A 57671-nucleotide genomic window follows, 5' to 3' on the forward strand; every position below is an offset into this window, starting at 1 on the left:
AAACTGATGGAAAATTTCATGGAAAACGCTCTCTTTTCCACCAAAATAATAGGAAACCAGAGCCACATTGGCCCCGGCTTCCTCACAAATTTGTCGAACGCTTGTAGCATCATAACCATGCTCGGCGAATAATTTTTTTGCTGCGAGTACAATTTTTATCTTCATGTCTGAATCTTGGTGTGCCATTCTTTAGCGCCCTCCTTATATAGAAGTTAAGCGATTTGTGAAAGCTGTCTCGCAGCAGGTGCTGCTTTTACTTTTTTCATAAATACAACAACACAATCAATAGCTAATGCGATAACGGCAATCAGGAGCAAAGAACTTACTTCTTTTGTTACACCAGGACCGCCGAACAAAATATTCATCAGACCGTTAACCGCATACGTGGCCGGGAAAAAATTGCTCAAAGAATGATAAAAGTTCGACAAAAGCTCCCTTGGCACGATGGCCCCGGAAGACACCAATTGCAAGGATAACATCGCGATGTTAAATAGCATACCTGCGTTCCCAAACAATGTCAAAAACATTTGTGCAACACACGCAAACGTAAGCAAGAATAAGGATTCAAACAGCCATAATGCCATAAATCCTTTCTCTACATGTCCTCCCAAAGCAACAACCATCGTCGCGCTGATAAGCCCAACAACTACTGCAGCAATGACGGTCAGCGTGAAACGTGCGGCTAATTTGCCCTTTTTACTTACCGATGCACCGAGAATCTTCGTGGAAACGCTGAAGTTCATCCCCATAATCATTGTTCCTACAATAGAAGCAAGCACAAGCATCATAGGCAGCATTTGATTCGGCATGTCTTTAACTTTATTTGTACTCTGAATATCCGAGGTTACCTTATTCGCCAACCCTTGTGCAATTTGCCCCGCCTGCTCAGCCGGTAGTTTCGGAGCCATTTGAGTAAGCACGGCAGATGCTCCTGCAGCTACTGCTTCCCCGTTCACAGTTGCCGTTACATTGCCTGCTACCGCCTGCATCACGGGTTTCATCATAGAGGGATTGGACTCATTGATTGTATACGAAATCGGAGCCGTTTGCCCCGGCGTTTGCAGCTTTTTTGTAAAATCGGATGAGATGTGTATAACCATTTGCACTTGACGGTTATTAAGCATTTCTTGCGCTTTGTCATTTGAGTCTATTTGCTCAGTTTGAAAAGGCAGATTCGCCTTCAAATTGCTTGCCACTGTGCTTCCCATGCCCTGATCTTCATTGACGATGGCGATCTTCAAATTTTTCGTATTATCAGATACGCCCGCATAACCCGTCATCCAGATCAAGCTGAATAACAGTTGAAACATAATGGCTGTTATGATTCCTACTTTCGTCGTACCTTGCTTAAAAAATGCGCCTAATGCTTGTTTCAAAATTACCACTCCTATTTAAATTTAAACGATCATTTTAATTAAACGTTTGTTTAAATTATAGGGAGGAGTGCTTTGTCTGTCAATGAGGTTCTTTTTTATATTTATTATCTTCCTCGAATCCCACATTAACTCCATAATCAAAGTCTCCAGTGATCCCAGAAAACGACTAACTCCCCTTTAGTTGTGTTTCACGTGCTGAAGCATCTGCACAAAAATTTGCTCAATATGTTCATCATCCAAGGAGTAATATACGGTCTTTCCAACTTTACGGCGTTTAACAATTCTAAGATTTCGTAGATATCTTAGCTGATGTGATACCGCGGACTGGCCCATTCCTAAAATTTGTACAATATCCTGAACACATAACTCTTTATTCAATAAGGTATGAATGATTTTCAATCTGGTGGGATCCCCGAGTGCCTTGAATACTTCAGCTAACCCATTAACAGTGTGATCGTTTATTAATTGATCTTTTAAGACATCAATATTTGAAGTTCCGTTACAAGTGTCATCACATTGATCTTGTACGGTTTTAGGCAATATATCTTCCATAAACATTCTCACTTTCTGATGATAAAACTTACGATTTACACTCATTATAACAGAAATCTCTGCTTATTACCGCTGTATAGCCGTGAAACATGCAGTCTTATGTATATTGAGAAATTGGAAATACTATTGACCATTATCTCTTCATATTATTGCCATTTAAAACTTTTTCAAATATAATATCGCATGAATAATTGATCATGTGTTGTAGGAGGGGTTTAGATGTATAATCACAGTCACTCACATGATGAACAGGGACATAACCATCCTGATCATGAACACAGCCATCATGACCACAATCATGGGCATGGATTTGGGCATAGTCATGCACCAAATAACAAAAAGGGATTAGCTATTGCCCTCATTCTTACAAGTGGTATCATGTTCGTGGAGTTTTTCGGAGGGCTACTTACCAATAGTTTGGCTCTTCTTTCTGATTCAGGACATATGTTAAGTGATGCCGTGTCCTTGGCATTAAGCTTAGTTGCTATGTGGTTCGCAAACCGACCAGCTTCTCCGCGAAAATCGTTCGGTTATTACAGGTTTGAAATTTTGGCCGCGCTGTTCAATGGATTGGCCTTATTCATCATAGCTGTTTTTATTATTAAGGAAGCCATAGCACGGTTCTTTGATCCACCTACCGTTTCCAGTGGGTCTATGATATTAATTGCCTTAGTTGGACTCTTAGCGAATTTGTTGAGCGTTTGGGCTTTGATGAGACAAAGTGATGTGAAGGACAACATCAATGTTCGAAGTGCTTATTTACATGTAATTGGAGATGCTTTAGGATCAGTTGGCGCTATTCTTGCAGGATTACTAATGCTTTTCTTCGATTGGTACATCGCCGATCCTTTTATCAGTGTAATCGTCTCTATACTTATCCTTAAAAGCGCATGGGGGGTTATTCGCACTGCCATACACATACTAATGGAGGGTACACCTGTAACCATTGATACCGATCTAGTTAAAAAGACTCTAGAAAGCATTGACGGAGTTATTAACGTTCACGATATGCATGTATGGACAATTACTTCAGGTCTTGACTCTCTGAGTTGTCATATTTTAATTGTTGATTCAAAAGACAGTCAGATTATTTTACAGTCAGCCATTCATGAAATAGAAAAGAAATTTAAAATACAGCATACAACTTTTCAAATTGAAACTGCAAATATCCAACATGCTGAATGCAAAATATAAAATTATAGAAAATGAGTCGTTGTTTATTTATAAACAGCGACTCTTTTTCTTACGTATATTCTCAGGACTGTTTTGTTCTTATAAAGTTCATTTTCTCGTTATTAAAGTTGTAAAACTTTGTTCAAATCGTATTCACACATTATGTGAAAATAATCACATACTATAGAGTACACTAAGTCCATAACGAAATAAAATTTACCAGAGGGTGATACAACTTGGGCCAATTTCGAAAACATGAAAAGCAATTAATGTACCTCATGTTCAGTGTTGCTATTGTCATGTTGGTTTCATTTATTCGCAAGCTTTTTTAACCTTGATAAACGAAAAGGAGATGATTTTACATGCCTACCTACGATTCCGTGTTTTATAGCCGCTTACTAACAGAGACCACATTGGCGTTTCACATCATTTTCGCTACAATTGGCGTTGGTGTTCCAGTCATGATCATGTTGGCTGAGCTCGCTGGCATTAAACGCAAAGACCCCTACTACACATTATTAGCACGAAGATGGGCCAGGGGTTTCGTTATCACCGTTGCTATTGGCGTGGTTACCGGTACAGCAATCGGTCTTCAACTCAGTTTATTGTGGCCTACATTTATGCAAATTGCCGGACAGGCCATTGCGCTTCCACTATTCCTAGAAACCTTTGCTTTTTTCATTGAAGCTATATTCCTAGGTATTTACTTATATACATGGGAACGATTAAAACCCATGCATCATCTCCTTCTACTCGTGCCTGTTGTCATTGGCTCCTCCGCTTCAGCTTTTTTTATAACTACTGTAAATGCATTTATGAATACGCCTCAAGGATTCTCACTGAAAGACGGCTTAATTACTAATGTACAACCGATATTAGCTATGTTTAACCCTTCTATGCCAACCAAAGTAGCGCATGTGCTCTCCTCTGCTTACATGACAAGCGCATTTATCTTGGCAGCTATTGCAGCATACTCTCTTCTTAAGAAAAAAGGAGACATCTTATATGCTAAAAAGGCATTAAAATTGACTGTCACTGCCGGCCTTGTATTTGCTGTTTCTACAGCACTTATTGGTGATTTATCCGCGAAATTCCTAGCTCAAAATCAGCCTGAAAAACTTGCTGCAGCAGAGTGGCATTTCGAAACCACTGCCAATGCGCCGCTCATACTGGGTGGTATTTTAACTGATGGTAATGAAATTAAATATGCTTTAAAAATTCCATACGCACTTAGCATTTTAGCAGGAGGTACTCCAAAATCTGAAGTAAAAGGGCTTAATGAGATTCCCCCTGATCTTCGTCCTCCTCTATATGTTCATTACTTTTTCGATGCTATGGTTGGTATAGGTATGCTCGTGATTGTTGTTGCTATTGTTCATTTGTGGTACTCAAGAAAAAGATCCGTTAAACCTTATCCTAAATGGCTATTAGCGATTATAGTTGTTTGCGGGCCCCTTTCCATGCTTGGTATTCAATGTGGATGGTTTTACGCTGAAGTTGGTCGTCAACCATGGATTTTACGTGGGTATTTAAAGGTTGCAGATGCTGCAACTACATCTCAAGACGTGGATATGATGCTAGTACTTTTTTGTTTACTTTATATCGTACTAGCACTAACCGCTGTCAAAGTGTTATCCAAACTCTTTGGAAAAAGTGATGTCTCAGACGAATTAATGGCTCTTGGCATTTTCGGGGGGAGGACAAAGAAATGAGTCTTGAAGTTATAGGAATAACGGTTTTATGGATTTTTTTATACGGATATTTAATCGTGGCATCCATTGACTTCGGTGCAGGTTTCTTCAGTTACTATTCTGTAATTACAATGAAACAGCATATCATTCATAAAATTATTGAGCGCTATCTTTCTCCTGTTTGGGAAGTAACGAATGTGTTTTTGGTTTTTTTCTACATCGGAATGGTTGGATTCTTCCCGGAAACAGCACGTTATTATGGTACCGCGCTTCTCGTTCCAGGCAGTATAGCAATCATATTACTTGCTATTCGAGGAGCATACTATGCCTTTAGCAATTACGGTTCGAAGGATAACAAATGGTATATGCTCATCTATGGAGCAACTGGCTTGCTCATTCCTGCAACTCTCTCTACGGTACTTACCATTTCAGAAGGTGGAATCATTATTGAGCAAAATGGGTTGATTCTGCTTAACTGGCAAAGCCTGCTTGGCAGCCCCTATACTTGGTCAGTCATTTTACTGTCGTTGGTCAGTGTGCTTTACATTTCTTCCATGTTTCTTTCGTATTATGCATACAGAGCAGAAGACAAGCCCGCATTTAAAATCTTACGTGGGTACGCCCTTTTTTGGAGTGGGCCAACGATCCTTGCAAGTTTTCTTGTTTTTTTCACGATCAATCAACAAAACCCGGAACATTTTAGCAACATGCTTTCCCATGGCTGGATGTTTGGAACATCATTCCTATGCTTCTTGATTGCAGTCTTTCTCCTTTGGAGCCAAAGGAATTTGGGTACATCATTCGTGTTTGTGTTACTTCAATTTGCTTTTGCCTTTTTTGGTTATGGCAAAGCCCATTTACCGTATATTTTATTTCCCTACATCTCCATCCATGAAAACTTCACAAATCAAACGATGGGGACTGCACTGGTTATCGCCTTTATCGCAGGAATCGTAATTCTAGTCCCATCACTCTTTTTACTAATGCGTTTATTCCTATTCGATGCTGATTATGTACAGGGCAAATTAATAAAGAAAGGAAGTTAAACTCATGGAAAACTTTCTAATTCAATACGCTGCGCCGGTTATTGTGCTGTTTTCGCTCGTATTTTTGCTTTTTTGGGTTACGAGAAGTAGTGATGTAATCGAATGAAATTGTCATTAAAAACTGTAGGTTAACTATAAAAATGGAACAGCGGTGGACCAAAACTGAAAAATAAAGTTCTAGACCACCGCTGTTTTTATTGAACTAACGTTCTAATGTTAGCTTAATTCAGCATTTGATGTTTCTGGCAAACTCTCCATCGTTATCTTGAACGCAGTGCTCCTAAAATAATGTGTTTATGTTGGTCAAAATTTGCTAGCTGAAAATCACCGAAATTATGTATCTAACGCTCATATGAACTAACATCCATCAGATGGTTTATGTCATTACGGGTGCCAGCCCCGCCGCCACAACTACCAATACGTCTTGAACCATCGCTTCCGCTGTGCGATTCTGGGGATCTCGACTCCACTGAACGGCAGACCCAAATATGCCCCAACTAGTGACGAGGGATGTTGCTTGTACAATCTCTAGCGAGACCTTGGATTCTGCCTCTTCACTCAACCATTCGAATAGGAGTTGATAAAGTTCTTTTTGCATCGCGATTTCAAACAGCGGTTCAAATTGACGGTCCTCTGAAGCCATGTACTGCCGAGTACGGGCAAGAAAATCAAAAACGGCTAGAAGGAGGGTTCGCAAACTACTCATATTCGATATTGAAGAATCCGGCAAAGCTTCTTTCAATTTCTTCTGAAATTTTTCCCTCATCCAACACTCAAGAAACGCAAATTTATCTTCGAAGTGCGCATAAAATGTGGCTCGATTCACAGTCGCCCGACCAGCAATGTCTTGAACTGAGATGGAGTAGATATTCTTCTTTTCTATTAGCAGTTCCATAAAGGACTGCATCAATAACTGACGCGTGCGCTTCACGCGAGGATCGTTTGCGTTTATCGGCATGTTTCCCTTCACTCCTCAATTTACTAAGACAACAAAAACGCGCAGCTGTTGTTTATACCACGGTAACTACCATTTGCTGATTGTACAGATCGCTCAAACCGTTTATCATTCATTTCACAGTGTAATATACACGAAATTGATGTGTAAACAACAGTGTTGCATTTCAATGTTGGCCACTCAGATCAACCATGTTAGGTGGGCAAAACGCGAGAAAGGATGATTTCTATGATAGCAATAGTAATAAAAAGATTTGGAGAACCCAATGTCAATGGCTCTCTCTCTTGGGGGTGGATTTCATGATCGTCGTTACCACTCCCACAGGCCAGATCGGCCAACTTATCCTCGACAACATCTTTGACAGTTCAGAAGCAATCCGTGTGATCGTCCGCGATCCATCCCGTCTGTCCCCGCGTGTGCGTGAACGCGTCGAGGTCGTGCAGGGGTCGCATGACGATATCGCTGTCGTCACCAAGGCGTTCGAAGGCGCTGACTGCGTGCTATGGTTGGTTCCCCCTAACTCACGTGCCGAGAACCCCATGAGTTACTACCTGAATTTCACACGGCCGGCGTGCGAGGCGATCAAGAGCCAAGGCGTTAAGCGCATGATTGGCATCTCGAGCCTGGGGCACGATTTCGGCATCCCTGCCGGACTGCTGTCTCCTGCGTTCGCTATGGACGATCTTATCGAAACCACGAGAGTAAACTACCGAGCACTTCGCATGCCGTTCTTCATGGAGAACTTGCTCCACCAGGTCAATGCGATTAAGAATCAGGGCATGTTCTTTATGGCTAACTCCGGAGATCACAAGCTCGCAACCTGTGCCACCCGCGATATCGCCGATGTAGCTGCCAAATTGCTGCTAGATACCTCCTGGACCGGTCAGGATAGCGTCTCGGTAGTCGGTCCCGATGATCTTTCCCCCAACGACATGGCGAGGATCATTTCACAGGTGTTAGAGCTGCCGGTCCGTTATCAGCAAATCCCTAGCGCGGATTATAAGGCGACAATGATGCAGTACGGGATGACTGAGGCATGGGCGCAGGGCCTGATCGACATGGCCGCAGCCCAGGATCAGGGCATTTACAATAAAGAGTCGCGTGCTGCGCAGCGCACTCCCACCAGCTTTATCAAATGGTGCGAGGAAGTGTTAAAGCCAGCCTTTCTAGCCTGAGTCCTCCTCATTATTATGACACAATCCTCCGATAGTTTAATTCCCAGTCAGTCTACAACTTTATTTTCACCGAACTGTTGAGACGGCAAAACATTGCTTGCCCCATTACTTCTATTAAACTTATTCATGGACTTATTAGTACTTCTTGGATATGGCCAAAATTGGAAGGCTCATCTTATTAATGATATGGGAATATTACTTTTTGTGAATACATGTTCTTTATTTATGTGTCACAATAAACTAAGGAGTGTGATGCCGCATGGCAAACCCAAATCATCGCCACAAGACGGGTGAAAAGGTAACTGAAGCTGGGCATTATATTGATGGTGATGGGGGACACGTTGTTCTCCAAGCAGGTGATACTTTCCCTAATTGTCCTAAGACAGGAAAAGCAACTACCTGGAAGCATGAAGCATAAATAGCTAAACTTTATGTGGAAACGCTGGCTTACGAGCTAGGCGTTTCTTTTTCTAAATAAAAAATTGTTCAAAGCAATGAACTGCCTCGAACAATTTTCTTATTGGTATGCTTTTCAGTACTTCAAGGTTAATCAGATTTTTTTCGAAGTAGTCTCATTCCATTAGCGATTACAATGAGTGAGCTCCCCGTATCCGCTAATACAGCCATCCAAAGAGTTGAAGTTCCCATAAAGATCATGACAAGAAAAACAACTTTTACTAACAAGGAGAAAACGATGTTCTGCTTTATAATTTTCAATGCTCTCCGACTTAAACTTATTGCATAAGGTAGCTTGGATAGATCATCTGCCATTAGAGCTACGTCTGCCGTTTCTAAGGCCGTATCTGTACCTGCTGCCCCCATTGCGATACCGACAGTAGCTGTAGCTAAGGCAGGAGCGTCGTTCACTCCGTCACCAATCATAGCAACATGACCATAGTCCGCCATTAACTTTTTCATAGAAGAAACCTTATCTTGTGGAAGCAGCTCAGCATAATACTCGATTTCCCCAAGCTTAGTGGCTACAGCTTGAGCTGTTCCTCGATTGTCTCCAGTCAACATGATTGTCTTCTTAATCCCAATACTTTTCAACTGTTCGAGTGTAGACTTACTATTTGGCCGAACTTCATCCGCTACAGCAAAAATTGCAATTGCTTGCTCACTTGTACCCATGACCATAACTGTTTGCCCTTGTTGCTCTAAGTGTTGAACTCTTGCCTTGATCTCTTCAAGTGACACATTCAAATCGTGAACAAACCATTTTGGACTGCCGATAAAATATTCCTCGCCTAGAATTGTAGCCTTGACACCTTGACCAGTAACAGAACTAAACGATGAAGTTTCCTTCATCCGAATACCCTTTTGTTCTGCGAGCCGAACAATTGCCTCTGCAACAGGGTGCTCCGATGAAGACTCAATTCCTGCTGCAATGGATAAAACCTCTTCCTCTTTTCGTCCATTCAAAGGGATTACTACAGTTACTTGCGGCATCCCTGCGGTTAATGTCCCTGTTTTATCAAAGGCAACAACCGAAACTGCCCCTAATCTTTCTAGATGTGCCCCACCCTTAATAAGAATGCCATTTCTTGCCGCGTTTCCTATTGCAGACACTATTGAAACCGGCGTTGAAATCACCAATGCACACGGGCAAGATACAACCAACATCATGAGTGAGCGATAAATCCACGTTTGAAAGGGCTGACCAAAGAATACAGGAGGAATAATGGCTATCCCCACAGCAATAATTAACACGGCAGGCGTATAATATTTAGAAAAAACATCAACAAAACGTTGAGAAGGAGCTTTTTGAGCTTGGGCATCTTCAACCATACTAATAATACGAGATAAGGTATTATCTTTAGACAGTTTCGTTACCTCAACTTCTAGTGAACCCTGTTGGTTAATTGTCCCTGCAAATACTTCATCGCCTCTTGCTTTCTCCACAGGAATTGATTCCCCAGTGATTGGGGCTTGGTTTATCGTTGAATTACCTTTGATAATGACGCCGTCCATCGCTATTTTCTCACCAGGTTTGATGATAACGGTATCACCAATTTGAATATCTTCAATGGCAATCATGGACTCGCGGCCATCTCTACGAACTAAGGCTTCTTTTGGAGAGAGATCCATCAGCCCACGGATTGATTTCCTAGTCCGATCCATTGTGTAAGCTTCTAATGTTTCACCCAATGAGAATAAAAATACAACCGCTGCACCCTCCTCCCATTGCCCGATAAGTGCAGCTCCAACAGCTGCGACAGTCATGAGTAGATCCATCCCAATTGTACGGGACTTCAAACCATAAAATCCTGTCCTGGCAATCCGAAATCCACCAACAACAATAGCCGCGGCATATAAGACCGTTGAGAAGACCTGATTCACGAGATCACCAAATGTTAGAACCCATGCTAATGCAAATAATAACCCAGATAAAAATGTAGGAAGAACTTTATTATTCCGCCTCCAGAAGCTTGCTTCGGCAGTTGTTCGAGTTATACTCCCCGTATCTATTGTGGCCGTATACCCAGCCTGCTTTACCGTTTGTAGTATGCTTTGATCGGCCGTTCCATTATGCTCAACAGTCATCTTAGCAGCCCCATAGTTAACTGTTACCTGATTCACAGCTGAAAGCGAGCCGACTCTCTTCTCAAGTTTTTGCGCGCAGTCTGCACAATCCATCCCATCTATTCGAAAGACGGAAACTTGATTCTCAGATGATTGTTGTTGAATACCATATCCTAAATTATTAATTTGTTTCTTAATAATCTCAAAATTAACCATTGGTTCTGTATAAGCAAGACTCATCTTAGCTATAGCAAAGTTAACAGAAACCTGATTTACTCCATCTAAGCGAGATACGGACTTCTCCAGCTTCACTGCACAATCCGCACAATGCATACCTTCAAGTGTAATTGTTCGATTCACCGTATCACCTAATGAGCTACCACAGCATGAATCACCATGGTGGTGATCGTGATCATGGTGATGCTCATGAGCGTGATCATGTGTATGATCATGTGTGTGGTCATGCGTGTGATCGTGTGTGTGGTCATGAACATGCTTTTTATCCTGATTTTGCGTACCTTCGCATCCCTGACTATGATGTAAGTCCTTTTTATTACCTCCGTTGTTGCAACAAGATGAATTAGAAGACATTAGAGATCATACTCCTTAATACCTGTTAATATATGATTATATGTTCATGTATTAATTTCATCATATGTCGATCTCCTTATTCTGTCAATCGTCAATAACCCAACAAAATGACTTTAATAAGATAAATAAAAAAAGGGGTTCCGTGATGGAATTCCCTTTTTGTCTGAGGAGGAACGCCCTCCTCGGCTGGAAGTGATGCGGTATTATCGTTCTGATGTATTGAGACAGCAATTGAACATTCTAACCTATCATCAGGTTAGAATGTTACTTCGATCATTTCCGCGTCTATTGCTGTAATCATCACGGTCAAGATCCGAAACCTGATGATGGACGACTTCATGGGCTTGATATTGCTAAATCTCTTGCAGCACTCCGTACATAATCTCATGATTATTTAGAAAAAATCCTCTACGCAATAGGAAATACGCAGAGGATTTTTTTGCACCTTACGCAACATTCAAAATGCCTCGAAAGAGCTATCAAGCATTTTAATTTCGCCAAGATGCTTTTTGCAGTCTGCTCGCATTTGTAACAACAGATACGGAGCTTAGCGCCATAGCCGTTCCAGCGATCCATGGTGTCAACAGCCCCATGAACGCAAGCGGTATAGCCAAGACATTGTACATTAAAGCAAAAATTAAGTTTTGACGAATATTGCGCATGATCTTACGGCTCATCACCACGGCATCCGCAACGCCTCCCAAATCGCTATGAAGCAAATTGACATCCGCTGCGTCCTTGGCGATCTCTGAACCGGTACCAACAGCAATACCAATATCTGCAGCTGCTAAAGCAGGGGCATCATTCACACCATCACCCACCATAGCCACACGTCTCCCTTTTTGCTGCAGTGATCTTACCAAATGAACCTTATCCTGAGGCAGCATTTCCGAATATATCGTTGTTATGCCAGCTCTTTCAGCTATCGCTTTAGCTGTTTTACGGTGATCGCCGGTTACCATAGCCACAACAATCCCCATTTTTTTCAACCTTCGCAGAGCTTGAGGTGTAGAGGCTTTTAATGTATCCATGAGTGCGATTACACCCGCAGGCACACCGTCCACAGCTGCAAATAGCATCGTCTTGCCTTCCCTCTCTAACTGTTCTGTTACGTGCGTAAACCTCTGAATGGATATCTCAGCCTGATTCATAAAAGCTTTAGAACCGATAAGAATCTCATGTTCATCTACTCGCGCCTTCACACCCAGACCTGTTATTGCTTGTGAGGAGGATGTCTCTTTAACCTGAAGTCCGCGCCGAGCGGCTTCCTTCATAATCGCTTTCGCATAAGGGTGTTCGATGCCATTCTCAGCAGCAGCAAGCATGCGAAGAAGACGATGCTCCTGGCCCGGGTCCGTGATGACGTCTGTCACACGGGGAGTTCCATGGGTAAGCGTTCCTGTTTTATCCATTAAAATGATGTCGATTTGCTGCAATTGTTCCACATACTTGCCTTCTTTAAATAAAATGCCCGACTCCAGAGCACGGCTTGTGCCCACCAGTATTGAAGTTGGCGTCGCCAATCCTAAAGCGCAAGGGCACGCAATTACAAGCACTGCTATCGCTTTGAATAACGCCTCTTTGATATCCCCCGGAGTAAGCCATAGAGACCATATACACAATGTCAGCAAGGCAAGCACCAAAACAGCAGGAACGAACACAGCGGCAATTCGATCTACATAACGTCCGATCTCAGCCTTCGAGCCTTGAGCTTCCTCCATCAAATGGATCATCTTGCCGAGCGCAGTTTGAGATCCCAGAGCAGTCACTTGCATCGTAATGGCTTCATCTCTAATAACAGAACCGCCTATCAGGCGATCGTATTGACGTTTCTCGACAGGTACCGATTCCCCCGTAATGAATGCTTCATCAACAGCTGACCGGCCACGAATAACTCGTCCATCCGCAGGAACAATCTCACCTGGCAGGATCAGAAGCATATCCCCAATGTTGACGTCTTTTATCGATATGACTTCTGACTGCCTCTCATTTCTGATGATTGTGACCGTTTGCGGACTTAAGCGGCGCAGTCGATGAATAGTCTTCATACTTCTTTCTTTCGCAGAAGCTTCCAACCACTTACCAAGCAGCACTGCAGTAATAATCATGGCGCTTGTCTCAAAATAGACCGCATGCGGATCAGCTCCTCCCGAACGAAGCATATGTATTGTCATGTAATGACTATACATGTAAGCGCAAGTCGTACTAAGAACGATAAGAACATCCATATTCGCACTTTTATTTTTTATTGCCTTCCACGCGTTAAAATAAAATGGAGCACCTATTGCAAATTGAACCGGCGTAGCAAGCAGCCACTGGAACCATGGTTCCAGAAATAGATCAGGAATCCATATGCTCGATGTCATGGTATAATGACGAACCATTGCCCACAAAAGAGGAAGTGTTAATAACGCCGAAATCACTAGTTTTGCTCCCAGGCCAAATATCGCTTGCTGAGAATCACTCGCTTCTTCAAAGCTTCTAGCCGAATATCCCAGTTTCTCAATACGCTCAATAATTTCCCCTTTCAACTCTGTACCTGCGTCCAGCACTAATGCCGCACTTCCCATTGGTAAATTGACAGCAATTTCATGAACGCCTGCCATTTTGCCAATCACTTTCTCAATACGCGCAGAGCAGGCTGCACATGTCATACCCTCTATTTGCAGGTTTATTTTTTGAAACGTTACTTGTTCGTTCAAGCTCTACACCTCCGATATGAATCTGATCACTTACTTGCAACTATATGGGGTGTGATTCAAAATCATGCTAGACTCGTTAAAACTTTTCATATTGAGGTATGGTATAAATATCATAAAATGGGCAAGAAAAAAATCGTTTCATCCCTAAAAAGGTTGAAACGATCTTTTTTATTCGCCATTTATAATAGATGGAGATTTCAACTGTTCCATCATTTCACCGTTATTGTCCCATAGTACATATACATACCGCAGTGAAATTTATAGGTTCCGGGTTTTAAATCTTTTAATGTAAAGAAATTGTCCCCTTTTTCCAAATAGACATCCATTCCTAATTCAGGAGATGCTACACTTTTAATACAAGTCAAGCGGCTTTGTTTTTTGAAATTTAGCTTTATCGGCACACCTGCCTGAACCTCGATATTGGCAGGATAAAAGCCATCATCTTTCACATTTATCGTAACAACTTGAAATCCGTCTTGTTGCGTAACCGTGGGCTCTTCGGCTGATGACTCCGACTGCTGAAAATAAAATAAAGCAAAGATAAAAAGAGAAATCATAAGAACTCCCGAAATAAGACCTAATCTTGAGAATTTCGTCAAACGACTTTTCAAGCTAGTCCCCCCTTTCGAATCATAAAAAAAAATCAACCTAGCCAGTGAATCCGGCAAGGTTGATTATACACCTGAACATGTAGTTAGATTGTGTCCTTTGTGCTAATAATATGAATGATTGATGAAAATTTAGTTTCAATCCGATGAACTACCTGCTTGATATTGCTACCTCTACAGCTACACCTCTAACTGAGAAACGGAAGTACCCACATGAAGATTTTCTTCGGCATCTAACAGCTTATATAGAAGCAACATCGAAACCGCTAAGACAACATCCATGAAAACGATTGAAAGTGTCGGATAATCCGAAATTACCATAACTCCCAGCATCGCCCCCATCATGCCTCCCATCAAACCTGCTAACATGCCGTCCAAAGAGGCAAGCAGATGCAAGCACCTTCCGGATAAATAACCAACACTCATGCCAAAGGTGACTCCAATAACAGTTGATAGGAATAATTTCTCCAAAACAATTCCAGTTATTGTGCCGACTACCAGACTGGATACCATAGCAATCGCCATAGCCGCCATCATGCCTGTCATTTTAGTTAAAACAGTTTTCTTAGTGCGTAAGTGAAGAATGAGAACGACCACTACAAGCAGGACGAAAATAAGAGAAGCAATACTTGTATTCACCGTTAAAGTAGAAGGCCCCATTTGAATCTCTGTCACTGAGTCCCCGTGTTCATGCGCGGCTGCTGGCAAACTGCGTGAACATACACTTATGATCAGGAATAAACCGCATATTTTCACATAAATCCCTTGAGTTAATCTTCTCAACCGTCTTCACCTCTTTACTTTTTGCAGTTTAGCTTTCGCTCCATTTACCATTTCAACACATGGATCACGCCCCTCCATTTCAGTCCAGCTCAGATTAACTGTCTAAAGTATACTTGAAAGCTGAAAGTTTGAAATGACTCATAAGGGCTATAGATGCAACTAAAAATGTTTTCCATAAGTTTGGATTTGTCGCTTTGATCCGATAACCGGGCAGCCTGTCAATCAATAAAAGGCATGAAAAAAGGGTATCCGATAGCCAGGAAATTGGCTTTTGGACACCCTCTTTTCATTTTCACGTCAAAACTAGATTATTTACTTGCAGGAGGCTGATAATCGCCAGGTACCATGCCCGTTGAAATCGCCATGCGATTCCAACTGTTAATGGCGTTAATTGCCATAATTAAATCAACGTATTGTTCCTCATCAAAATGTCTGCGAACTTGGTCATACAAATCATCCGGCACACCGGCATTTGAAATTCTGGTCACAGCTTCCGTTAGCGCCAATGCGGCACGCTCGGATGGTGTGTAAAACGGAGCTTCTCTCCATGCGTTGAGCAAATAAATACGCTGCTCTGTCTCTCCCATCGCACGTGCGTCTTTCGTATGCATATCCAGGCAGTAGGCGCAGCCATTAATTTGCGAGGCGCGAATTTTAATCAACTCCACCAGTTTGCTGTCAAGTCCACTCTTTTTCACGTAACCTTCCAATTTTAAAAGTGTTTGTAGAGACTCCGGCTGTACTTTCGTATAGTCCAATCTGATTTCCATGTGTTTGACACTCCTTCGTTTCATTATTTTTATAAAAATTATGGTGGGTTTCATTGATCTTACTCTTAGTCATATCATCGATAACTTTAATCGACGATTAACCTTGTCTATAATATATCTCTTTCGTTCATGGCTGTCAACCCACAATTCATCCCCGACAGTATCCGAAAAATGCCAAACCTCCCTATTTGACAAGGTTCCTAAATCCACCTAAGATGATGTATAATAACTTTTTTATATCTGAAAGCAGGTGTTTGCATGCAGTATAGTATTGGCGTTGAATATGGACTGCATTGCTTAGTATATTTAATCGATATTCCTCCTGATTCTACGATTGGGATTAAGGAACTTTCCGCTTTTCAAGGTATTTCCGAGACCTATCTTTCGAAGATTTTCAGCAAATTGACCAAGGCTGGTATCGTGAGCTCTGTCCCTGGGGTGAAAGGTGGCTATAAATTGGCCAAGTCTCCTTCGGATATTTCGTTTTGGGATGTAGTCGAAGCTGTTGAAGGGAAGGCGCCTATTTTCCAATGCAAAAACATTAAAGATAATAGTTATTTATGTACGAAGGACGAAGAGGTTGCAGCATGTACCAAAGCTACTCCCTGTACGATTAACATGGCGATGCTTGAGGCTGAGGATAGTATGCGCAATGTTCTGCGTAACAAATCGCTTACTTGGCTAAATGAGGAGCTTGATCGTGTGTTAACCCCTCAATCTCGCAAACAAACTCGTGAATATTTTGCTAATAGCAATCAGGACACCTGACATCTTTTGATGTTAGGTGTTTTTTTATACTGGAACAAAGAATTGACCAACCCCTCCTCCCCTTAACAATTTTTTAACAAAATAATGATGTAGAAATAATAATCGCCTGCTAAAATCAATAGAAAATACAAATCAAACAATTTAAAAACAACATTTTATTATTGTTTTTAATTTTGTTGACCATTTGTTAAGGAGGCAGCGGGCTCAATGAGTTTTCTATCGCACCATGGTTCTCGGTATTTTACTAGAGTAATTTCCGTTTATTCTGCTAAGCGTCGTGATTTCCGCTTTGCTGCAAACATTCATTAGTGATCAAACGCTGCAGCGATGGATACCGAAAAAAACAATTCCCGGCATCCTCTTTGGATGTCTGCTCGGCATCGTCTTTCCGCTTTGCGAATGCGGAATTATCCCTGTCGTGCACCGACTGATCCGCAAAGGCATGCCGCCTTATATCGGTCTTGTCTTTATGATGGCCGGACCGATTATTAATCCCGTCGTGTTTACATACACGTTCGTGGCCTTTCGCGCTCATCCGGAGATGGCGATAGCCCGCATGGTGTTGGCGTTTGCCGCAGCGGCTATTATTGGGCTGTGGGCTGCCCGAGGTGTAAGCAATTCTGCGCTTCGCTCGCCAGTGAACAACACGATTGACCAAGTCACTCCAATGAAAAAAATCCCCAAACGCCCTCTCCCGGTCCAACCACCAAAAGCAGCCGCATGGACGAATAAATGGCATGAAACATTGGAACATGCCGCCATTGAAATGTTTGATGTTGGCAAATTTTTAGTTTTAGGCGCAACGATTACTGCTTTGCTCCAAACAGTTGTAAGCAAAAAATGGCTTCTGACATTAAGCGAGGGTGACTTCACTCCTCATTTGTTTATGATGGGGCTCTCCTACATTCTTTCCATCTGCTCCACCGCAGACGCCTTCGTCGGCGCAACGTTCATTCCAGGTTTCAGCCTCGGCTCTGTACTTGCCTTTCTCGTGTTTGGCGCTATGCTCGATATCAAAAGCACGATGATGCTGCTTAAAGTGTTCCGAATTAAAACCGTCGTAACGGTTATGCTCATTTCTGCTGCAGTCGTTCTGCTAGGGTCCGGTCCACGTTCGTGCATCGAACGATTCGAGCTGCAGTTTTACTCGCCTTCGTTATTTTTATTGTGCAGATCAGCCGTTCCGATGCTTTGATTTATTATGTCGCACCAACCATGAATTTATGGGTGAAAAGTCTTGCCGTGGGCATGTATGTACTGGCTATGCATCAGCTTTATTTGGCAGTTCGAGCGATCCGCGCCAAGACCCCAACAGCGGCAGCCGCCTGTTCATGCTCCGTACATAGCCACGATCATTGGTAGCCCGGCGTTATTACCATGTATGGAGTTCTGATCATCCCTCTGGTCCTTGCCTTTTCTTTTCCCAATGCGGTACTAGGCAGTCAGATGGCGGCCAAAAAAGGATTAAATTTCACCCCTTCGGGTATTCTAGTGAATAACAATTACGGCGATGCAAGCCCGAACTTAATTCCGAATGATAAGCTGCAATCAGATACAGGTCAGGTTTTTCCGTTTAATGAATACACCAAGCCATACGCCAAACGGGCTGCGGAGATGTACAAAGAACCTCTCATCGTGATTAACGATGATTTTTATATCGAATCATTGACGTCGCTGGACTTGTATCAAGATCAATTTGTGGGTAAAAAGGTGCAGATTAGCGGGTACGTATACCGTCTGGATACTATGAGCAAAAATCAGTTTGCCCTCGGCCGATTTTCCATGCGGTGCTGTGTCGCAGACTCCGTCCCGCTGGCGATCCTAGTGGAAGCCGATACCCCGGAACAATGGAAAAACGATATGTACGCAGTCGCGCTCGGCACCTTAGAGAAACGACAATTTGACGGCAAAGACGTATTAACGATCGTGGCCAAAACAGTTGATACGCAAGATGCACCCACAAGTCCTTATGTGTATCAAAATCCATACTTTGGAACCTAAAGAAACGAGGCTATCCCAAAGGTCATCTAATGACCGAGGGATAGCCTCGTTTTTTGGACTTATGGAACCAGCCACAACATGTTAGTTCATGAATTTCTCAAATTGCAGCAATCGTTTCAGGATAACCGCCGCTTGTGCGCGTGTCGCCTTCTCTCCCGGCATGAAACTGGCATTGGTGATGCCGTTCATAATGCCAGCATGCAAAGCTCGGGCAACCGCGTCTTTGGCCCATCCATTCATCGACTTCTCATCATCGAATGCTTGTAGTCCTTTGACATCCGCTATCCCACTGTTACCTGCCAGTGCCATGGCTCGAGCAATCATTACCGCCATTTGTTCACGTGTAAGGTTGGCATTAGGGCTGAACGTCCCATCTTCAAATCCTTCTACCAAGCCGGCTTTCACAGCTGCCCCTACCGCTCCGGAATACCAATCGGATTCCTTCACTTCAGTAAACTTTCCAAGGCTTGTCTCGGTCAATCCAAGTCCACGTACCAATAGTGCTGCAAATTCCGCACGCGTAATTTGATTTTCAGGGAATAGTCAGCAACAGAGCGACAATGACACTTACACAAAAAAAGCCGACCTCCGTAGAGGTCAGCTTACTCCTGTACGCTGCATGATAGCAGCTATTACTTTTCCGATGTAATTCTCATCGCATCGCGTTGCGCAATCAAGCACAGCTCCGCCGCTTTGAAAGCGTGCTCCTGTGTCATCGCATTTTCTGTACGGTGCAAGCAGTCCAGGATCAGCTGGCCGAAGTAAGGGTAGCCAACCTGGCCATTCACTGCAAAATGCTGCTCGCCATCCCCGTTCACAAGATACACATGATTGCTTGTCTGCTCTCTGGCAATATCCACATATTTGCGAAGCTCAATATAACCTTCTGTGCCGAGAATCGTCATGCGGCCATCGCCCCACGTGCTTAAGCCATCCGGCGTAAACCAGTCTACCCGGAAATAACCTGTCGCCCCATTATCTCCAACCAATGTCGCGTCGCCGAAATCTTCAAACGTCGGATACTGCGGGTAGTTATAGTTTGCGATTTTACTATGTACGACCTTGGCATCCTTCGCGCCTGTGAACTGAAGGAATTGTTCAATTTGATGGCTTCCGATGTCGCACAAAATTCCGCCAAACTTCTCTTTCTCGAAGAACCAGTCCGGTCTGCTCGACAAGTTGATGCGGTGCGGTCCAAGACCGATTACCTGCAGCACACGTCCGATTGCGCCCTGCTTGATTAGCTGCTCCGCAAAGATGGAGCTTTCTGAATGAAGACGTTCGCTGTAGTAAACGGCATACTTTTGCTTCGTCTCAACAACTTTCGCGCGTGCCGCTTCCAACTGCTCCAATGTCGTGAATGGCGCTTTGTCTGTAAAATAATCTTTGCCGCTGTCCATGACCTTCAGGCCAAGCGGTCCGCGATCGCTAGGAATCGCCGCTGCGGCAACCAGCTTGACTTCGCTGTCTTGAAGGATCTCCTCCAAGGAGCTCGCAACACGAACACCCGGGAATTTGCTTACAAATGTATCTACTTTCTTAGGATCCGGGTCATACACCCATTTCAACTCGCCGCCCGCTTCGCGAAGCCCGTTGCACATCCCGTAGATATGACCGTGATCCAGCGCTGCTGCTGCAAATATAAACTCGCCAGGTTGACAAACGGAGTTAAATGTACCGACTGGTGCGTAATTCATGCCATCGCTTTTTTGCATCGTATATAGTCCCCTATCATTTATGAATTATCGCTGCATTGGTTCTTATTGACCCTCTAAGCTTAACAAGATGGGGAGATGAAATGTGACTCTATGTTGTGAAAAAATGATACTACTTTGCGGTTCATCGCAGAATAACCTTCCGAGAACACAGCTAGTACCATTCATGCATAAAAAATAACCCACGCAGGCGTCTCCTGCCGTGGGCCGAGTGAACTAGTGAACTACTCGTAATTAAAATTTACAAATACAACGAGTGATAATGACAAGCAAAATGAACAGAACAAGAATGCTGCCTACGTTGTTGTTAGGGTATGCACAAACTTTGGCTACTGGCGCTGCGGCAACCGGTTTTGGGAATACAAACGAAGTTTGTTGGTACGAAGCGTGCAGGTGGATGTCATTGTGAACTGGTTTGTGGTGCATAATAGGCGCTGGCGCCGGTGCGACTGGCATTGGCATTGGCATCGGCATCGGGGCTGGCATTGGCATTGGAGCTGGCATCGGTGCAATTGGATACGTTGGTTTTACAAACTCCATGGATGGAGCACCTCCTTAGAATATTGAAGCTTTAACATTAGGTTGTTATCGTTAGGGTTGGGTGAATAGCTTACAACATCAGTCTATGGGGGAGCACCTACCACGAACACGGTAAACACCCAGATCACCCAAAAATGGTTACGTATCATGGGCGAACGAGCCTCCTGCATCAGCCCGCTTGTACCTGGGTAATACGCAGAGGTAGAACAAAAAAAACAGCGGTCAGGAACACACTCCCGACTCGCTGTTTCTTCTACACATATGGATTATTATCTTTTTCGAAGCCAATCGTTGTTTTACCGCCATGCCCCGGATAGACGATCGTATCGTCTTCAAGGAGGAAGAGCTTATCCTGGATAGAATCCAGCAGCTCATTGTTATCTCCACCAGGCAGATCCGTCCGGCCTACCGACAGTTTAAACAGAACATCCCCGCTAAACAAATGTTTATCGTATAAGAAGCTCACGCTTCCCGGGGAATGACCGGGTGTATGGAACACTTTGAACTGGATGCCCAGAAACTCCAAAGTTTGCCCTTCGTCCAGCGCATACTCGGCCGGCTCGGTCTCAATAAGGACGCCCAGCTCAGGCCAGCGAGTGGAACCGTTTTTCTTCGGATTCGTCAGCCAGTCGGCTTCCAGATCGTGTATGTAAACGGGACACTTTTTCAGCTTGCGAATTTCATCAACGCCGCCAATATGATCGAAATGCGCATGCGTCAGAAGAATCGCTTCAATCTCTAAATCAGCAATCTTTTTGATCAGCGACTTCGGGTTCATACCTGGATCAATAATAATCCCCTTTTTCGTCTCCGGATCTGACAATAAATATGCATTAGTACTAACTGGTCCTAAAACAAATGTTTCTATGTTAATCATATGCCCTCACTTTAGCATTCGCTTAGAACGACTCGATTAAGTCACGAAGTTCCTTCACAATAACAGCGTGGTACCCGTTACCTTCGCCATATTGACGACCCATTTCGGCTCTGGCTACTTGAATTTTCTCGTTATAATCCGGCGCTTCGCGATCTGGATTTTCTTTTTTGAACTGCGTCATGACCGCTTGAACCTTTTTCGGGCGTGGACCCCAATGTCCAAGGACAAAACCGCCAGTATCTGTAAACGCAACGATTGGAATCGAACGGCCGCCACCTGTCAGGAACTGATCGATTACGTCGTAGTTTTGTTCCATAATCAACACTTCTACAGGCACACCGCTGTTTTCCAGCGCTTTAAACACGACAGGTACGTTGCGAACAACATCGCCGCACCAATCCGCAGCAATAATAACACAGCGCAGATCGTCACGGTTATTTAGAGATTCGAAATATTCCTTATCCTCTTCATTGTCCCATGCAAATCCGTTGTAATACTCCAAAAATTTCTCTTGATTTTTCTCCATGCTGTCAATGAATTGCTGTGGTTTCAAGCCTGTGCGCAATTTGCTTGCAAGATTCGTACTCATCGCTACCCATCCTCCTAAAATAGGGATCATTGAAAGTCGATCAAAGTCCCGCCATTTTCGTAATTCTTCCTTATTATTGTAACAAATTGAATCGAATGCGCAAATCCAGATCGCTAAACTTTCGCTTTTCTTTTCAAATAAAGTTGGTATCCCACATACAAGAGTGTTAAAACAATCGCTGCAATAATTAACGGTTTAATGTACGGTCCTGCGATTTCATCAATCGTTTCCCAATTGTCTTTGAGCTTCATCCCTAAGTAAACATAGAGAAAGGAATACGGAATTAGTGCTAAACCTGTGTACAGTGTAAATTTGCCAAGCGGCATTTTGGCCATGCCACCCGGAAGAGATATCGCGTGACGGACGATGGGGATGAATCTGGCTGTGAAAATCATGCCCGTACCGTAGCGGTTGAACCACGCTTCAGCAACATCGATATGATGCTTGCTGATCAGCAAGTATTTGCCGTACTTCTCCAGGAAAGGTCTGCCACCGTAGCGTCCGATCCAATAAAGCACGATTTGGGCTAGTGTCCCGCCGATTACCGCGCAAACAATGGCACCATAGAAATTAATCTCACCTTTGGATACCAGGTAGCCCGCATAGGCAAGAAGCAGCTCGTTCGGAATCACTTCCAGCATCAATCCGAGGAAAATTCCCCAATACCCAAGCCCTTCCAAGTAAAGCAAAACATTGTGAATCAACTCACCCATTCATGAACCCTCTCTCCCTCTATAATCCATCCGATTTCTACCCTCCATTCTAACACAGACGGGCTCTCATCAACCAGTTTCACCCACTTATTGCCCGTTAAAATAGGAAAGAATATTCATGTGCTGACAAGCCTCTGCATAAAATGTACAAGTATGTTTGTACAGGAGGCGGGCCCTATGTCCCAAGTATGGATTGTTAAGCGCAAGCATCTCTATCTGGCAGCCGTCATCTTGCTGCTGCTTCTCTCAGGCGTTCTCTACATGAATCGAGGCAAAATCGTCCCCACATTGGCCGAGCCTACGCCTGAAAGAACCATTCACATGGTTGTAGGGGAATTCAAATCAACCACCAAAGATGGCAAAACGATTGAAGCGTACCGCTGGGATCCCGGCACCGTAGTCATTCATAAAGGTGAACGAATCAAACTCAGCATTTACGGCGTCAACGGCGATAGCCACCCTTTTCTCATTGAAGGGCTTAACATTAGCGGTGAAGTCAAAAAAGGAAAAGAGACCATCGTTCATTTCACTGCCGATCAGGAAGGTACGTACCGCATTATTTGTATGACACATGCCGATATCGCTCATAACGGACCTATGATTGGCTACCTGGTAGTTGATTAACGAACTTTAACGGCTGTGCCACTCAACTTGGGCTCCTTAGCTCTTTGTCGCGAGTGGCTCCAAGCCCACTCCATGCATACACATAGCATAGAGGAGTGTGGATGCAGTCATGATCAATAACAAACAAGGCGAAAAACATAAACAGCAATTCCCCAATGCCCGAAGCATTCGGAGGGCTTGCAGCAAGGAATTATACCGGACTGTGAAACGGTTAAAAATATGGCTCTCCCCCGAGCAAATAAAAGAGGCTGAGGAGCTGTATGTGAAAAAGGTGATGCTCAATCTCCCCTTCATCGTGGAGAACGGCTCAAACCGCAAAGCGCTCTCCGATTGGTTTGACATCAACGTAGGACCTGAAATTGCTCCCATATGGAAGGTTGAGTTGGCGGTTCTAAACCAAGCTTTTCGCGATGCATTCGGCGGTTGAAACAAGAAAAAGAAGGTCATGGGTATGTCAGACATACGCCATGGCCTTCTTTTTTTATAGATATGCTTAGGAGAACTCAGGCAGCCAGCTGCCATGCGCTTCTATCAACTCATCGCACATTGCGACGATGTCGTCCATCGACAACTCAGCTGACGTATGCGGATCAAGCATCGCTGCGTGATAAATATGATCACGCTTGCGTGTAATGGCTGCTTCAATCGTCAATAGCTGCGTATTGATGTTCGTGCGATTGAGCGCTGCGAGCTGTGGCGGCAGATCCCCAACGTAAGTTGGTGTAACCCCGTTGCGGTCAACCAAACAAGGTACTTCCACGCACGCTTCGCGCGGCAAATTCGTAATTAAGCCGGTATTCATGACGTTGCCGCCGATTTTGAACGGAACATCCGTTTCAATGGCTTCGAAAATGTAGGAAGCATACTCATGGGAACGCTCATGCGTCAAATTCGCATCGTTCACGAGATCCTCGCGCATTTGCTTCCAGCGGCTGATCTGGTTGACGCAGCGGCGCGGGTACTCGTCAAGCGGAATATTGAAGCGGTCGATCAGCTCCGGATAATTCCGTTTAATGAAGTACGGATGATATTCCGCATTGTGCTCGGAGGATTCCGTAATGTAATGGCCGAATTTCAGCATCATTTCGAAACGGACCATATCCTTGTGCTTTTCTTTTTGCTTCTCGATCGCCCGTTTCTTGATTTCCGGGTACAGATCGACGCCATCCTTCGTTACCTCAAGCAGCCAAGCCATATGGTTGATGCCTGCAATTTTGGCTTTGACGCCTTCCTTTTCCAGGCCAAGGCTCTTGAACAGCTCAGGAATACAGGCCTGTACACTGTGACAAAGGCCGACAGTACGTACGCCTCCGTATGTGTTCATCACATTTGTTAAAACAGCCATTGGATTCGTATAGTTTAGGAACAAGGCATCCGGGCACACTTCACGAATATCCGCTGCAAAATCAAGCATAACGGGAATCGTCCGCAAATTTCTGAAAATGCCGCCAATTCCGACTGTATCTGCAATCGTTTGTCGCAAGCCATACTTTTTCGGGATTTCAAAATCCGTAATCGTACATGGATCATAGCCACCTACTTGAATGGCATTTACGACATATTTTGCACCTCTTAAAGCTTCTTTGCGGTCTGTATACGATTTAATAACGGACGTACTGCCGCTTGTTTTTTTGATATTATTCAGCATGTTGGCTGAGTCTTGCAGACGTTCGTGATCAATATCAAAGAGAGCGATTTCAAAGCCTTGCAGCGCGGGAGTCATCAAGCAATCTCCAAGCACGTTTTTCGCAAAAACAGTACTTCCGGCACCTAGAAAAGTAATTTTGGACATGTGTGAATACCCTCCAAATTGGTTGTCGTTTTCATATCTTCACTATAGCGCAGGAAGCATTGGAAGCATATGGATTGAACGAACTCCAATATGGACATTTGTAGTTTATTGAGGTACGCTTAAAATAAAAAATACCGAGGTTTATATGAGTAGTGAGCATACCTATTTTACCGTCAGCATTAATCCGCATGAGAGCAATAGCGAACTTTCCGTGCTTTTTAGCGGAGAAGGCAAACCTATTGCCTTACACAATACAGGGCCAGGTGTCCACGATTACTACCTGGTCCACACCGTGCATTCCGGTAACGGTACTTTCGAGATGCACAACCGTACCTATCACTGCACAGCAGGCGACACATTTATCATCTACCCTGGCGAGCTGTTTCGGTATACGGCGGACGCCGAGAATCCATGGCATTATTCATGGGTCGCGTTCACGGGTCACGCTGCGGGCATGATGCTCTCTCAGATCGGCGCTTCCCCGCAAAACGCCGTTATCTCAGGTAGCGTCCCCCGCTCCATGCGACACTACTATCGCCGAATCCGCTCCAGCTTTCAGCAGTCGATGTACCCGGCGCTGGAGGATATTGAAGCGGCCGGCTGGCTGCGGCTGTTGCTTCGCGAGCTTGGCCGGGCGGGCGCCCATCAGGCAAAGACCAAGCCGGCCACCGAGACGGAGATACAGCGGCAAGTCAGCCAGGCGGTCCGCTATCTGGAGCTCCAGTACACCCAAGTCGTCTCCATTGAGCAGCTCGCCCGCACGCTGGGTTATCACCGAACCTACTTGTGCAAAATGTTCAAACAAGCCACGGGCCTCGCCCCCATGCAGTACCTCTTCAAAATCCGTATGGAGCGCGCCAAGCAGCTTTTGGAAACGTCCATGACTATCGACCAGGTGGCCTCGTCTGTCGGCTTTAACGATGCGCTTTATTTCTCCAAGCAGTTTCACAAATGGAGCGGTAGTGCTCCTTCGGTGTACCGGAAGGAGCTGACGGGTAAGGGAGGCTAGACGGGGTACGTGGGGCGCGTGAGCCGTGCGGGAGCAAGCGTGAGAGCAGGGCCCGCGGGGGCACGAGCAACGTAGGGGCGTGAGCGGCGCGGGACGCGAACAACTCGGTGGTGACAGCGGCGACGGAGCGGCTAAAAACAACTCTGCCCCCTTTTCTGCGCGAAAAAGGGAACTACAGCGCGTTATTCGTTCCAAATTGCCGATATCGGCATAATTACGGAACTACAGGACCTTATTCGCCCAAAAAACCATCGATTTGGGCTAAAATGGATAAAATAACGGATCACAGTTCCCTCTGATTAGCCTTTGCCCCAGCAATTTCAAAAATAGAGGACCATAGTTCCTCTCGCTGGATTCCATTACACTAAAAAGGGCTATCCCCACGGTCATATCCTGACCTTTTGAGATAACCCTTATCGGTTTTAATTTTAGATGGAATTAATGCCGTTAATTAGCCACTGCAAACACGATAATAGGTATACCGGCTGTTTTAATGGTACTATTTCCAGTTATTCGTCGAATGCCAGCTGCAAAGAATCAATTAACGGGATTTTTTCCTGTTAACAACAGATCAGCAAACTGCCCATTGCCCATCGGAGGACAACGCCCTCTTAAATCTCAATGTCAACAATCAGGCTATCCTCACGGCCTACCTCGCGAATATATGCCGCAACCGCTTGGTGCTCCGGATTTGGGCCGTAAGCTTCAAGCGCAGCGCGATCCTCAAAACGAACCGACAAAACCACTTGGTATCCTTTATTTTTCTCTGAGAAGTTAATGCCTGCTTGAATATCGACAATCCCCGTCAGATGAGAACGAAGCGCTTTGAAGCGGTCGACGACTTCTTGAAGCTGCTCCTGCGTAGTTGTTTCTCCGAATTTTACAAGTACAATATGATCGATCATCGTACAAAACCTACTTTCCCCAAAACAATTTTGGCACATTAATATGTAACGTCTTTCATCATATCAGGAAGCGAGTGACTCGTCGATATCCACAGAGAATCTCACGGGTTTGAACACCGTCATAAGCCGGCGCACGCCCAGGATTAGCGCGCCGTCGCGAAAACAGTCCTCTACGTGCCTGCCAACTCGGCGATCCGATCGGATAATACCACGTGAGCACCTGCCTCGCCTTTTTGGGCGCAAGCGATTAACCCAGCAGCAATCTTGCTCGCTTGAATAGGGCGATAAGTCCGAAGCCCGCCAATCATAAGCGGAGAAATCACCCGTGAGACTAGGCCCCCAAACTGCTCACCCACTCTGACTTCATCCCGATCCCCTAGAATCAGAGAAGGACGAAGCATATAAAGGGAACGAAGGTTCAGAGCCCGCAGCCCCTGCTCGACATCACCTTTTACCCAATTATAAAAGATTGATGAAGCATGGTTCGCTCCCATTGCAGTTACGATAGCAAAGACTTCCGCCTTCCCTGCACCAGCAATTTCACCCAGTTTCATAGGGAATTCGAAATCTACTCTGCGAAATTGCTCTTGGGAGCCTGCTTTCTTAATTGTTGTCCCCAATGTGCAAAACACGTGAGCACCTTCCATAGCAGCCATAACAGATGGCCCTAGATCAGCATCTAATTGGCTGTAATCTGTTTTCACTTGGACGAGCTTTTCACTTCCCCGAAGATGACGGATCTGAATGTCCCTGCGAACAAGCGCAATAATTTTATCGTACCTAGGATCCTCCAGCAGCAGCCGAATCAATTCCCTGCCTACTAATCCTGTACCTCCCGCTACTATGGCCGTAACTCCCATACTGCTCCTCCTTCAACTTGCATCGATGACTGATCAACGATCCCCATTCCATGCCTACGCCAATGTCAATGCTGCCTAACTCATACTTCCCAATCCTCGCGCAGAATCTCATACAGCTTAATCAAGAACGCAGAAGCATCATCAGCAATGGCCGAATCCTGATCTAATTTTTCCGCAAAATAGTGCGCAATAGGCGCAGCCAGCTCGGCCAACCTCGCGTCAGGCATGGTAGGCACTCTTTCAACCCAAGCCTGCAGCAGCTGCCAATCCTTAGCCGTAACTCCCTGCCTCGGAGCCTCCTCGATATGCAAAGCAATCTCCGGAAAATTCTTGCGAGCGATCGCTTTTTCAAGTTGTTTTCGCCGTTTTATCCGTTCAAATCGCACTTCAATCACAACCAGGGTGCCAGCAACCATATCGCCGATCCGCTTATCCTTCGAGCTTAAGAAAATGCTGAGCATTCCCACAAAATAGAAAACAGGCATCACATCGAGCAAACGAAATAAATTGCGAATGATAATGGATAAAAGCGTTGCCGATTGGCCGTTGTTTTGGATGACACGCAGGCCTAACCAGCGTTTTCCCAACGTTTGTCCACCCATAAACGCTTCCGAACATACGAAATAACCCAGGTTCAATACAATCCATAAAACGATGGTAATTGCCAAAAGATAATCCGCAAGATCAGGCAGCCAACTGCCCGAATATAACCTGCTCACCAAAATAACGAACACGAACAACAGGACATTTACAAATATTAAAATAAGGCTATCTAGCAGATGTGCTGCCGCCCTGCTGCCAATTCCAGCAGTTTGAAATTGCAATTGCACCTGCTCAGGGGTGACGACCGTTACTTCTCTATCCAGAGGCTCGTTCATAACATCTCCTTAATGTTGCATAATTATGGTAATTTAAGACTTCCCTATGCTAAAATGAACAGATTACAGCAAACCTCAGCCTAGAACAGGTAGGTTTCGCAAGAGCTAGTAGAATACTTAGGGGGCTTTTATGGACATCTCGCGATTTATCCGAGAACACAAATCCCAATGGACGGAGCTAGAGCAATTACAGCTTCAGCTAGGGAAGAGAAAGCGCAGCCTGCAGGCCAGTCAGGTGAACAGGTTTACGGAGCTTTACAAAATGGCTTCAGCACACTTAGCCACGCTCCAAACCCACTTGCCTGCAGATGAAACAACCGTTTATCTAAATCATCTTGTCTCACAAGCGCACAATACAATGTATAAAGACAGCCTTACAAGCAGCACCCAAATGAAGGAGTTTTTCCTTCATTATTTCCCTTCGCTGATCCAAGCAAGAAGCCTATTCGTTGGCGTTGCTTTCGTTCTTTTTCTGCTGGGAGGCTTGCTCGGCTTCCTCTCAGTTTGGCATGATCCGCTGAATTTGGCCTTCATTATGCCAGGTGGCATGGCCGAAAACATCGATCCGTCCAAAACAGCGGATCCCCGGGGCGACCTGCATTCGCCGCTAATCTCGACGGCGATCATGACGAATAATATCCGAGTCGCGGTCCTCGCCTTCATCAGCGGCATCACGCTTGGCGTCGGAACTGTCTACCTGATGATCAGCAACGGCCTTCTTGTTGGTGCCTTGGCCGCCGTTTACATGCAATCCGGTAAAAGTTATGTATTCTGGGCGTACATTTTGCCGCACGGTATTATTGAACTTACCGCCATTTTCATAGCAGGTGGTGCCGGTTTGTACATGGGCTATCGCTTTTTCGTGCCGGGACCTTATCCGCGCAAGCTGCGTTTTCTGGAGTCGGCCAAGGAATCCGCCCAGCTCCTGATCGGCACGATTCCGCTGTTCATTATCGCGGGGCTCATCGAAGGTTACATTACCCCTTCCACGCTGCCACTTGAAATGAAATACATCATCGCCGGCGTTACTTTGCTGCTCCTCGCGTTATACTTCGTTTATGGCATCCGCAAACGTGCGAATAGCAGACAAATATTAACGCTATAAACGATCACTAGCTTTCAAATCCAAATAAGCATTAACGGCGCTAAGCGTCAGCTGGTCGGCGGGGACATCCATCACGGGAATGCCTCTGCCGGCCATTTCGTTTACATAGGCGTAACGATCCGTCGTAAACTTGTGGGCCATACTCATCTTATAAGCTTGCCGGCTATCTTCAGCCCGAACACGCGCCCATTGATGAATCAGCGGATCCTGGAGTGATAAAAGCAGTGCCTGATGGCTTCTGCGGAGCCGCTGCACATACGGCAGCATTTCTTGATTATATAGATAGCTCTCCATATCGGAAAATAAGACGACAAGCGAGCGCTTTTTCAGAAAACGCAGGATATGTGTAAATGCGATCTGTGTGCTGGATTCAACAAAATCCGTGCTTAAATCATACACCGCCTTCGTTAAGACTTGCAGATGAGGCAGCCCTTTTCCTGCGGGCACATACACTTTAACCTTGTTGGAGTAAGCAATTAACGCTACTTGATCTCCTTGTTTGAGTGCTACTGCAGCTAAAGTCAACGCAGCTTCCAGGGTCCGATCCAGCTTCACTTGCCCTTCCAGCTCAATCGCCATTTGCCTGCCGCAGTCCAGCACAATGGTGACAATCTTTCCTTTTTCCGGTTGAAAAAGATTCGTCATCAGCTTCGTCGAACGCGCCGACGCTTTCCAATTGATAAGCCGGACGTCGTCCCCCTGCACATAGTCCCGAATATAGTGGAATTCGGAGCCGCTGCGCTGCTTTTTGAATACACGATGGCCCTCCAAAATTAAAACGTCCTGAACGGCGTTAAGCACACCCCGCACCTGTGACAAATCCGGATAAATCTCAATGGTGTTTTGGGAGTTCAGAAGCACCTGCTTTTTCCAGAGCCCCATGCCTCCAAAATAACGCAGAACCACGTTTTCAAAAATATACCGACCTCTTTCAGTAGCCGTCACCGTATAACCAAAAGTAATTGATTTCCCCGCAATAGAACCGCTTAATTGGCTGCTTTCCAGTTGAAAGGTGTAGGGCATATGATCCACTAATTCAACGTGCATAATAGATCGCTCCAAACCCAAACTCTCAAGCTCTAGACTCACCTCAAAAGTGCTCCGCACATCCGCCTGTTCAGGGAGTGTTCGACGTATTTTCCAACTGCTGCGTTTGGGAAGCAGAAGAAGGTCGATTGCACTTAGTACCAGTAATAGCGCATTGAAGCTCCAAAAAACAGGCATAATCGCATCAAAAGGAGCTGCGATCAGCATCCCGGCTGCGCCAACTAGCACCAGAACAATGAGTTTTCGCGTGGGTAAAATGAAGTCGTGGAAGAAGGTTTTATCTAGGAACCGGAATAGAGCCGAGCGTTTCTTGAATGATTTGGTCACTCGTTCCGCCCTCCAGTTCCGCTTGCGGTGTCAGCAGCAGTCTGTGCCGCAGCGCAGGCCGCGCGACAAGCTTGATATCATCCGGCGTGACATAGGTCCGGCTATCCATGAGAGCCCAAGCTTTACTCGCCATCAGCACAGCGATTCCCGCTCGGGGACTAGCGCCCAGTTGAATCTTCTTGGACTCGCGGGTTTTGCGAATAAGCGTTGCGATGTAAGCGTATAAGGAGTCCTCTACCACGACATCGGCCAACTTCCGCTGCAGGTCAACGATCCGCTCCGGGGTCATGATTGCTTGAAGCGGTTCCTCTTGCTGTTGGTGAAAAGGCACATGTCCCCGAAGAATGGCGATCTCCGCTTCTTCGCCCGGGTAATCGAGCACCAGCTTAAACATGAACCGGTCGAGCTGTGCTTCCGGCAGCGGGTACGTTCCTTCGTATTCGACGGGATTTTGGGTCGCTACGACAAGAAAAGGATTAGGCAGCTTGTACGTATTTCCCTGAATCGTCACCTGCCGCTCCTCCATCGCTTCCAGCAGCGCTGCCTGCGTCTTCGGTCCGGAACGGTTGATTTCATCAGCTAATAACACGTTCGCAAAAATCGGACCTTGAATCGTTGTAAACGAATGGTCCTGCATTTGGTAGATCACACTGCCTGTAATATCTGCAGGCATCAAATCCGGCGTAAATTGAATACGGCGGTATTCCCCGCCAGTTAATTCCGCGAGGGTACGCGCCATTCTCGTTTTCCCGAGACCCGGCACTCCCTCAAGGAGGACATGTCCTCCTGCTAATAAGGCGGTTGCAAGCAGTCTGGTGTTCAGCTTTTGGCCGAACACGCGCTGCTCCAAAGCTTGTATCAGTTCATTCATTGCGCTCACTCCTTCTTCAAGTAGGCGATCATTTCGCCCATCTCCCGCGTTCGCTGCACGAACGCTGTGGTGCTCACGCCGCCGCTCTCTGCCGGCGGCTCCGCCAGCAGGCGCACAAGCTGCGCCGCCTGCGCCTCCGACATGCGGCCGCGCGCAGCTTCCGCGGCCTGCAAAGCACTAGCGCTGGGGCTAAGCCCCCAGCGCTGATACAGCAGCTGCCGCAGGAACAGCTGCTGCTGCGCCAGCGCCTCGCGCCTGTAGCCGAGGCGCTCGTACCAAGCGGCGACGGCGTGCACGCCTTCGTCGCCGCGACGGACCGTCCACGCCCGGGGCGTGTGGACGGGGCCGAAGCGCTTGCCGCGCAGCCAGAGCCACAGCAGTAGCGCAAGACCAAGCTGCGCGCTTGCCAGCACGAGCCACGCGGGATACACGGCCAGCAGTCCGGGCTTCGTCCCGTAGCCGTGATGGGTCTCGTCGACCCACACGGCGTCCCAGGACTTCGCGAACAGCGGCCAGATTAATTCGAAATGGGACGCCTCATCAATTGTCCCATTCTGCATCCACGTCGGGGTCAGCACCATCGTAATGCTGCCCGCCCCTTCCTGCACGCGGCTGGCGAGCACGCCGCGCTCATCTTCGAACAGCGCAAGCCCGCTGCCCCCAGGCTGTAGCCGATAAGAGGTTTCGACTTTACCCGTCAGCGTCCCTTCCGCTGACATATAATCCGGCGAAACGCGAATCGTTGAGGCAACCTTCGCTTTTTGCTCTTGCTTCTCTTGCTTCTCTTGCTTCTCTTGCTCACCCAACTTCCCCCGTGTCTCCTGCGCCCCACCGTCCACTCGAACCGTCTCCCAAGACGCCCAGCCTTGAGGTTCGCGATCAAAAATAATCGCATCATTCCCCGCCTGCACCCATTTCAAGAGATGCTCCCGATCCGATTTCGTCACGGCGGACGGCTGTACAGCGACTAGCAGCATCGATGTACCGCTAGGCAAATGCTTCCAGTCCAGTCTCCACTCCTTAACAGCAGTCTGCTTAGTGGCAAGCAGTTCTTTCCAAGCCTTAGTACCATCTACATCTGCTGAAAAGGATAGATAAGGAGGTAAATCCGGCAGCTTCGGCTTCGCGAGCCAGTACCCCAGAGCAAAAAACAGCACAATGCTGACAGCTAGTCCCACATGGAGCTTATTCAGCCCTTTCGTCATCCCCGGTTACCTCCTTCCTGGCGATAACCCTGGCTACCTGCTCATACAACCAAGAAAACTGCTGCTCTGTTACGGCTTCTTTGCCGTACCAGACTCGTTCAAAAAGCAGCGAGCTCTCCTGGAACAAAGGAATTAACGATGAGGCTGTGCCTCTTAGCTCATCTGCATATTCCCAGTTTGTTTTCCATTTTTCAACACGAATTAGACGCGCATCTTCCATATAAAACAGAAACGACAGAAAGACGGAGCGCACTCCCTCTCTCCAATCGCCTACTCCCTTAAGCTCCGATGCTTGCTGCCAGTAATAGCGGTACGACCGGCTTACTTCACCTTGCGGTAAAAACGTTTCCGAACGGACCCGCTTTTGCCACACAATTTGTTTCAGGAACCAGTAGATCGCAAAAGCCGCAATACCCAACAACAGAATAGCTACCACTATAGTCAACCAGTCTGTCACCGATTCAGATACCTCAAAATGAGGCAGCCAGCTCCGTATTTTCTGAAGAATGGGTTCCAGCCATGTCAACAGCGAACCATTCTTTTTGACTTCATAGGCTGTGTATTCATCCTGTTTCAGGATTTGCAGCAATTGTTCTTTGTCATCCTGCAAAGAAATTACGAACCTATAACTCATTCTTTTTATCCAAATCAATAGGCATATAATGGGCTGAAGCGTCTGAGATTGTACTATCGATCATAGACTCTAAGCCCAATCCCTCATTTCGTACCCGCTGGTCAAAGAAACTGACCACATACGGCAGGAACCACAGCGACATAACCAGAATGGAAATCAAGCTTTGCAGCAGCTGCGCCCCTAGCCCCAACCCGAAAATAGCGGCAATCACGATCTGAACAACGGCTAGAAACAAGTACAAAATAATGCTGAGTACGATGTACATGCCAAATAAACGCCAAAAACTTTTACGCGACAACCTCCAGCTTCGGCCAATGCCAATTGATTCTTCTCCCAAAGCTACATAAGGTAGATAGTAACTCCAGCGAATCATAAAATAAGCAAACGTGAATAGCGCCCCCAGTCCAAGAATGGCAAAAAACACAATGGTAAACGCTAGCGCACCGCCACCAAACCCGCCTACCGAGCTTGAGAAGCTGCCGCCAACGGCAAAAATGATAGCAAAAACAATCATAATAACAGCTATTCCCATATAAAACCCAAACATAATGAGTCCGAATAAGAACGTACTGCCTGCCATCGGCCAAAAACGAGTGAATGATTTTTTTAATAATTGCCCTAACCCCGGCGTCTCTTCCCCATCGAAATTAGCTTTTACAAGATGAACAACCGATGCGATTGAAGCTGGCATAAGACCTAAAAACATAATCAGGATTAACACGAGCACGAATACGAGCATTTTCCACAGGTAACCCTCATCACGCAAAGCAGGATCGTTTTGCAGGAACGCAGAGTTCGGTCCGAACATATCCTGCAGCGAACCGCCATTACGAATTTGTTCAATAAAAGACCCCGAAGTTACCGCCGTTTCTTGAAAAGTCAGCAAGTGCTGCAGCAGATAAAAAGGGCCGTATAAAATTAGCATGATGAATGTTAATACGATGAAGTGTTTTCGATATAACTGGAAACTGCGGTCTAACAATCTTCCAATTCCCATTGGTCGTACGCTTGCATTTTGCATGGTTACCTATAACCCCCCAAATGTTGGTAATTCTTTAACTCCCTGACTATTATACACTAATCCTGCAAAATTCTGACCACTAAATTGTATGAAAAAGCAGTTCGCCTCGGATTGCGCGGGGACCACGGGCACAAAAGAATAAAGCCGCGCTATCCCCTGATCCTGTAGTTGCGATACTACAATCGTGGAACTCCGTTCGCTGGCGTTGCACGCAACTACTCGGATAATTACATGGTCAAATATGGATCAATAGCGGGAAGTAGAGGGAGTAATCGGCGTTAATCATAAGTAATTCAGCTACTTCAGCTAGGAAGCTTCTACGGTGAGTCTCCATTGGCAAATTTCAGCTGAAATAGATGGAAAACCTGCAGCTAATCTGCGCTACTCTGGGGCAAAAACGAACATAACTGGAGAACCTCCATCTAACTCGCCGGTTGTTGTGCGAAATTGGGCAGTTTTTCTGATATTAGAGGTAGAAAATGCAGATAATCGGGTAAAAGTGGTTCAATTTCTATAATTAGCGGGCGTAATCGGCTTTACTTACATGCAAGTCTCTCTTTCAGTTCTTCAGCTAGTTCCTTAGAGACAAACCGCATAGTTGCTTCATTTGAGAGAACTACAGGGCCTTATTTCACCCGAATTGCCCTGATTTGCGGTCATCGCGACGAAATAACGGACCACAGTTCCCTTCCTCAACTAAATTGGCTGTTTCAGGTCCAATAGCGCCCTGTAGTTCCCCTCCCCCCAAAACAAAAAAAGCCAGATCCATGATTTCTCATCGATCTAGCTCCACCCGGTTTCGTCCCGCCGATTTTGCGCGATATAGCGCATGATCTGCTCTAGAGATCATATCTTCAAGCACCATCGTGCCAAACTCCAGCTTGGGCGAAAATTCAGCTACGCCGATACTCGCCGTTAACTGTACCGTTACCTGCTCATCAGAATACGGCTTCGCTGCAATGCATTGCCGAATGCGCTCGGCTAATAATTCACTGTCCTGCGCATTTTGGCGGAGGCACACTAAAATAAATTCCTCACCGCCATAACGGGCCACGATGATCTGGCTGCTTGCCAGCTGTTTCAACAAAGAAGCTACCTGTTGAAGAACGCGGTCGCCTACCAAATGCCCGTAGGTATCGTTCACTTTTTTGAAATGATCGATATCCATCATCATCACCGAGCACGTATAGCCCGCTGCGATACATGCCTTCAATTCTTCATTCCCTTCGGACATGACATATCGGCGATTAGGAATATCGGTCAATTGATCGACCAGCGCGGATTTCTCAAGCAGCGTAATAGTCGTATTCAACTTGTCCGACATCAGATTAAACGTGTTAACCAGCGTTTTGAGCTCAATCGGAGCGTTTCTGATTTCGTCTGCGTCAATCTGATAATGGTAAGTTCCATTACGAATGTGTTGGGTGGCTCGGAGCAAATAGCGAATAGGTCGCTCGATGCGGGACGCTATCGTGATAGCTGCAAGGACGCTAAGAATGAAAGCAATGAGGGAAATAATAATAATCGTCAAACTCAGCTGATTTAATTTCTGAAAAACCTCTTTTTGCGTGATTTCACCTACGACAATCCAATTTTTCCCCGTGGACCACTGGTATTGACCGAAGACCTTTTCACCATGAAAGCCGGTATAGATCTTGCTTGACGTAGTGCCGCTTTTCGCTCTTTCAATGATTTCGGATGACATGAAGACATTGTTGTTCGCCTCGCTCATGCTTGAATGGCCTGACGCCGTCACAACTTGGCCTTTGGCATCTAAGACATAGACCTCACCTGTTTCGCCAAAACGCAGCTGTTTCATTAGATTGTTAAGCATGTCCAGGGTCACAACCCCCATCACAACACCTTTAAATTCATTCAGATTGCCAAGCACCGGGGCTGAAAAGGTAATGATCGGTTTGCCGGTCTCTCGCGAAATGTCGACCCCCGATATGAAACTCCTATTCTCAAGCGCATTCTTAAAAAACGGCCGGTCCCCTACATAAATAGCTGTGTCGCTGCTCGTGTAGATAATCCCATTCGGCTCTACGAAATTCAGAGTATCAAATTCCGAATTAAGGCGTGTATAGTTATGAAATTCCCCTTTTAATTGTTCCAACTGATGAAATTTGGCATAATCCGAAAGCGCAAACCGCTCGACGGCATCCAGTTTTTCCTGATTCCATTTCTCAATATACAAGCTTTGCAGGGTAATCATCTGTTTGAGCTGATTTTCCGCTTCCCCGATTCGGTTCTTCTTTTCTATCCAATAAAATGGCACAATAATGGAAAATGCTAAAGCCAGAATAGCGACGCCAATCCACATTTGAAACCTCATTTTCAAGGATTGACTGGAGAAATAAGCAAATTTGCGTCCCATTCTGGTCTCAGCCCCTTTCTTTCTCATACGTTTATTATACCTTGAAATCAAGACAAAAACAGGCAGAATATATGCTTATTCGACAATTTTCACCAGGGACTTTTCTCCATATCCGCTCATGTTTGAAAAGAAAACTTCAATCGCTTATGCTAATTTGTAATACGAAATGAGGTTATTATTCTATGAAAATTCTTGTGCTCACAGAAAAACCGAGCGTCGCCAAAGAAATTGCCCGCGTTCTCGGCTGCAATCAGAAGCAAAAACATCATTATGAAGGCCCCAAATACGTTGTCACCTGGGCCTTAGGCCACTTGGTTACTCTCGCTGAGCCTGATGACTACGATCCCAAGTACAAAACCTGGAACCTGGAAGATCTGCCTATCCTCCCCGAGCGTATGAAGCTCAAGGTCATGAAAGAAACGTCGCATCAATTTCGCGGCATCGAGCAGCTGAGCCGGCGCGGGGATCTCGCCGAGCTGGTGATCGCAACAGACGCCGGGCGCGAAGGGGAACTCGTCGCCCGTTGGATTATGGAGCTGATCCGCTGGAAGAAGCCGTTCAAACGGCTTTGGATCTCGTCGCAGACGGATCAGGCAATTCGCGAAGGCTTCGCGCAGCTGAAGCCTGGCACGGACTACAACCGGCTGTATCAAGCAGCCGTCTGCCGTTCCGAGGCCGATTGGCTGATCGGCCTGAATGTGACGCGCGCGCTGACCAGCAAGTTCGGCGCGTCCTTGTCCGCTGGGCGTGTGCAGACGCCCACACTGGCCATGATGATCAACCGCGAGACGGAAATCCGGGATTTCCGGTCTGTCGACTATTGGTTGATCGAAGCCGATTTGGGCTCTTTCCGCGCGGCGTGGCGAGACCCCAAAACAGGCGACTCGCGTATTTTCGACCGAGAGCGCGCGGACGCGTTGAAAGCGAAGCTGCAAGGCCAAAATGGCCGCATCGCTCAGATTCAACAAACCGAAAAGCAAATTCCTCATCCGCTTGCTTACGATTTGACGGAGCTTCAGCGCGACGCCAACCGCAAGTTCGGCTTTTCGGCGAAACAGACGTCCAACGTGCTGCAACGTTTGTATGAACAATACAAAATCGTGACCTATCCTCGGACGGATTCACGATATCTGACTTCCGATATGGCTCCGACGTTGGCAGGCAGACTCAAAGGCGCAGCAATTGGTCCCTATGCGCCACTTGCCGCTCCATTATTGCGCAAGCCGCTAACCATCACAAAGCGCATCGTCGACGATAGCAAGGTATCCGATCACCATGCGATCATACCGACCGGCGAAGCCATCTCGCTCGCAACGCTAAGCGCAGATGAGCGCCGACTTTATGATCTGATCGTACGCAGATTCATAGCCTTGTTCTATGGCCCTTGCCGCTATGATGAAACGAAACTGACCGTCGAAATTGCCGGTGAGAAGCTGTATGCTTCAGGGAAAGTCGTCAAACAAGCCGGCTGGAAAGAAGTTTACGGCTCGAACGATTTTACTGATCCTGAACGGGAAGAATCAGATACGGATGACGATGCGTCTCAGCTGCTGCCGCAAGCCAGAGAGAAAGACACCGTGACGGTCAAACAGGCTCACCAGTTGAACCGCCAGACCAAACCTCCTGGCCGATATAATGAAGCTTCTTTGCTATCGCAGATGGAGAAATGGGGGCTCGGCACGCCGGCAACTCGCGCGGATATTATAGAGAAGCTCGTATCGTCCGACACCATCGAGCGGCAAGGTTCCCAGCTCATTCCGACGGGCAAGGGCAAACAACTCATTGAGCTCGCTTCGGAAGAGCTTCGTTCTCCTGAGCTGACGGCACGCTGGGAGCTTGAGCTCGAACGCATTGCCAAAGGCAAAGGAAGCATGGAGCAATTTCTAAGCGGCATTCGGACAAAAGCTGTGGAATTAGTTAATGAGGTTAAGAAAAGCGACGCGGCGTATAAACCGCATAACTTAACAGGCAGCAAATGTCCGGACTGCGGGGAATTCCTTCAGGAAGTTAAGGGGAAACGCGGGCGTTATCTCGTTTGCTCCAGCCGGGAATGCTCTTACAAACGGGAAGCGGACGGCCAGTTGACGAACCACCGTTGTCCGCAGTGTCATAAAAAAATGGAGATCCACACTGGGAAATCCGGCAAGTATTTCCAATGCCGCCCCTGCAATGTGGTGGAGAAGATTGATAATGAGGCTTCCGGCGGCGGCCGTCGTGCCTCTGCCAAAGCCAATCGTCAACTCATCGAGAAATATTCCGATCAAACGAGTGTCGGGAACTCGCTCGCTGACAAGCTGCTTGCCGCACTTCAGCAGAATAAGGAAGACTAGCCTAGAGCAAGCATGAAAAAACCAAGCAGAGACTTTCGTCCTTGCTTGGTTTTTTTCTGTAGGCTAACTCAATATTTTTCCTTTTACCGCCAACTGCAGTTCCTCTAAGCTCGTAATGCCTAGACTAATCAGTGCCTCTCCCGCTTCCATGTGTACATTCGCTAATATATGCATACTTGTATTTGGGACAAGTGATTTGCGGAATTCATGAAATAAAACAGCATTATATGTTTTGAGCACTGTCATAAATTCAACTGTCGGAGGGATGAAGCCGCGCATTTCGGAAGATTTCCAGAAGAAATCCCTCACATGTATAATGTCAGCGCCCGTTTTGTTCAACTTACGGATCATCACAAAAAAATCATCGATCAAAGCTTGTCTCTCCAGATTCATACGACCATCTCCCAGTCTAACATCATCCACACTGTCGTAGAATAGGATACCACAAATAGTTCTTTTGATCTATATTTTATAGTAAATTAGTCCCGGTCCTATGAAGCGGTTTTTTCTTTGCGAAAACCTCTTCGCCGCAGTGAGAAAAACATGTCCAACGCAAAACATACGACACCTAAATTAATGGCCAAGTCCGCCACATTCATGATACCGTTCCCCGAACGGAAGACGATGAAATCCGTCACTTTTCCGAACAGCAGTCGTTCAATCGCATTACCTATCGCTCCGCCTGCAAACAACGCTGCTCCGCATTGCAGCAGAACGCCTTGAAGACGTCCTTTCTTCCTGTAGTAGAAGATCGCTATGACAATAATGACAGCAAAAATGCCGAGGTAACGCGCCCAACCCTGCAGCGAACTGCCTGCTGCTCCCGTATTTTGATAATGCGTAAATGAAATAATGTCCTTATAGAATGGCATGGATTCTCCCACTTTCAGCATCGTACGAATCCAAACCTTTGAAATCTGATCAATAGCCGTTACGACAAAAAAGACAATATAAAATAGCATAACACTCCCCCTATTTTGAAATTACAACCTCCTCACCATTTTACATGATGAATAGCCTCTACTGCGAATCTTGCGGCCTCGGTCTCCCTTCTGTCCCATAGTCTTCCATTAGCAACGCAAATAGCCGCCTCAGTCACGCTTAGGCAGCTACACACGGAGCATTCTGCATGTAATCTTCACGCTCTCCATCATGCTAATGTCAAAAGTGTTCTCAACAGCTCCCCGGGGGTGTTTACCAAATAATCCGGTTGTCCTCGAAGCAGCAGTCGCGGGGCGTCATACCCCCATGTAACGGCGACGATCGGCACACCTAACTTTTTACAGGCCTCGATATCCCTTAATTCGTCTCCAACATAAATCATTCGCCCGGGCGTTGTGCCCCACTGCTTCATGACTTTGCGTATGGCATGGTGCTTGCCGAAAAGAAGTTTAGCCGAGATCACTTCCTTAAAGGAGCCTTCCATCTTGTTATTTTTCAGAAATGTACGAATGTTTGCCTCCGAATTGGAAGAGAGTATGGAGCTTTTCAGCCCATGGGAAGATAACCTGGCTATGATTTCCTTCATTCCCGGCACCACGTGAAGCGTGCGAATGTTTTCTTGATACATCTGTCTTCCGGCGATAATAAGCTTAGGAATCTGCAGGGCCGGCACGCCTAACCGATCAACCCGCTCCGCAATTGAAAGTGTTCGGAGAAGCGCAAGATCCTGTTCGCGAATCTTGCGAAACTGATGCTGTCCCGCTATTTCATTGTACAACTTAACAAGCAAAGCCCTGGAATCGACAAGTGTCCCATCAAAATCAAATAGGATATGTTTTACCATTCAGTTGTATATAGAAACAGGGCCGGCCCCTCAGTCGGCACTTCTTTGATTTGATTATTCGCGAACTCCTCAAGCGGATCTTTGGCGATATGCGGATTGCTGACGATGCGAAGATCTTCCCACACACAGGATACCCCACGCCCATAGTCGTCTGCATTTCCAGCAAACATTTTACATCCCTGACAGAAGTGTTTCTGTTGATTGGCATCTAGCTTAACAATTTTATTCCTTAGACAGCAGTAAATTTCATCATCTGCATTACATACATTAACGTGAGTGATTAGAGCCATATGCATGTCAACTCCTTGCGGCGCATTTTGTGTGTAATAGTAAGTTTATAGCACTACTATTAAGTGTATGACAGTTTTTTGTAAACGGAATAAGATTTCTCATGACAAGCTGCCTAAATTTGCTACAATGAGGAAATGTTACAAATCCGATTGGAGGAACACCCATGCAAGATTGGATGCATTACGCCATCCCTGCCGTTTTAATTTGTTTTTTCATCTATCGTCGAACTAAACGCACCATTGGCTTTCAAAAGCTTGCTAAGGGCCGGCTCAAATTCCGGCTCACGCTGTTCAGCATCCTGGGAATCGCCATTTTCCTGCTGGGCTTCGTTCATCCGATCCATTTCATCGGCTATTTAATCGGCCTTGCTGCCGGCGCGGGACTAGGGCTTACCGCCATTCGCCACACCCGCTTCGAGCACCGGGCCGACGGCTGGTATTACCGCACTCATCTATGGATTGAGATTGCTGTTCTCGTGCTATTTCTCAGCCGGATTATTTATCGTGTAGCTTTCATCGCGCTTTCTCCGAATGCATCCAGCATGAATCCCGCTGATCCGACACAATTTACAAAAGATCCGGTGACAGCCGGCGTATTCTTCATCATCGTCTCCTACTACATCCTGTTTTTCGGCTATCTGCTGCGTGAAGAGTCCAAACTGGATCCAGACGCAACGCTTTCAAGTACTTCTAGCAGTGAAAGCTCCCCCCAAACTGTCAAATAGTAAGACATAACAACCCTCAAGGTCTGAAATTACTCAGATCTCCTGAGGGTTGTCTTATTTTTAATGCTGCTAAACATCTATGCCGATAAATTTTGTGGTATCCTTCATAGATATACTGCTTCTTGTTGCTTAGTCGCTTCGAATTACTTTTTTATAAAGCGCTTACATAAAATAGAGGCAAAAGTCCGGCGTTCTAGGGGGAAACTATGAAACGAACTATTTTTATACGTCTTTTGCTGCATTTAACCATTGCCGTCGTGTTGATTACACTTTTGGTCGGTACACTCGTTTACCGATATACAGATTCGATGCTGCGAGAAGAAGTGCTCCTCCATAATCAGGAATTGCTCGGGCAATCGAGGAAAATGGTCGAGCAGGCACTTGGAGAAGTGAAGCAATCAGCGGCTTCGCTCGCCCTGCACTCCGATCTACAGAAAGCGGTATGGCTTTCATGGGATTTGGAGGAGGAGTACCGATTTTTGAAAAATACCGAAGATCTCATCACCGAACGGATCAATTCCTCCACGTACCTGGACTCCATCTATTTGTACAGCGCCCAAAATCAAAAGTTGATCTCCTCCTCCGGCATCACCGACTTGCAGCAGTTTTCATACAAGCAAGGGGTGCAGCAATTTATGGAAAGCAAACATATCTACGATTGGCAAGCGGTACATCTGGAAGAAGGCGATCATTCCGTCAACGTCATGACGTTCCTTTTCTCCGTTCCCATCTGGGGCATTCAGAAGCAAGGCGCGATCCTTATGAACTTGAAAGAGGATGTGCTGTACAGTGCTGTCGTCAATTCGAATAACCGCAAGCTAGGGAATATGGCTATCTTAAACCAGGAAGGCGAAGTGCTCTCGTATAAGGATAAAAGCATGCTGCTTAGCCGGTTTAATCAAGCCGACATCCAGCGGATCCAGCGCGAGAAGGAAGGCTCGTTCACGGAGAAGATCAACGGACAGGATACCCTTGTTTCCTTTCTGACCTCGGATGCCAACGGCTGGATTTATTTGACTTTGAATCCGTCAGCCGAAGTCTTTAAGAGATCTCACGAGGTCATCCGCGTGACGCTCCTGATTTCCTATATCGCTTTTTCCCTGGGAATGCTGATGATGATTATCGTATCCATCAGGTATTACAAGCCTGTAAGAAGAACGGTGCACATGATTTCAACGCTGCTGGACAAGCCATTCTCCAAAATGCACGACAGAGATGAGTTCAGCTACATCGGCGATTCGGTCAATCGGCTTTATGTCGAAAAAGAAGCATTTAAAGAAAAATTTCGCGGTCAAGAACTCGTCATTCGGGATCACGTTGTACTCAGCCTGCTGTCGGGCAAGACGAATGACAACGAGTTGATGCGCCAAATGCAGTACTATGAGCTGGATTTAGATCACACTCATTTCATTGTGCTTGTACTTCGCATTCATGTGGGTGCCGATATTCCGGCAGGGCCTGAGGAGCAGGCGCTAAACTTACTGCATTTTCAGGTACGCGCCATCTGTGAGGAGCTCATCGCAGCTTGTGGGAAAGGGCTGTACGTCAGCCAGTTCCACAGCCGTGATGTGCTTATTATGAACGCCGGTCATTGGGGAGGCCCTCAATCCGCCTACCATTATGCGAAGGAGCTGGCGATTCGGTTGCGCAACCGGGTGGCTGACGAGCTGCACGGAACGGCAGTTACAGTTGGCATCGGCGGGAAATATGAAAAGTTAAGCGAGATCTCCCTCTCGTATAACGAAGCTTTGGATGCTTTGCTGTACGAGCGCATTGCCGGCAAAGGCAGCATTCTAAGCATTTCAGACTATCAGTCCAACCATGTGGACCGAAGTCGCTTCACCGCCTGCAGGCAGCTTGTGGACAAGCTGATCCATGAACTCAAAACGTGGAACACGGATAAGGCGCTGCAGCTCAAGGACGAGCTGATCGAGCGGCTTGCGAGCGATGAGCTCGTGGGCTTTCCTTACAAGGATATTATGTTGACTCAGCTTCTTCATGCGCTCATGACCGTTCGTATCGAGCTATGCGGAGGCGAAGAAGACGGCAGTCCAGACTTGATTTTGGCATTCAGCAAAAAGAACAGCCTGGAGCAAGTGCGCGTCGACCTCGATCTCGTTATACGTGACATCGCTGAAAGGCTGGAAGGAAAGCGGGAGATCAAGCATCAAGACGTCGTCGAGAAGCTGGTCGAGTATACCAAGCGGAATTACCGTGAGCCGATCAGCTTGCAGACGCTTGCGGATATGGCCTTGATGAACAGCCAGTACGTGTCCAAATTGTTCAAAGAAGTGACCGGGAAAAATTTCCTCGACTATTTGACTGAAACACGCTACAACGAAGCTTGCCATTTGCTTGAACAAACGTATTTAACAATAAACGAAATTGCAGAAGCAACCGGATTCGGGCAGAAACAAAATTTGATACGTACATTTAAAAAATACTGCGGTTTAACGCCTTCCGAATATCGGAATCAGCGATCTGTGCAGCGCATTAAGGGGTAAAAAGCAACAATTGATACTAAAATGAAAATCTGATACCTAATCAAAATCGAAAATTGAATCCATATAACGGTATTGATTCTTGCCCGACCTCCCCCTCCTTCTTATGATGAAAGTGCAGTCACAAATGCAGGAGAAGAGAGGGGGAAAAAAGCTATGTCAGTGCCAATGACGACAATTACACGCAAACGTCAGCTTCGTAAAACGACTTTTTGGAAACGTTTTCTGGCCAACCGTTATTTGTATGCCATGTTGTTGCCTGCGCTTGTCTATTATACGGTGTTTCATTATGTACCGATGTACGGGGCGCTTATTGCTTTCAAGCAGTTCAGCATCACCAAGGGCATTATGGGCAGCCCATGGGTCGGATTCCAGCATTTCACGTATTTATTCGAGTTGGAAAAATTTTGGCAAGTCTTTTGGAATACGATCGTAATCAGCTTGTACAGACTCATCTTTGGGTTCCCGCTGCCGCTTATCGTCGCTATTCTACTTAATGAAGCCCGTAAAATCATGTTCAAACGGAAAGTTCAAACCATCATCTACTTGCCTCACTTTATTTCCTGGGTCATTATGGGCGGACTCTTGATCAGCTTGCTTTCTACAGATCAGGGCGCCGTTAACAATGCCGTCCGTTCGCTATCCGGAGAACCGATCGGATTCTTAACCGATGAGCGTATTTTTCGCAGCACGTTGGTAGGTTCGATGATCTGGAAGGAGTTCGGATGGAATACGATCATTTACATGGCCGCTCTGGCTGGACTAAATCCGCAGCTGTATGAAGCCGCCGTGATGGACGGGGCGAATCGGTGGCGGCGAATCTGGCACATTACGCTGCCTGGCATCCGCGGTACGATTATCATCTTGTTCATCCTGCGGATTGGCAGCTTAATGGAGGCAGGATTTGAGCAAATATTTGTTTTGTATCATCCTGGCGTTTATCGCGTAGCCGACATCATCGACACTTATGTTTACCGCATCGGGCTCACCGAAGGGCGCTACAGCCTGGCTGCCGCAGTCGGTCTGTTCAAATCTGCTATCAACTTCACGCTGCTTATCGTCGCCAACTGGTTGTCCAGAGCGCTCGGTGAGCAGGGTGTGTATTAGGAGGGACAGCTATGCCTAACAGCAGCTTAGGGAGCAAAATCTTCGATTCGCTCAATTACGTGATCCTTGCTCTATTAGCGTTACTAACGATATATCCGTTCTGGGATTCGCTGATTGTCTCGATTACACCGATGCAAGAGAGCGTGACTTCGAGTTTGCATCTAATTCCAAAGAGCGTGACATTCGAGGCTTATCAATACATGCTCAGTCTGGAGCAGCTATGGACATCTTACGGGATCAGTATTTTCATTACCGTCCTGGGGACAATCATCAGCATGATCGCAACGACAATGGCCGCCTATGCCCTCTCAAAAAAGCAGCTTCCCGGCGGCAGAACGGTCATGTTCTTGATCATTTTTACGATGATGTTCAGTGGTGGCATTATTCCGACTTACTTGGTTATTAAGCAGCTTGGCATGATGAACACTGTATGGGCCATGATGGTTCCAACAGCCATTACAACCTACAACCTGATCATCATGCGCAGCTTTTTCAGCTCCATACCGGAAAGCTTGGAAGAGTCCGCCAAGCTGGACGGATGTAATGATTTCGGCATTTTGCTAAGGGTGGTCATCCCCCTTTCCATGCCGGCGCTGGCGACGATCGCCCTCTTCTACTCGGTTTCCAGGTGGAACGAATTTTTCACGGCGGTCATGTACATTACAGATAAAAAGATATGGCCTCTACAGCTCTTCCTGCGCTCCATGCTGATTGATAACGAGGCCGCTTTCCAATCGGGAGGGGACAGCCCTTTCCTGCTCGGTCCATCCGTCAAAATGGCGACGATTATGATATCCGTGATTCCCGTTATTCTTATCTATCCATTCTTTCAACGTTATTTCGTACAAGGGGTTACGCTTGGAGCAGTTAAGGAGTAGCAAGAATCGTAATTTGAAGTATAGGAAAATGAGGAGGAACAAGCATGCAATTGCCAACAAAATGGGTAAGTTTTGCATTAGCTTCAATACTTGCATTAACAACGGCAGGTTGTTCTACTAAAACGGACAATGCGAACCTGGCGGAGAACAGCGCAAAAAACGGGCAGCCCACGAAGCTGGTGTTTCTGACATCGGGCGATGCGGCCGCTAAGTCGATTCAACCCGGGGACCGAATTATTGCTGAAATTAACAAGCGACTAGGTATTGATCTCGAGGTCAGAACCGTTCCAGAGGGCGGATATGAGAAAATCAGCGTAGCCATGGCTTCGGGCGATATGCCGGATGTCGTAACGATTAACTATCCTTCGGCTTCCGTGAGCCAATGGATCAGTGAGGGGTTGCTAGTCCCGCTTAACGACTATTTCCCCGTTATGCCGACCGCGAAAGCGAAAATTGAGGCCAATTTCAAGGGAACGGCTGTTGACGGAAAGTATTATGGATATCCATTCGTCGAACTCGATCGCTCCAATCAAGCGCTTGCCTACCGGGCGGACTGGCTGGAAACGCTTGGGCTGAAACCGCCCGAGACACTGGATGACTTTTATCAAACCATGAAAGCCATTGCTACGCAAGATCCGGACAAAAACGGCAAAGCGGACACCTATGGCCTAACGGGAGTTAAGAGTACGGGGTTTAACAGTTCCTTTAACTTTGTATTTTTTGCCTATGGTTTGCCTTACTCGGATTGGGCGCTAGATAACGGTGGGAAGGTCATTCCCATTTTTGAACATCCCGCATTTAAGCAAGGCGTTCAGTATATTCACAAATTGTGGAGCGAGAAGCTAATCGATCCCGAATTTTTGCTCAACGACACGCAGCAGCGCGAGCAGAAGTTTTATCAAAGCAAGGTCGGATTCATGGCCCCGGCTCTGTACCGCCATGTGAATCGACTGGAAACAAGTTTGCAAAAAGTGAACCCTAACGGCAAGCTTGGATTCATGGCTCCGCCTGCAGGTCCGGAAGGAAAGCGGGGTTTGGCGCAGGCCCCGAAGAGCGGCTTGTTCACGGCTATTACGAAAAGTGCGAAAAATCCGGAAAAAGCAGCTAAATTCATTGAATTTATGCTCTCCAAAGAGGGCCGGGATTTGCTGGAGCTAGGAATCGAAGGCGTCCATTATACCAAACAAGGCGATAAAATTACTTATAATGAAGAAGAACGGGCAAAAGATAACTTTGCTTCGAACGGATGGTCTCATCCACTTGCCTGGGGTAGTGTCGTTTGGCCACTGACAGAAACCTACTTGCCTCAAACCGAGCCTCAAGCGGACAGGGCTAAACAATCCGTAGAGATTGCCTCCAAATATTTGGTTACGAATTTGGTCAACACGACAACGCCGGAAGAAATTGAACGAGGCAGTGTCATTAATGAACTGGCCAATCAATATTATTTGGATATGATTACGGGCAAGAAGGATATCGACAGCGGGCTAACCGAACTGTCCAAGAAGTGGCGGGAACAAGGCGGAGACAAGGTGCTGGAAGCTGTCAATAAAGCTTATTTGGCACAAAAAAATAAGTGATGGAGGCGAATGAACGACGATGAGTACCGATCAAAAGCAGGGTTCGACGCAAGCAAGCCGAAATGAGCAGCCTAACATTGTGGTCATCCTATCGGACGACCACGGGGCGTGGGCTATGGGATGTGCAGGCAATCACGAGATCCGCACACCTCATCTGGATCGCATTGCAGACCAAGGGATGAGGTTCTCCAGCTTTTTCTGCACCTCGCCGGTCTGCTCGCCGGCACGTGCTTCGCTGATGACAGGGCGCATTCCGTCCCAGCACGGTGTACACGATTGGATCAGGGATGGCAATGTGGGCCAATCCGCCATCCAGTATTTGCAGGGGCAGACGGCGTACACCGATGTGTTGGCTGACGCCGGTTACGTTTGCGGGCTAAGCGGCAAATGGCATTTGGGAGACAGCATCACACCGCAAAAAGGGTTCACGCACTGGTATGTGCACCAAAGCGGCGGCAGCAATTATTACCATGCCCCGATGATTCGCGACGGCGAACTGGTGAATGAGCCTGGCTATTTGACCGACGTCATCACGGACGATGCGCTCTCCTTCTTAGATCGGCAGGACGGCAGCAAGCCGTTCTACTTAAGCGTCCACTACACGGCGCCTCACAGTCCATGGATCGATAATCATCCGCAGGACATTGTCGATTCTTACGATAGCTGCGAGTTCGAAACTTGTCCGCAGGAGCCCAAGCATCCATGGTCGATCAAAACAGCGCCATGGTCGGATGATCAACGGGAGAATTTGAAAGGTTACTTTGCCGCTGTGACCGCCATGGATACGAATATCGGCCGTATCGTAGATAAGCTGGACAGCATGGACATTCGCAAGGATACCCTGCTTATTTATATGGGAGACAACGGCTTCAACTGCGGCCATCATGGCATATGGGGAAAAGGAAACGGTACGTTCCCGCAGAACATGTTCGATACTTCCGTCAAAGTACCGGCTATTTTTAGCCAGCCAGGCATCATTCCCCAAGGGCAAGTTTGCGATAATCTCGTAAGCGGGTACGATTTTATGCCTACGCTGCTTGCTTATGTGGGCTGTGAGCAACCGAATACCACTAAGCTTCCTGGATCAAGCTTCCACTCCCTCCTCCTGGGCGAATCGGCTCCTATGCGTGAGCAGGTTGTCATTTATGACGAGTACGGCCCTGTGCGGATGATTCGGACGACCGACTGGAAATATGTGCACCGCTACCCTTATGGCCCGCATGAGCTATACAATTTGGCCGAGGATCCTGATGAAAGGCATAATCTGATCGACCTCCCCGGAACGCAAGAGCAGAGCGTCGCGATGAGAGGAGAATTGGAAGCCTGGTTTGCCCGCTACGTCGATCCGATGATTGACGGCGCCCGTGAAGGTGTAACCGGATTCGGGCAAATCGGCTTGGCCGGCGTTCATGGAAAGGGGAAAAAAGCCTATTTTGAGTAAGGCACAGGGCTATTGAGCCGTGTCGTTAAAATAAGCTAGAATACGACACCGCCATTCGAGCGACATTTTATCCAAAGTACGTTAACCTATGAAAAATGATTCATAGGAGGACAACCATGATGAGAGATTTGGAATTCATTATAATGGGTGTGTTCGTTGTAGGTATCATGTTCTGCATGTTTGTAGATGTGCTCATAAAGGACAAAGCGATGAGGTTCTCCTATCAGAATCAACTTGGGAATGAAAGCAGTGAAAAGTCCTCTAAGGTCATTGAGGTATTTGAAGGGCTTGCAGATTTCGGAGCCTATGAGGAGACAATGCCACTGCCCTTGTCTTCCGTACAAAAACGGGAAGTTGTTTACCCGATGTATATCGATTGCAGCCGCAATACGCTCCAAGCGCAGCCACCTGCGTGCTGAGTACGTGCCGAGGACTCGTGGTGCGCAGCATCCTATCGCCTAAAAAGGGAATGGATTCAGGGAATCCCCTGTGTCCGTTCCCTTTTGTTCGGCTGCTTCACCGATTCCGATTCCGATACAGCAGAAAAATAAAAAACGGAGCGCCAATGGCTGCGGTAAACACGCCGGCCGGAATATCCAACGGAGGAAACGCCGTTCTTGCCACGGTATCGGAGATCAAGACCATCAGGCTTCCAATAAGCGCTGATACGGGAATTAATCCCCCATAGGAGGGAGCGACCAGCTTTTTGGCAATATGCGGCGCAATTAATCCTACGAAGCCAATCGCGCCGGCAACTGCCACGGCCGAACCCGCCAGCGCCACGCTGATGAACAACAAAAAGAAGCGATGCAGCTGAACGGTAGCCCCCAGCCCTGCAGCCAGATCATCTCCCATCTCCTGCAAGTTAATATGTCTGGCAAAATAGAGCGCCAATGGAATGAACACAATGACCCAAGGCAGCAAGGTATACACGTTGTCCCAAGAAGCGCCGTAGACGCTCCCAGTCAGCCAGGTATATGCTTTAGTCGCTGAATTCATCGGGCTAAGCACGATCATTAACATCGTTAATGAACTGGTCGCTGCCGAAATTCCGATCCCGATTAGAACGAGCCTCGTAGGGGTAATTCCTTTATGCCAAGCCAATAAATAAATGATAAGGGACACGAAGGCAGCCCCCACAAAAGCAGCTACAGGCAACCAATGGATGCTGAAAGTACCTGCAAAATAAGTAATGAACGTAACTGCCGCTAATGTGCCCCCTCCAGTTACACCAATAATATCAGGTGAGGCAAGAGGATTACGGATTATTCCTTGAAGAATCGATCCAGCAACACCTAGCGAAGCGCCCACTAGGATCGCTACTATAATCCGTGGAAGCCTCAGCGTTCCGATCACCAGTTCGTGCTGCGGGGTGCTTTGTCCAAAAATCGTTTTCAACACATCCTGCGGTGTTATGAAATTGCTGCCAAGCCCTGTACTAATTAAGAACATCACGATTGTCAGCAATGTCAGACCGGATATAACAAGGAGTGTCCTCCCGTGAAAAAGAAAAGAAAACCTGCCGGTCTTACTTCGATACACGATTAACCGACTCATGACGATGACGTCCCTCCTTTCGAACGCAGCCCTTTTCTAGCGGTATAGATGAAAAAAGGCACGCCGATCAAAGCGGTCATAACACCAAGCGGTACCTCTCCGGGCATAATGACAAACCGGGCAACCAAATCAGCCAAAAGAAGCAAAATAGCCCCCAAAACAGCACAATATGGAATCACCCAACGATAATCGAGGCCAACAACAAACCGGGCAATATGCGGAATCACAAGACCGACGAAACCGATCGAACCGGCGACAGCCACCGAGCTGCCTGCTAACAGGATCACGGTTATGGCTACCGTCACTTTAACTAACCCAAGCTTCTGGCCCAAACCTTTGGCAACATCGTCACCCGAAGCAAGAATGTTAACAGGATGGGCCATCACCAGCGCTGTAACGGCGGCAACTAACATATAAGGCAGCACCGGAATCAGCGTATCCAGGTTTTTGCCCGCCACAGCCCCTGCTAACCAAAACATGACATTCTGTAAAGTAGCCTCACGAACGACCAACATCCCTTGCGTAAACGAACTGAATAGAGCGGTCATCGCGGAACCGGCCAATACAATTTTAATCGGCGTCAGTCCCTCTCGCCCAAGAGAACCGAGGAAATATACAGCGAAAGCAGCAATACCTGCCCCAGCGAAGGCAACCCATATCAATTGGTCAATTGATGTAAGCGGTAGAAATGTAATCGCGATGACGACAAAAGAAACGGCCCCTGCATTAATGCCAAAAATACTTGGGGACGCTAAAGGATTCCGTGTCAGCGCCTGCATGAGCGCACCTGCAATGGCTAAGTTCCCTCCAACCATTGTAGCGAATAGAGCCCGGGGAATCCGGGTCGTTCGAATGATCACTTGTTCGTTCGATTTCACATCGTAATGAATCAACGACTGTACAACCGAAGCAATGCTTGTATGCGATGAACCAAGCACAACACTTAGTACAAAGGATAATACAAAAATAATTATCCCAAACACCAAACCCAGCGCTTTATAAGGTGTCTGGTGCAATAATGGTCTCACAGGGATCCTCCTCATATACATTTACTGTAAAATTAAGGGAAGGCCGTTGACATAAAGGTCAACAGCCTCAAATTTCCAATTATTTCGTCACACCATAGAATTTATAAAGATCATCAATTATTAGAGATGCTGCTAACGGGCCGGAACCGTTATTCCACGTTGCTGCATTCACTTCGAATACTTTATTTGCTTTAACAGCTCTCAAATTTTTCCATAGCGGGGAGTCACTCCAAGCTTTTCTTAACTCCAAGCGTCCATCCGTACGATTTGCCGTTTGGTCAAAAATGATGTCTGCATCCATCTGTGTGATATTTTCTTTGGATTGCAGCTGAATGCCCCACTCTTTGCCGCGTTGGTTAGCTGGGCGTGTGATACCGAGTTCCTCTAAAACAGATGCCGAGAACCCTGTGTACACGATACGGGCATGATCCACACGGAAGTCAACGATACCGGCTTCCAGTTTCAACTTATCTCCCATTTTCGCTTTAAAATCCGTTACTTTTTTATTCCAGTCAGCCAAAAATTTAGTTTCAGCATCCTTCGTATTCGTCGCTTCAGCTGTCAATTTCAATGAGTCTTTCCAGAAATAAACGTCTTCCGTCATCACCGTCGGTGCAATAGCTTTTAATTGCTCATAAATTTTTTCATCACGGAATTTACTTCCGATAATAAGGTCCGGCTGCAGAGCAACCAATTTCTCTAGGTTCGGCTGATTTTCCGACCCCAGGTTCGTAACGCCGTCCATTTTGTCCTTGATATAGTTGTACCAAGGCTGCTCAATCCACGCCTCAACCGCTCCAACCGGTTTCACACCTAAAGCCAAAGCAGCGTCTGTCGCCCCTTGGAACAAAGTCACGACTTTTTTAGGCGTACCTTTGATTTCCGTCGTACCCATCGCGTGCTTAATCACTCTGACGCTATTCGCGTCCGCAGTCGCCTGTGCCGGCGCTTGCGTCTGTGCGGCTGCCGGAGCCGCTTCCTGCTTAGGCTGGCAGCCTGTAAATACAGTTACCATTGAAAGCATTGCAGCCAGTACTAGTGTTGCTTTTTTTTGCCTTACCATTTTTGTTGATCCCCCTACATATATATTCGATAAATGATATTGATTCTCATTCTTATTATACGGAAGTGCTTGGCAATGAAAATGGACATTCGCGACAACTTTTTTGGACTTTTCTGACAATCATCCCCGTACTTCCAAACCTAACTACGTGTTACCAGTTCATGTTCAAGCGTTAAACCTAAATGCTCTCTCAACGTGGAACCTGTATATTCCGTGCGATAAATACCTCTTTTCTGAAGCTCGGGAATCACTTTATTCACAAAATCATCCAAACCCCCTGGCAAGAGCGCAGGCATCAAATTAAACCCGTCTGCCGCCCCGTTCACCAACCAACGCTCCATTTCGTCTGCAATCTGCACAGCGGTTCCTGCAAAAGTAAAATGCCCCCTGCCCCCGGCTGTCCGAATAATAAGCTCACGAATCGTCAGGTTTTCCCGGCGTGCCAGATCGACGTATAGTTGGAACCGAGCTTTTTGCCCTTGTATCTCGTCTATGGATGGAAGATCCTCGAGCGGCACCGGACCGTCCAGCGGATACTGAAACAAATTGATTTTGAGCAGATCCGATAAGCTCCGAATGCCATATTCCGAAACAGCCAGCTTATTCAGCTCTCTCTCTTTAGCCTTAGCTTCCGCTTCCGTGTCCCCGACAAAGGGGATAAACCCTGGCAATATTTTCAATTTATTCTCGGAGCGCCCAAACTGCTTCAATCTGCTTTTCACATCGGTATAAAAGGCAATCGCTTCCTCCATCGTGTTCTGCGCCGTAAAAATCACTTCCGCCAACTCGGCAGCAAACTGCTTGCCATCCTCGGATGAACCGGCCTGCACCAGGACAGGGTGCGTTTGCGGAGAACGCGGGATATTCAAGGCCCCTTTTACAGAGAAAAATTCACCGGCAAACTCAGCGCCCTTAATCCGGCTGACATCGGCATAGATGCCTGACTGCTTATCAACCAGCAGTGAGTTTTCTGACCAACCAGCCCACAACCGTTTAACAACCTCCACGAATTCCTTGCCGCGTTCATAGCGAACTTTATGCTCCAAATGGTGCTCCTTGCTAAAATTATGCGCAGTTGCATCCCCTGTCGAGGTCACAATATTCCATCCCGTCCGACCTCCGCTAATGTGATCGAGAGAAGCGAATTTCCTCGCAATATGGTACGGCTCATTGTAGGTAGTCGAGGCTGTTGCCGTCAGTCCGATATGCTCGGTCACGGCCGCTATCGCCGATAGCAGCGTGAACGCTTCAAGCTGAGGAATGACCCGATATTTAATTAACGGGGTTAACCTGTATTTTTCAGCTAAAAAGATAGAATCCATTTTGCCGCGCTCGGCGGTTTTGGCCAGCTGCTGGTAGTAGTCCAGACTTGTCGCCAGCTGCGGCTGCGCATCCGGATGCCGCCATGAGGCTTCATGATGGCCTGTGCTCAAAATAAACAAGTTCAAATGCAGCTGTTTCTTCGGTTCGTTCACTCCTATCACCTCATATACTGGAATTTACCTATACCGGCAGGACGTAGCCGTATTCTTTTCTCCTCTGCTCTTCTTTCTGCTGTTTCTCCAAAGCCTTCAAGCCGATTTCCGTCGCTTCGCTCGGATTGATAACGAAAACACCGTCATCATCCCCCACGATCAAGTCGCCGGGCTGAATGCTTACCCCAAATACGCTAACAGGCGTATTGACCTTGCCCTCCAGCTTCAGCGTCCGCGTGGTGAGCGCGCTGATTCCCTTGGAGTACACGGGAAAGCCGAGCCCCGTAATCGCGCGAACATCCGCAGCGCAGCCGGAAACAATGACACCGGCAACCTTTTTGGCTATCGCCGCATAGGTTCTGAATTCTCCCCAACAAGCACGCTGCTCATCACCGGACATGTCAATCACGAGCACATCCCCGGGCTGCACCAACTCCATAGCCTTAGTAATGGCGCTGGAGTCAATATGCGGTGTACGCACCGTTACAGCGTTCCCCAGCAGCCGAATCGGCCTGAACAGCGGCTGAGCGCCGTGCAGAAAGCCGAAGTCTGTCATATGACCGATCGTAGAGGGGCTAATGTCTTTATACAGATCCAGAAGTTCAGGCGTTACGCCTTGTACCCTTGGTTCAATACGAAACATACGTGATCACTCCTATCGTTAACATTGTTAATTATGCGCGACTCGTCAGCTGAGCTTCTTTGCTCAAGTCCTTTGACTGATGTGCCTCACTCAAAACATGAAAGGGATTCGCCACCTCGCCTTGACCAAAAGGCATGCTGCCCGGAACGCGCAGCGCCTGCTTCTTAAGAAGCGGACGCACAATCTGCTTCCATGGCCAAGCAGCCTTAACGAACAGCGCGTCATTCAGAACGTTCGCTACTTCATCCGGCAGTTCTGCTTTCTGGATGGCTTCCTCTAGGCATGAATGGAGCTCTTTCCACAAGAAGGCTTCGTTCAAGCCGTAGTAGTGCGCAACACTCTTCAATATGGCGTAACTGTTCACCTGAATGCCTAGCATTTGGAAAAAAGTCAACAGCTTTTGCGGCTGATCGTGATACAGCGAGTTCGGATATCCCGCACGGAGCGTGTACGCCGGGTCTTCAAGACCATTCGCGTTTAACCAAGGCACATGCACGCGCAGCGCATCATGATCGCGAAGCAGCAGGCCTTCGATTTTGCCTTGTTTCCAAACCAGCACGCAGTTCTGACCGTGCACTTCCGGCATCATCCCGAGTCGGAACAAGCGGAAGCAGATCTCGAAATAGGACACCAGCACTTCACGAAACAGCTGCACGACGGCATCGGTATTAAGATCCGATCCTATCCATGTTAACCACTCATCAAATAGATGCCCGTTTTCCACGGATTCGTGAACCGATAGCGCCGACATCGGCAGCAGACGAATATCAGCATCTTGGACAAGCTCTGCCGGATATTCCCGAATCATCGTCGATAAATGTCTTGGATAGTCCGCGAACAAATCGCGATCTTCCGGCAAATACGCCCACCATTTCGTTTCATCGCATAAAAACAGCTTTTGTTTCAGCACGGCATCCCGCTCCACGGCTTGTCTCATCAATGACTCCGCCTGCTGCCCGTTCATCAGCTTAATCGCTGATAAATAACGGAGTCCGCCAAGTGAATAAATGCCTAACGGCAGCTTCACATGATAAGGGCTCTCATTTTCCGGCATTACGGAACGCACGGACGACGTTGCGTAGAAGGTGCCCGTTTCCGTCTCCAAAGGAATGCAGATCTTCTCTTCGAGCTCCCTTTTAATCTGCTCCGGCAAAATCGCGGACATCTGCCACGGATGCACAGGAATCGCTGTATACGCGCCTTCACCTAGACCGCGTCGGTCCAGCTCCGCGTTGATTTGGTTTCGCTCCTCCTCCGAAAGCAGCAGGTCTACCGGGAACAACTCGCGCCCTTCCTCAAGCCCGGATACGACGTAATCTTGCTTCACAGCCATCCAGTTCAGCGTGATCGGACGGCCGAATTCAGCCGTGTAGCTGCTGCACTCGTCATAAGCCCACCCTTGCTTCACTTTGGACACCGGATGAAAAGGCCGGTCACGGTAAGCCGCTTTGCGTTCTGCCTCCA

The 57671-nt window shown here is 46.8% G+C and carries 57 protein-coding genes (2 of these 57 only partly in view); 22 read left to right on the top strand and 35 right to left on the bottom strand.

Annotation, left to right across the window (positions count from 1 at the left end):
• From ACUN27_RS33525 to ACUN27_RS33535, 3 genes are all read right to left on the bottom strand, one after another.
• A protein-coding gene (locus ACUN27_RS33525) for a TetR family transcriptional regulator (RefSeq protein WP_315955829.1) crosses the window boundary here: on the bottom strand, positions 1-186 show its 5' portion. 411 nt of this gene lie to the left of the window's left edge; 186 of the gene's 597 nt are visible here — the first part of the coding sequence; its start codon is at positions 184-186; its stop codon lies beyond the left edge, outside the window.
• A gap of 26 nt (positions 187-212) precedes the next feature.
• Positions 213-1376, bottom strand: a complete 1164-nt coding sequence (locus ACUN27_RS33530) for a YhgE/Pip domain-containing protein (protein ID WP_315955828.1) — start codon at positions 1374-1376, stop codon at positions 213-215.
• A gap of 177 nt (positions 1377-1553) precedes the next feature.
• A complete protein-coding gene (locus ACUN27_RS33535) occupies positions 1554-1928 on the bottom strand; it encodes an ArsR/SmtB family transcription factor (RefSeq protein WP_326062634.1) in 375 nt (124 codons plus the stop codon).
• A gap of 219 nt (positions 1929-2147) precedes the next feature.
• Between ACUN27_RS33535 and ACUN27_RS33540 the strand changes: the two genes are divergently transcribed.
• The 4 genes from ACUN27_RS33540 to cydS all read left to right on the top strand — a co-directional run bounded on the left by ACUN27_RS33540 (position 2148) and on the right by cydS (position 5944).
• Positions 2148-3122, top strand: coding sequence for a cation diffusion facilitator family transporter (locus tag ACUN27_RS33540; protein WP_315955827.1), 975 nt, complete (start codon positions 2148-2150; stop codon positions 3120-3122).
• Between the two features lie 341 nt (positions 3123-3463).
• Entirely contained in the window at positions 3464-4813 is a 1350-nt protein-coding gene (locus ACUN27_RS33545) for a cytochrome ubiquinol oxidase subunit I (RefSeq protein WP_315955826.1), read from the top strand.
• Positions 4810-5838, top strand: a complete 1029-nt coding sequence (locus ACUN27_RS33550) for a cytochrome d ubiquinol oxidase subunit II (protein WP_315955825.1) — start codon at positions 4810-4812, stop codon at positions 5836-5838. Before ACUN27_RS33545 ends, ACUN27_RS33550 begins: the two co-directional genes overlap by 4 nt.
• Before the next feature lie 4 nt (positions 5839-5842).
• Positions 5843-5944 carry a cytochrome bd oxidase small subunit CydS gene (gene cydS, locus ACUN27_RS33555; RefSeq protein WP_379173050.1) on the top strand — a complete coding sequence of 34 codons (102 nt, stop codon included), beginning with the start codon at positions 5843-5845 and terminating at the stop codon, positions 5942-5944.
• 270 nt (positions 5945-6214) lie between these two features.
• On the opposite strand, the gene ACUN27_RS33560 is transcribed toward cydS, so the two are convergent.
• On the bottom strand, positions 6215-6796 hold the full coding sequence (locus ACUN27_RS33560; RefSeq protein ID WP_445560342.1) for a TetR/AcrR family transcriptional regulator: 582 nt from the start codon (positions 6794-6796) through the stop codon (positions 6215-6217).
• 296 nt (positions 6797-7092) lie between these two features.
• Here ACUN27_RS33560 and ACUN27_RS33565 point away from each other — a divergent pair, with 296 nt between their 5' ends.
• Positions 7093-7968 carry an NmrA family NAD(P)-binding protein gene (locus ACUN27_RS33565; RefSeq protein WP_445560343.1) on the top strand — a complete coding sequence of 292 codons (876 nt, stop codon included), beginning with the start codon at positions 7093-7095 and terminating at the stop codon, positions 7966-7968.
• A gap of 259 nt (positions 7969-8227) precedes the next feature.
• Positions 8228-8386 (top strand): YjzC family protein, encoded by a 159-nt coding sequence (locus ACUN27_RS33570; RefSeq protein WP_127457982.1) that lies wholly within the window; start codon positions 8228-8230, stop codon positions 8384-8386.
• Between the two features lie 128 nt (positions 8387-8514).
• On the opposite strand, the gene ACUN27_RS33575 is transcribed toward ACUN27_RS33570, so the two are convergent.
• The 5 genes from ACUN27_RS33575 to ACUN27_RS33595 all read right to left on the bottom strand — a co-directional run bounded on the left by ACUN27_RS33575 (position 8515) and on the right by ACUN27_RS33595 (position 15945).
• On the bottom strand, positions 8515-11082 hold the full coding sequence (locus tag ACUN27_RS33575; protein ID WP_445560344.1) for a heavy metal translocating P-type ATPase: 2568 nt from the start codon (positions 11080-11082) through the stop codon (positions 8515-8517).
• Positions 11083-11570: 488 nt separating this feature from the next.
• On the bottom strand, positions 11571-13784 hold the full coding sequence (locus ACUN27_RS33580) for a heavy metal translocating P-type ATPase (RefSeq protein ID WP_445560345.1): 2214 nt from the start codon (positions 13782-13784) through the stop codon (positions 11571-11573).
• Between the two features lie 209 nt (positions 13785-13993).
• Positions 13994-14395, bottom strand: a complete 402-nt coding sequence (locus ACUN27_RS33585; RefSeq protein ID WP_315955818.1) for a cupredoxin domain-containing protein — start codon at positions 14393-14395, stop codon at positions 13994-13996.
• A gap of 177 nt (positions 14396-14572) precedes the next feature.
• Positions 14573-15175 carry a hypothetical protein gene (locus ACUN27_RS33590; protein ID WP_445560346.1) on the bottom strand — a complete coding sequence of 201 codons (603 nt, stop codon included), beginning with the start codon at positions 15173-15175 and terminating at the stop codon, positions 14573-14575.
• Between the two features lie 308 nt (positions 15176-15483).
• Entirely contained in the window at positions 15484-15945 is a 462-nt protein-coding gene (locus tag ACUN27_RS33595; protein WP_315955816.1) for a carboxymuconolactone decarboxylase family protein, read from the bottom strand.
• Between the two features lie 258 nt (positions 15946-16203).
• Here ACUN27_RS33595 and ACUN27_RS33600 point away from each other — a divergent pair, with 258 nt between their 5' ends.
• The 4 genes from ACUN27_RS33600 to ACUN27_RS33615 all read left to right on the top strand — a co-directional run bounded on the left by ACUN27_RS33600 (position 16204) and on the right by ACUN27_RS33615 (position 18714).
• Positions 16204-16713 (top strand): Rrf2 family transcriptional regulator, encoded by a 510-nt coding sequence (locus ACUN27_RS33600; RefSeq protein WP_315955815.1) that lies wholly within the window; start codon positions 16204-16206, stop codon positions 16711-16713.
• Between the two features lie 265 nt (positions 16714-16978).
• Positions 16979-17908 carry a permease gene (locus ACUN27_RS33605; RefSeq protein ID WP_445560695.1) on the top strand — a complete coding sequence of 310 codons (930 nt, stop codon included), beginning with the start codon at positions 16979-16981 and terminating at the stop codon, positions 17906-17908.
• Positions 17881-18075, top strand: a complete 195-nt coding sequence (locus ACUN27_RS33610) for a hypothetical protein (protein WP_418936936.1) — start codon at positions 17881-17883, stop codon at positions 18073-18075. Before ACUN27_RS33605 ends, ACUN27_RS33610 begins: the two co-directional genes overlap by 28 nt.
• Before the next feature lie 15 nt (positions 18076-18090).
• Positions 18091-18714, top strand: a complete 624-nt coding sequence (locus ACUN27_RS33615; RefSeq protein ID WP_445560347.1) for a TIGR03943 family putative permease subunit — start codon at positions 18091-18093, stop codon at positions 18712-18714.
• 81 nt (positions 18715-18795) lie between these two features.
• Here the strand turns inward: ACUN27_RS33615 and ACUN27_RS33620 are convergent, their stop codons facing one another.
• From ACUN27_RS33620 to ACUN27_RS33645, 6 genes are all read right to left on the bottom strand, one after another.
• Positions 18796-19194 carry an S-layer homology domain-containing protein gene (locus ACUN27_RS33620; RefSeq protein ID WP_445560348.1) on the bottom strand — a complete coding sequence of 133 codons (399 nt, stop codon included), beginning with the start codon at positions 19192-19194 and terminating at the stop codon, positions 18796-18798.
• Positions 19195-19346: 152 nt separating this feature from the next.
• Positions 19347-20429, bottom strand: coding sequence for a Gfo/Idh/MocA family protein (locus ACUN27_RS33625; protein WP_445560349.1), 1083 nt, complete (start codon positions 20427-20429; stop codon positions 19347-19349).
• Positions 20430-20663: 234 nt separating this feature from the next.
• Positions 20664-20969 carry a hypothetical protein gene (locus tag ACUN27_RS33630; protein WP_157323918.1) on the bottom strand — a complete coding sequence of 102 codons (306 nt, stop codon included), beginning with the start codon at positions 20967-20969 and terminating at the stop codon, positions 20664-20666.
• Positions 20970-21222: 253 nt separating this feature from the next.
• Positions 21223-21846, bottom strand: a complete 624-nt coding sequence (locus ACUN27_RS33635; protein ID WP_445560350.1) for an MBL fold metallo-hydrolase — start codon at positions 21844-21846, stop codon at positions 21223-21225.
• Positions 21847-21868: 22 nt separating this feature from the next.
• Entirely contained in the window at positions 21869-22435 is a 567-nt protein-coding gene (locus tag ACUN27_RS33640) for a thioredoxin family protein (RefSeq protein WP_315955811.1), read from the bottom strand.
• 113 nt (positions 22436-22548) lie between these two features.
• Positions 22549-23148 (bottom strand): DedA family protein, encoded by a 600-nt coding sequence (locus tag ACUN27_RS33645; RefSeq protein ID WP_127457989.1) that lies wholly within the window; start codon positions 23146-23148, stop codon positions 22549-22551.
• A gap of 261 nt (positions 23149-23409) precedes the next feature.
• Here ACUN27_RS33645 and ACUN27_RS33650 point away from each other — a divergent pair, with 261 nt between their 5' ends.
• Together ACUN27_RS33650 and ACUN27_RS33655 are read left to right on the top strand one after the other, a co-directional pair.
• Entirely contained in the window at positions 23410-23772 is a 363-nt protein-coding gene (locus tag ACUN27_RS33650) for a cupredoxin domain-containing protein (protein ID WP_445560696.1), read from the top strand.
• A 109-nt stretch (positions 23773-23881) separates the two neighbouring features.
• Positions 23882-24199, top strand: coding sequence for a dehydrogenase (locus tag ACUN27_RS33655; protein WP_127457991.1), 318 nt, complete (start codon positions 23882-23884; stop codon positions 24197-24199).
• A gap of 66 nt (positions 24200-24265) precedes the next feature.
• Here ACUN27_RS33655 and ACUN27_RS33660 read toward each other — a convergent pair whose 3' ends face one another.
• Positions 24266-25564, bottom strand: coding sequence for an alpha-glucosidase/alpha-galactosidase (locus ACUN27_RS33660; RefSeq protein WP_315955809.1), 1299 nt, complete (start codon positions 25562-25564; stop codon positions 24266-24268).
• A gap of 145 nt (positions 25565-25709) precedes the next feature.
• On the opposite strand from ACUN27_RS33660, the gene ACUN27_RS33665 reads away from it, so the two are divergent.
• On the top strand, positions 25710-26573 hold the full coding sequence (locus ACUN27_RS33665) for an AraC family transcriptional regulator (RefSeq protein ID WP_326062648.1): 864 nt from the start codon (positions 25710-25712) through the stop codon (positions 26571-26573).
• Between the two features lie 611 nt (positions 26574-27184).
• On the opposite strand, the gene ACUN27_RS33670 is transcribed toward ACUN27_RS33665, so the two are convergent.
• The 3 genes from ACUN27_RS33670 to ACUN27_RS33680 form a co-directional block, all read right to left on the bottom strand.
• Positions 27185-27478, bottom strand: coding sequence for a Dabb family protein (locus ACUN27_RS33670; RefSeq protein WP_127457671.1), 294 nt, complete (start codon positions 27476-27478; stop codon positions 27185-27187).
• A 170-nt stretch (positions 27479-27648) separates the two neighbouring features.
• Positions 27649-28338, bottom strand: coding sequence for an NAD(P)H-binding protein (locus tag ACUN27_RS33675; protein WP_445560351.1), 690 nt, complete (start codon positions 28336-28338; stop codon positions 27649-27651).
• Positions 28339-28418: 80 nt separating this feature from the next.
• Positions 28419-29216: an RDD family protein gene (locus tag ACUN27_RS33680; protein WP_445560352.1), complete on the bottom strand. Its 798-nt coding sequence runs from the start codon at positions 29214-29216 to the stop codon at positions 28419-28421.
• Positions 29217-29346: 130 nt separating this feature from the next.
• On the opposite strand from ACUN27_RS33680, the gene ACUN27_RS33685 reads away from it, so the two are divergent.
• Positions 29347-30321, top strand: coding sequence for a stage II sporulation protein M (locus tag ACUN27_RS33685; protein WP_315955804.1), 975 nt, complete (start codon positions 29347-29349; stop codon positions 30319-30321).
• Here the strand turns inward: ACUN27_RS33685 and ACUN27_RS33690 are convergent.
• The 6 genes from ACUN27_RS33690 to ACUN27_RS33715 form a co-directional block, all read right to left on the bottom strand.
• Entirely contained in the window at positions 30316-31695 is a 1380-nt protein-coding gene (locus tag ACUN27_RS33690; protein WP_445560353.1) for a DUF58 domain-containing protein, read from the bottom strand. The genes ACUN27_RS33685 and ACUN27_RS33690 overlap by 6 nt on opposite strands.
• Positions 31646-32566, bottom strand: coding sequence for an AAA family ATPase (locus ACUN27_RS33695; protein WP_315955802.1), 921 nt, complete (start codon positions 32564-32566; stop codon positions 31646-31648). The genes ACUN27_RS33690 and ACUN27_RS33695 overlap by 50 nt, the downstream gene beginning before the upstream one ends.
• A 5-nt stretch (positions 32567-32571) precedes the next feature.
• Positions 32572-33771 (bottom strand): DUF4350 domain-containing protein, encoded by a 1200-nt coding sequence (locus ACUN27_RS33700; protein ID WP_445560354.1) that lies wholly within the window; start codon positions 33769-33771, stop codon positions 32572-32574.
• Positions 33752-34381 carry a DUF4129 domain-containing protein gene (locus ACUN27_RS33705; RefSeq protein ID WP_445560355.1) on the bottom strand — a complete coding sequence of 210 codons (630 nt, stop codon included), beginning with the start codon at positions 34379-34381 and terminating at the stop codon, positions 33752-33754. The genes ACUN27_RS33700 and ACUN27_RS33705 overlap by 20 nt, the downstream gene beginning before the upstream one ends.
• A gap of 13 nt (positions 34382-34394) precedes the next feature.
• Positions 34395-35426, bottom strand: coding sequence for a hypothetical protein (locus tag ACUN27_RS33710; protein ID WP_445560356.1), 1032 nt, complete (start codon positions 35424-35426; stop codon positions 34395-34397).
• A gap of 775 nt (positions 35427-36201) precedes the next feature.
• The gene (locus ACUN27_RS33715) at positions 36202-37803 is read right to left on the bottom strand and encodes a sensor domain-containing diguanylate cyclase (RefSeq protein WP_326060733.1); all 1602 of its coding nucleotides are present in this window, start codon (positions 37801-37803) and stop codon (positions 36202-36204) included.
• A gap of 182 nt (positions 37804-37985) precedes the next feature.
• Between ACUN27_RS33715 and ACUN27_RS33720 the strand changes: the two genes are divergently transcribed.
• Positions 37986-40133 carry a DNA topoisomerase III gene (locus tag ACUN27_RS33720; protein ID WP_445560357.1) on the top strand — a complete coding sequence of 716 codons (2148 nt, stop codon included), beginning with the start codon at positions 37986-37988 and terminating at the stop codon, positions 40131-40133.
• Positions 40134-40196: 63 nt separating this feature from the next.
• Here the strand turns inward: ACUN27_RS33720 and ACUN27_RS33725 are convergent, their stop codons facing one another.
• The 4 genes from ACUN27_RS33725 to ACUN27_RS33740 all read right to left on the bottom strand — a co-directional run bounded on the left by ACUN27_RS33725 (position 40197) and on the right by ACUN27_RS33740 (position 42209).
• Complete coding sequence (locus tag ACUN27_RS33725) at positions 40197-40526, bottom strand: hypothetical protein (RefSeq protein ID WP_315955796.1); 330 nt, start codon at positions 40524-40526, stop codon at positions 40197-40199.
• 98 nt (positions 40527-40624) lie between these two features.
• The gene (lspA, locus tag ACUN27_RS33730; RefSeq protein WP_315955795.1) at positions 40625-41095 is read right to left on the bottom strand and encodes a signal peptidase II; all 471 of its coding nucleotides are present in this window, start codon (positions 41093-41095) and stop codon (positions 40625-40627) included.
• Positions 41096-41283: 188 nt separating this feature from the next.
• The gene (locus ACUN27_RS33735; protein ID WP_315955794.1) at positions 41284-41919 is read right to left on the bottom strand and encodes an HAD hydrolase-like protein; all 636 of its coding nucleotides are present in this window, start codon (positions 41917-41919) and stop codon (positions 41284-41286) included.
• Positions 41913-42209: a hypothetical protein gene (locus tag ACUN27_RS33740; protein ID WP_157323947.1), complete on the bottom strand. Its 297-nt coding sequence runs from the start codon at positions 42207-42209 to the stop codon at positions 41913-41915. Before ACUN27_RS33740 ends, ACUN27_RS33735 begins: the two co-directional genes overlap by 7 nt.
• Positions 42210-42373: 164 nt before the next feature.
• On the opposite strand from ACUN27_RS33740, the gene ACUN27_RS33745 reads away from it, so the two are divergent.
• From ACUN27_RS33745 to ACUN27_RS33775, 7 genes are all read left to right on the top strand, one after another.
• A complete protein-coding gene (locus tag ACUN27_RS33745; RefSeq protein ID WP_326060735.1) occupies positions 42374-42934 on the top strand; it encodes a hypothetical protein in 561 nt (186 codons plus the stop codon).
• Positions 42935-43140: 206 nt separating this feature from the next.
• Complete coding sequence (locus ACUN27_RS33750; RefSeq protein ID WP_315955792.1) at positions 43141-45438, top strand: helix-turn-helix domain-containing protein; 2298 nt, start codon at positions 43141-43143, stop codon at positions 45436-45438.
• Positions 45439-45591: 153 nt separating this feature from the next.
• A complete protein-coding gene (locus tag ACUN27_RS33755) occupies positions 45592-46542 on the top strand; it encodes an ABC transporter permease (protein ID WP_445560358.1) in 951 nt (316 codons plus the stop codon).
• Positions 46543-46553: 11 nt separating this feature from the next.
• A complete protein-coding gene (locus tag ACUN27_RS33760; RefSeq protein WP_315955790.1) occupies positions 46554-47420 on the top strand; it encodes a carbohydrate ABC transporter permease in 867 nt (288 codons plus the stop codon).
• A 44-nt stretch (positions 47421-47464) separates the two neighbouring features.
• Positions 47465-49000, top strand: coding sequence for an extracellular solute-binding protein (locus ACUN27_RS33765; protein ID WP_315955789.1), 1536 nt, complete (start codon positions 47465-47467; stop codon positions 48998-49000).
• Between the two features lie 19 nt (positions 49001-49019).
• On the top strand, positions 49020-50441 hold the full coding sequence (locus ACUN27_RS33770) for a sulfatase-like hydrolase/transferase (protein WP_445560359.1): 1422 nt from the start codon (positions 49020-49022) through the stop codon (positions 50439-50441).
• A 116-nt stretch (positions 50442-50557) separates the two neighbouring features.
• Positions 50558-50860: a hypothetical protein gene (locus ACUN27_RS33775; protein WP_326060740.1), complete on the top strand. Its 303-nt coding sequence runs from the start codon at positions 50558-50560 to the stop codon at positions 50858-50860.
• A 97-nt stretch (positions 50861-50957) separates the two neighbouring features.
• Here the strand turns inward: ACUN27_RS33775 and ACUN27_RS33780 are convergent, their stop codons facing one another.
• From ACUN27_RS33780 to ACUN27_RS33805, 6 genes are all read right to left on the bottom strand, one after another.
• The gene (locus ACUN27_RS33780; protein WP_445560360.1) at positions 50958-51998 is read right to left on the bottom strand and encodes a FecCD family ABC transporter permease; all 1041 of its coding nucleotides are present in this window, start codon (positions 51996-51998) and stop codon (positions 50958-50960) included.
• The gene (locus ACUN27_RS33785; protein ID WP_445560361.1) at positions 51995-53026 is read right to left on the bottom strand and encodes a FecCD family ABC transporter permease; all 1032 of its coding nucleotides are present in this window, start codon (positions 53024-53026) and stop codon (positions 51995-51997) included. The genes ACUN27_RS33780 and ACUN27_RS33785 overlap by 4 nt, the downstream gene beginning before the upstream one ends.
• Before the next feature lie 79 nt (positions 53027-53105).
• Positions 53106-54089 (bottom strand): ABC transporter substrate-binding protein, encoded by a 984-nt coding sequence (locus tag ACUN27_RS33790; RefSeq protein ID WP_445560362.1) that lies wholly within the window; start codon positions 54087-54089, stop codon positions 53106-53108.
• A 140-nt stretch (positions 54090-54229) separates the two neighbouring features.
• A complete protein-coding gene (locus ACUN27_RS33795) occupies positions 54230-55564 on the bottom strand; it encodes an LLM class flavin-dependent oxidoreductase (RefSeq protein WP_445560363.1) in 1335 nt (444 codons plus the stop codon).
• A 28-nt stretch (positions 55565-55592) separates the two neighbouring features.
• Positions 55593-56207 (bottom strand): RraA family protein, encoded by a 615-nt coding sequence (locus ACUN27_RS33800; RefSeq protein ID WP_315955782.1) that lies wholly within the window; start codon positions 56205-56207, stop codon positions 55593-55595.
• 31 nt (positions 56208-56238) lie between these two features.
• Positions 56239-57671 carry the 3' portion of an IucA/IucC family protein gene (locus ACUN27_RS33805; RefSeq protein WP_445560364.1) on the bottom strand. 517 nt of this gene lie beyond the right edge of the window, so only the last 1433 of its 1950 coding nucleotides appear in the window; its start codon lies beyond the right edge, outside the window; it ends in the stop codon at positions 56239-56241.

The sequence above is a fragment of the Paenibacillus sp. WC2504 genome (genome assembly GCF_052682475.1).

Bases quoted from the DNA above. Each gene is read 5' to 3' on its own strand.
- ACUN27_RS33535 (WP_326062634.1), bottom strand. From the start codon at position 1,928: ATGGAAGATATATTGCCTAAAACCGTACAAGATCAATGTGATGACACT.
- ACUN27_RS33540 (WP_315955827.1), top strand. From the start codon at position 2,148: ATGTATAATCACAGTCACTCACATGATGAACAGGGACATAACCATCCT.
- ACUN27_RS33545 (WP_315955826.1), top strand. From the start codon at position 3,464: ATGCCTACCTACGATTCCGTGTTTTATAGCCGCTTACTAACAGAGACC.
- ACUN27_RS33550 (WP_315955825.1), top strand. From the start codon at position 4,810: ATGAGTCTTGAAGTTATAGGAATAACGGTTTTATGGATTTTTTTATAC.
- cydS (WP_379173050.1), top strand. From the start codon at position 5,843: ATGGAAAACTTTCTAATTCAATACGCTGCGCCGGTTATTGTGCTGTTT.
- ACUN27_RS33560 (WP_445560342.1), bottom strand. From the start codon at position 6,796: ATGCCGATAAACGCAAACGATCCTCGCGTGAAGCGCACGCGTCAGTTA.
- ACUN27_RS33565 (WP_445560343.1), top strand. From the start codon at position 7,093: ATGATCGTCGTTACCACTCCCACAGGCCAGATCGGCCAACTTATCCTC.
- ACUN27_RS33570 (WP_127457982.1), top strand. From the start codon at position 8,228: ATGGCAAACCCAAATCATCGCCACAAGACGGGTGAAAAGGTAACTGAA.
- ACUN27_RS33575 (WP_445560344.1), bottom strand. From the start codon at position 11,082: ATGTCTTCTAATTCATCTTGTTGCAACAACGGAGGTAATAAAAAGGAC.
- ACUN27_RS33595 (WP_315955816.1), bottom strand. From the start codon at position 15,945: ATGGAAATCAGATTGGACTATACGAAAGTACAGCCGGAGTCTCTACAA.
- ACUN27_RS33600 (WP_315955815.1), top strand. From the start codon at position 16,204: ATGCAGTATAGTATTGGCGTTGAATATGGACTGCATTGCTTAGTATAT.
- ACUN27_RS33615 (WP_445560347.1), top strand. From the start codon at position 18,091: ATGTATGGAGTTCTGATCATCCCTCTGGTCCTTGCCTTTTCTTTTCCC.
- ACUN27_RS33625 (WP_445560349.1), bottom strand. From the start codon at position 20,429: ATGCAAAAAAGCGATGGCATGAATTACGCACCAGTCGGTACATTTAAC.
- ACUN27_RS33630 (WP_157323918.1), bottom strand. From the start codon at position 20,969: ATGGAGTTTGTAAAACCAACGTATCCAATTGCACCGATGCCAGCTCCA.
- ACUN27_RS33635 (WP_445560350.1), bottom strand. From the start codon at position 21,846: ATGATTAACATAGAAACATTTGTTTTAGGACCAGTTAGTACTAATGCA.
- ACUN27_RS33640 (WP_315955811.1), bottom strand. From the start codon at position 22,435: ATGAGTACGAATCTTGCAAGCAAATTGCGCACAGGCTTGAAACCACAG.
- ACUN27_RS33645 (WP_127457989.1), bottom strand. From the start codon at position 23,148: ATGGGTGAGTTGATTCACAATGTTTTGCTTTACTTGGAAGGGCTTGGG.
- ACUN27_RS33650 (WP_445560696.1), top strand. From the start codon at position 23,410: ATGAATCGAGGCAAAATCGTCCCCACATTGGCCGAGCCTACGCCTGAA.
- ACUN27_RS33655 (WP_127457991.1), top strand. From the start codon at position 23,882: ATGATCAATAACAAACAAGGCGAAAAACATAAACAGCAATTCCCCAAT.
- ACUN27_RS33660 (WP_315955809.1), bottom strand. From the start codon at position 25,564: ATGTCCAAAATTACTTTTCTAGGTGCCGGAAGTACTGTTTTTGCGAAA.
- ACUN27_RS33665 (WP_326062648.1), top strand. From the start codon at position 25,710: ATGAGTAGTGAGCATACCTATTTTACCGTCAGCATTAATCCGCATGAG.
- ACUN27_RS33670 (WP_127457671.1), bottom strand. From the start codon at position 27,478: ATGATCGATCATATTGTACTTGTAAAATTCGGAGAAACAACTACGCAG.
- ACUN27_RS33675 (WP_445560351.1), bottom strand. From the start codon at position 28,338: ATGGGAGTTACGGCCATAGTAGCGGGAGGTACAGGATTAGTAGGCAGG.
- ACUN27_RS33680 (WP_445560352.1), bottom strand. From the start codon at position 29,216: ATGAACGAGCCTCTGGATAGAGAAGTAACGGTCGTCACCCCTGAGCAG.
- ACUN27_RS33685 (WP_315955804.1), top strand. From the start codon at position 29,347: ATGGACATCTCGCGATTTATCCGAGAACACAAATCCCAATGGACGGAG.
- ACUN27_RS33695 (WP_315955802.1), bottom strand. From the start codon at position 32,566: ATGAATGAACTGATACAAGCTTTGGAGCAGCGCGTGTTCGGCCAAAAG.
- ACUN27_RS33700 (WP_445560354.1), bottom strand. From the start codon at position 33,771: ATGACGAAAGGGCTGAATAAGCTCCATGTGGGACTAGCTGTCAGCATT.
- ACUN27_RS33710 (WP_445560356.1), bottom strand. From the start codon at position 35,426: ATGCAAAATGCAAGCGTACGACCAATGGGAATTGGAAGATTGTTAGAC.
- ACUN27_RS33715 (WP_326060733.1), bottom strand. From the start codon at position 37,803: ATGGGACGCAAATTTGCTTATTTCTCCAGTCAATCCTTGAAAATGAGG.
- ACUN27_RS33720 (WP_445560357.1), top strand. From the start codon at position 37,986: ATGAAAATTCTTGTGCTCACAGAAAAACCGAGCGTCGCCAAAGAAATT.
- ACUN27_RS33725 (WP_315955796.1), bottom strand. From the start codon at position 40,526: ATGAATCTGGAGAGACAAGCTTTGATCGATGATTTTTTTGTGATGATC.
- lspA (WP_315955795.1), bottom strand. From the start codon at position 41,095: ATGCTATTTTATATTGTCTTTTTTGTCGTAACGGCTATTGATCAGATT.
- ACUN27_RS33735 (WP_315955794.1), bottom strand. From the start codon at position 41,919: ATGGTAAAACATATCCTATTTGATTTTGATGGGACACTTGTCGATTCC.
- ACUN27_RS33740 (WP_157323947.1), bottom strand. From the start codon at position 42,209: ATGGCTCTAATCACTCACGTTAATGTATGTAATGCAGATGATGAAATT.
- ACUN27_RS33745 (WP_326060735.1), top strand. From the start codon at position 42,374: ATGCAAGATTGGATGCATTACGCCATCCCTGCCGTTTTAATTTGTTTT.
- ACUN27_RS33750 (WP_315955792.1), top strand. From the start codon at position 43,141: ATGAAACGAACTATTTTTATACGTCTTTTGCTGCATTTAACCATTGCC.
- ACUN27_RS33755 (WP_445560358.1), top strand. From the start codon at position 45,592: ATGTCAGTGCCAATGACGACAATTACACGCAAACGTCAGCTTCGTAAA.
- ACUN27_RS33760 (WP_315955790.1), top strand. From the start codon at position 46,554: ATGCCTAACAGCAGCTTAGGGAGCAAAATCTTCGATTCGCTCAATTAC.
- ACUN27_RS33765 (WP_315955789.1), top strand. From the start codon at position 47,465: ATGCAATTGCCAACAAAATGGGTAAGTTTTGCATTAGCTTCAATACTT.
- ACUN27_RS33770 (WP_445560359.1), top strand. From the start codon at position 49,020: ATGAGTACCGATCAAAAGCAGGGTTCGACGCAAGCAAGCCGAAATGAG.
- ACUN27_RS33775 (WP_326060740.1), top strand. From the start codon at position 50,558: ATGATGAGAGATTTGGAATTCATTATAATGGGTGTGTTCGTTGTAGGT.
- ACUN27_RS33780 (WP_445560360.1), bottom strand. From the start codon at position 51,998: ATGAGTCGGTTAATCGTGTATCGAAGTAAGACCGGCAGGTTTTCTTTT.
- ACUN27_RS33790 (WP_445560362.1), bottom strand. From the start codon at position 54,089: ATGGTAAGGCAAAAAAAAGCAACACTAGTACTGGCTGCAATGCTTTCA.
- ACUN27_RS33800 (WP_315955782.1), bottom strand. From the start codon at position 56,207: ATGTTTCGTATTGAACCAAGGGTACAAGGCGTAACGCCTGAACTTCTG.